We start from the raw sequence: 50,002 nt of genomic DNA, 5'->3' as shown, positions 1-50,002 counted from the left end.
TCATTGCCTGGTCATGTTGGCGAAGGGCTCATCAGGCCGGGGCCAGGCGGGCTCATCTCACTTCCAAAATGCAACTGTAGTGCTAGGGCCTGTTAACACTACTCCACGCGGCCGCGACGGAGCCTGTTTTTGCGCGGGGTTAGGCGCGAGGAGAGAAGTTTGGTCATTCCAAACGAACGACGAGTAACGACACACCGCGCAAAAACAGGCCCGTCCCTGCGGGTTGCGCGGCAAATGGCGCCATGCGTCGTTGCGGGACTTGGCAAGGGGATGCCATTCCCTGCGTCCCGCGCCTCGCCTGGCGCCATTTGGCGCGGCAACGCGGCTCGCGGAGAGTAGTGTTAACAGGCCCTAGTGTTCGATCGTCGAACGACACTTCCCGCGGCGCCTTCGCGCCGTTCCGCCCCTCTGCCGGGAAGGCCATGCCCCCGGATCGGCTGCAGTAACCCCTTGCGCCAACCGGGATGGAACCCAGTACCAGCCGGAACGGATCGCTCGCCGGCTGTACCTGCAGGTACGTCGGAACGCTGATCGGCGCCGGATCAACCCCTGAGCAGATCGCGAAAAATCTAGATAGACGACACATAAGTCCAAGAAATATCTTAGCTTTGATTTTTTATACCAAAAAACTAGCCATACACGAATATTACATCTTGGTGGCACCACCCTTGCCTAATCCCCAGTGGCACAAATCAAACGCCCACGAATCAATGGAGGTTCCAAGATGGCATTGCGTCAGTGTGCAATTTACGGCAAGGGTGGCATCGGCAAGTCCACCACCACCCAGAACCTGGTCGCCGCCCTCGCCGAGTCCGGCAAGAAGGTGATGATTGTCGGTTGTGACCCGAAAGCCGACTCGACCCGCCTGATCCTGCACTCCAAGGCTCAGAATACCGTCATGGAGATGGCCGCATCCGCCGGCTCGGTGGAAGACCTTGAGCTGGAAGATGTCATGCAGATCGGCTACGGTGGCGTCAAGTGCGTCGAGTCCGGAGGTCCGGAGCCGGGCGTCGGCTGCGCCGGCCGCGGCGTGATCACTGCGATCAACTTCCTCGAAGAGGAAGGCGCCTATAGCGATGACCTGGACTTCGTGTTCTACGACGTGCTGGGCGACGTGGTGTGCGGCGGCTTCGCCATGCCGATCCGCGAGAACAAGGCCCAGGAAATCTACATCGTCTGCTCCGGCGAGATGATGGCCATGTACGCTGCCAACAATATCGCCAAGGGCATCGTGAAGTACGCCCATTCCGGCAGCGTGCGTCTGGGCGGGCTGATCTGCAACAGCCGCAAGACCGACCGCGAAGATGAGCTGATCATGGCCCTGGCGGCGAAGATCGGTACCCAGATGATCCACTTCGTGCCACGCGACAACGTCGTCCAGCACGCCGAAATCCGCCGCATGACCGTGATCGAATACGATCCGGCCGCCAAGCAGGCCAACGAGTACCGCGCCCTGGCCCAGAAGATCATCGACAACAAGCTGCTGGTCATCCCGAACCCGGCAAGCATGGAAGATCTCGAAGAGTTGCTGATGGAATTCGGCATCATGGAAGCCGAAGACGAGTCCATCGTCGGCAAGGCCGCCGCCGAAGGCTGATCCGCCAAGCGCAGTATTGCGGAGGAACGCGCGGCGCGGGCCGTACGGAATGGCTTCTCGCGGTCGCCGGCGCACGCTTTCCTCCCCTTTGGATCGACCCGAATTCCCCCACCTCAGGAGCTGAAACCATGGCCATGGCCATCGACGGCTACGAATGCACCGTCTGCGGCGACTGCAAGCCGGTCTGCCCGACCGACTCGATCGCCCTCCAGGGCGGCATCTACATGATCGACGCCGACAGCTGCAACGAGTGCACCGACGTGAGCGACACGCCGCGCTGCCTCGGCGTCTGCCCCGTCGACTTCTGCATCCAGCCGCTCGATGACTGAAGACTGAACGAGTCTGCACCCACTTGCCGGCGGCCGGACATCCCGCGCCGTCCTGCCGCTGGATCTCGAACGGCGATCGCTTTCCTCAGGGGCGATCGCCGTCTCCATTTCCGGCCTGGCGACCGCCAGGCGCCCTCAAATCACCCCACCGTCATCCCGGGTGACGAGCACGGTGGAGGAGCGCGGCCGGGTCTTGCCGTCGCTGGCCGGGAAGCTGAGGGCGGGGTGTTGGATGTTGACCCACAGCGCCCGGCTGTCCGGGCTCCAGGCCAGGCCGGTGATCTCGCAGCCGCGCGGGCCGACCAGGAAGCGGCGCACCTCGCGGGTCCTGGGGTCGGCGCAGAGCAGCTGGTTGCAGCCCATGGCCTGCATGGCCGGCTCGCCGTCATCGTAGTCGGTCTGGATCCACAGCCGGCCGCGGGCGTCGAAGGCCAGGCCGTCCGGCGAGGAGAAGAGGTCGCCGTCGATGGTGCCGACCAGGTTGGCCGGCACCGGCTGGCCCGCCTGGTCCTTGGCGCCCTTGCGCTCGCCGGCGAGGAGGAAGACTTCCCAGGTGAAGGCGCTGGCGGTCGGGTCGGCGTCCTGCTCGTTGAAGCGCAGGATCTGTCCGTGCAGGTTGTGCGGGCGCGGGTTGGCCTTGTCCAGCGGCTGCTTGTCGCCGCGCCCGTCGTTGTTGGTCAGGGTGACGTAGACCTCGCGGCTTTGCGGATGCACGGCGGTCCACTCCGGGCGGTCCATGGGTGTGGCGCCGACCCGGTCGGCGGCGGCGCGGGCGTTGAGCAGCACCTCGGCCTGGCTGGCGAAGCCGTTTTCCGCGCTCAGGCCGTTCTGGCCGTGGACCAGGGCCAGCCACTGGCCGGAGCCGTCGGCATCAAGGCGCGCGACATAGAGGGTGCCGGCGTCCAGCAGGTCGCGATTGGCCGCGGGGTTGGAGGCATCGAAGCGGCCCTTCGGAACGAACTTGTAGAGGTATTCGCCCTTGGCGTCGTCGCCCGAGTAGAAGGCCATGCGTCCGTCGTCGCCCAGGGAGAGCGCCGCGCATTCGCGGCTGAAGCGGCCGAAGGCGGTGCGCTTGACCGGCTGGCTCTTGGGGTCGAAGGGGTCGATTTCCACCACCCAGCCGAAACGGTGCGGCTCATTGGCGAAGCCGGCGTGGGGCTGGTCGGGATAGGGGGTGGCGTCGAAGCGCGGGTCGGCGGTTTCCCAGGCGAAGTTCTTGCTGGTGCCTTCCTTGGCCAGGCCATAGCGCTTGTGCGACACGCGCTGCTCGAAGTCGGCCCGGTCGCGGTTGATGAAGTAGTTGTGCCAGTTCTCCTCGCAGGTGAGGAAGGTGCCCCAGGGAGTGACGCCGGTGGCGCAGTTGTTGAGGGTGCCGAGCACCTCCAGGCCCTGCGGATCGGCGGCGGTCTTCATCTGCTCGTGGCCGGCCAGCGGGCCGGCGATGCGCATGGGGGTGAACATGCTGATGCGCCGGTTGTAGGGCGAGTCCATCACCCGCTGCCAGCGCCCGTCCGCGTCCTTCTTCACCTCGATGACCGACACGCCGTGGGCGGCCTGCTCCTTGCGCACCTCGTCCAGCGGACGCGGCCTGCTCTGATCGATAACCCCGCTCGGGTGCAGCGGCGGATTGACATATTCGTGGTTCATCACCAGCAGGCCTCGGTCGGTCTCGCTGGCGAAGGGGAAGAAGTTCATGCCGTCGTGGTTGTCGCCAGCCTGTTTGAGCTGGGCCTGCCAGTCGTCGCTGGCGTCGGGCTTCCAGGCCGGCGCGCCGGGCTCCACCGGGTCGCCCCAGGAGAAGAACGGCGTGGCCGTATAGCCTTCGGCGACCAGCACGCGGTCGAACTGCGGGTCGACCTGTACCGGCACGCTCTTGAAGTCGAGCAGCGCGCTGCCGGAGGAGTCGCCTCTGGCACTCAGGCTGCCGCCGAGAAAGCCCAGCGCGGCCAGGGTCAGGCCGCCCTTGAGCAGGTTGCGCCGGGTCGGGTCGACCAGTTCGGCGAGCGGGGTGTTGGCACTGGGATTGACGGCGATGTCGTCGTGAGCCTGCAGATCGACGTGGAAGCGGCGGTGATCCTGGTTCATCGGGGCTATTCCTGGATTCGATAGTGGAAGGTGTTCTTCACGCCGTGCACGACCATGGCCTGGCCGTTGACGATGCGCGGCTGGTAACGGAAGGTGCGGGCCGCGGCCAGCGAGGGGCGGACGAACAGCGGGTGGCAGTCGCCGACGATCTGCGGGTCCTCCACCCTGCCCTGGGGGTTGACCCGGTAGCGGACCGTGCAGTCGCCCTCGATGCCCTTGTCCAGGGCGCGTTCGGGGTAGTCCGGGGCCTGCTTGGCGATCGGCAGGTACTGGCGGCTGGCCACGGCGGCGGCTTCGGCGCGGGCGCGTTCGGCGGCTTCGGCCTGGCGTTGCCGTTCCTGGCGCTGCGCCAGCGCCTCGGCCTCGCGGCGCCGGCGTTCCTGCTCGCGCTGCCGTTCGATACGCTGCTGCTCGCGCTTCTGCCCCTCCACCCGCTTGCGGGCCAGGGCGGCCTGTTCCAGCTTCTGCCGCTCCAGGCGCGGGTCGGGCTTGGGCGCCTCCACGGGCTTGGGCGGCGCCACCGGCCGGGATGGCTCCGGCGGCGGCTCGACCGGCGCCGGTTCGGCCTGTACGGGCGCCGGCACGGGCGGGGCCGGCGGCGCCAGCGCGACCAGCCGGGTGGTCAGGGTACGCACCTGCGGCGCGGGCGGCGGCTCGTCCTGCCAGCCGAGCAGCAGCAGGGCCAGCACGGCGGCGTGCACGCCCAGGGCCACGCCGACGGCGGCCGCCTGGCGTGGCCAGGTACCATCGGCGCGGCGCGCTGCGCAGGCTGCCGGACTGTCCAGGATCGCGGCGGCAGTCATCGCGGCGCCTCGGTGATCAGCCCAAGCTGGCTCACCCCGCCCTGCTGCAGCGCGGCGATGCCGGCGACCACGCTGGCGTAGTCGGCGTCCCGGTCGGCGCGGACGTAGACCTGGGTGTCGCCGTGCGCGGCGACGATGGCGCCGACCTTGGCGCTCATCTCCGCCAGGTCCACCGCGCTGTCGGTCTGCCCTTCGGTGTCCAGCTCGGCGCCGAGGTTCCAGTAGTAGCTGCCGTCGGCCTTCACCGAAAGGGTGAGGATCTGCTGGCGACTGTCCGTCGGCAGCGCCTCGGCGGCGACCTTGGGCAGCTCGATCGGCACGCCCTGGGTGAGCATGGGCGCGGTGACCATGAAGATCACCAGCAGCACCAGCAGCACGTCGATGTAGGGCACCACGTTCATCTCGGCCTTGGGACCGTGGAGGTTGTGCGGCTTGCGCATGATGCTGTCCTCAGGCCGCCCGGGCGAGGCCGGAAGCCGCCTGCAGGCGGCGGTGCAGGCGGCCCTGCAGCTCGTTGCCGAAGGCGTAGTAGCGACTGCCGAGGCTGGCGACGCGGGCGCTGAAGCGGTTGTAGGCGACCACCGCGGGAATCGCCGCGAACAGGCCGATGGCGGTGGCGATCAGTGCCTCGGCGATACCCGGCGCGACGGTGGAGAGGGTGGCCTGCTGCACCTGCGACAGACCGATGAAGGAATTCATGATCCCCCACACGGTGCCGAACAGGCCGATGTAGGGGCTCACCGAGCCGATGGTGGCGAGCAGCGCCAGGCCCTTGCCGAGGCGCTCCTCCTCCTCGCTGATGGCCACCAGCAGGCTGCGCTCGACCCCCTCGATCACCGCCTCGGGCGCAACGCCAGGCTCGCGCCCGAGCTGCTGGAACTCGCCGTAGCCGGCGCGGAACAGGCGCTCCAGAGCAGCGTCGGCGGGCAGTTCGTCGCCAGTCTCGCGATATAGCTGGGCGAGATCATTGGTGCCGCGAAAGCGCCGTAGGAAGTCCTTGAGCAGGCGCTCGCTGGCGCCGAGCAGCAGGCTGCGCTGGACGATCAGGTACCAGCTGGCGAGAGAGGCGAGGACCAGGGTCAGCATGACCAACTGAACCAGCAGGCTGGCTTCGCCGATCAGGCCCCAAACGCTCGTCTGTTCGGGGGTGGCGTGCATGGTGTGGCTCCTTTTCTGTACCCACTCCCGGAAGAGCGGGCTGTCGAGTGCTATTCGAGTGCCTGACTGTTACCGGCCGATGACAGCCGGGCTATTCCAGGCCGAGGGCTGCGGCGACTTTGCTCCAGGGCACGAACTTGAAGTTCTGGGTCTGCTCGGGCATGCGCTTGCGGCCGTCCTGCACCACCAGCATTCCCCGGCTCCAGGGACCGCCGAGGTTGGCCGAGACCACCTCCAGGCCGTCGGTCTCGGAGGCACCGTCGATGCCCGGCTCGCCGTTCAGGCCGACCCGGAAGGCGCCCCGCAGGGCGTAGGGCGGCTCGGCGTCGATCACCACATAGCTGTCGTTGCCCTGGCTGGAAATCACCAGATAGTCGCGCGCGGCGGACCGGTAGAGGGCAACCCCCTCGGCGTCGGCGTGCAGCGTCGCGCCGACCCGGATCACGCTCTCCGGCGTGGCAGGCGCGTCCGGGCGGGCATCCACCACCCACACCCCGACTTTCTCCTCGCCGAGGAACAGACGCTGGCGCCGGTCGTCGGCGACGCAGCCCTCGGGCTGGCTGTCCACCTGGAAGCGGCGTACCAGCTCGCCGCCCACCGTGTCGCTGGCGGCGCTCAGGCGGTACTGCAGGAAGCTGCCGTCCTTGCCGTTGGCGAAGGCGTACAGCTCGCCCGGGGCCGGCTGGAACAGGCAGATGCCGTAGATCTCCGCCAGCGGCGTGGGGATTTCGCCGGCCTCGCGCAGCTCGCCGCTGGCGCGGTCGATGGCGAACACGGCGATGCTGTTGCGGTCGCGGTTGCTGGCCACAGCCAGATCGACCCGCGTGTCGCCCAGCAGGAAGTCCGGGCGCACATCGACGTTGTTCAGGCGGCCCACCGGCAGGTCCTGCAGCAGCTTGCCGTCGAGGTCGTAGACCTGCAGACCCGCCTTCTTGTTGGTGCCGAGCACCCGCGACAGCGCCGGCCGCTCGGGATTGACCCAGATCGCCGGGTCGTCGGCGGCATCGCCGTGGCTGCCGACCGGCTCGCTCTGGCGCAGCGCGCCGACAGTCGCCAGCACCGGCGGCAGTTCCGGCGGCCGGGGCTGCCAGTCCAGCCCGCCCCGGTAGACGCGCCCGTCGTCCTGGACCAGCAGCTCCAGGCCCTGGCCGGCCGGCCGCACGGCCAGACGCTCGGGCTTCTCCAGCCCGGCGAGCGACAGGCCGGGCAATGCCTTCCAGCCCTTGCCCTCCTGCTGGTAGAGATGCAGCTCGGCACGCTGCGGGTCCAGCGCCAGCAGGCCGCCGGGCACCGCGGCCATGGCGCCGGCGACGCCCTCGAGCGCGCCGAACGGCTTGAGCATGTCCACCGGACGGCGCACGGCATCGGCCTCGGGATGCGCCGGATAGGCCCACAGGCCGACTTCCTCCTCGTTGACGAACAGCAGGCCCGCCGCATCCTCGACCTGGCAGTATTCGGCCCCGGGCGGCAGCGGCACGGAACGCACCAGCCGCGGTGCGTCGGACAGCCGCTCGCCGCCACCGACCAGCCACTGTTCGCCCCTGCCCTCCTCGCCGACCAGGAACAGGTGGAGATTGGCCGCCTCGTCGCGGTACAGGCACAGCCCGGCGAGGGCGTAGTCGCGTGCAGGCATCACCTGTGGCCGCCCCCACTGGCGGCTGGCCGGGTCGAGGCCGACCAGCATGGCCTGCTGGCCGTTCTCGTCCAGGGCGGCGACGACCAGTTGGCGGCCGGCGGTGCGGCTGTCCAGAGTGGCATAGCTGCCGGGCAGACGCGCCAGCTCGTGGCCCTCGCCATCGAGCAGCAGCAGGCCGCGACGCTTGCTGGCGGCGAGGCGCAGCTCGGCGCCGCCGGCCAGGTCGACCGGAACGAAGCGCAGGTCGTCGACCTCGGCAAGATCCGCCGGCGTGAACGTCAGGTCTGAGGTGGCGGCGAATGCCAGGGGGCCGCACGCGCAATCGGCCAGGGCCAGGCCGGCAAGCAGCAGGGCGGCCAGGGGAGTGCGGGAAAGCGAAGGAATCATGTCGCGGGTAGTCCTTTGTCATGGCGAGACGGTCCCTCTGCGCAAGGGAGAGGGGACAGGCGCCTGTGGCGGATCAGAAGTTGACGAGGGTCAGGCCGAGCTTGTAGGTCGGGCCGTATTCCTCGTACTGGGCGTTGAAGCTGCGGTGGCCGCTGTAGACGTAGTAGTGCTCGTCGGTGAGGTTCTGCGCCTCGAAGGTCAGCTTCAGGTTCTTGGTCAGGGAATAGCGCGCGCTGAAATCGACGAAGGTCTGGTCGTCCACGTACAGGTCGTGGTCCTCGTCGTCGATGCCGGCCACCTCCTGGAGGTAATCGGACTTGTAGTTGAGCGACAGGCGCAGGCTCAGCCGGTCGTCCTCCCAGCCGAGCATCAGGTTGCCGACCCGCTTGGACTGGTTGGGCAGGTCGATGTCGCGGCGGAGCGTGCGCCCGGTCTCCGGATCGCGGCCGCTGATGCTGGCGTCGGAATGGGTGAAGGTGAGGTTGCTGCCGATCAGCAGACCGTTCCAGGGCGCCGGCAGCCAGTCGAATTTCTGCGACCAGGCCAGCTCCAGCCCCCAGAGGTCGGCGCGGTCGCCGTTGTCGAAGGTGTTCGCCTCGGAGAAGTCGACCCAGTCGCCGCGGCCGGCCAGGTCGGTGTTGTAGGCGAAGTTGTCGATGTCCTTGTAGAAGAGGAAGGCCGAGACCACGCCGGCGCGGCCCAGGTAGTGCTCGATGCCCAGGTCGAAGTTGCGCGACTCCAGGGGATCGAGGTTCGGGTTGCCGAAGCTGGCCTCGTCGCCGTCGATGACGAAGCCGGGGGCCAGTTGGCCGAAGGTCGGGCGCACCACCGAATGGGTGAGGGCGGCGCGCACCTGGGTGTCCTTGCCCAGTTGATAGCGCAGGTGCAGCCCCGGCAGCCAGTGGTCGTAGGTGTTGCGCTCGTCGATCCCCTCGAAGCGGCTGTCGCGGATGCCGGTGCCGCGGGCCTCGAAGCGGGTTCGTTCGTAGCGCATGCCGGCGATGACGCGCAGGTCGCCGACGTCCAGGGTGTGCATCAGGTAGGCGGCGTCGATGTCCTCGCGCATGTCGTAGTCGTTCACCCGCGACTCCTCCGCGTCGTAGAAGGCGTTGCGGTCGAGCCCGCCGAGCAGGCTCTTGATCCTGCCGGCGGACAGGCCCGGGCCGAAGCGGCCGAGGCCGTAGTCCACCGAACCCTTGGTGAAGTTGCCCATGGCCAATTGCGCATCGCTCAGGCCGTGCTCGTCGAAGTCCTCGTAGGTCCAGACGTCGGTGTCGCTGTCCTTGTCGCGGCGGCTCAGCTTGCCGCCGAACTTGACCTGGGCGGCATGGCCGGACAGCTCGTAGTCGCGGGCCAGGTCGAGCTTGAGGTTGTGCTCGGTGTCGGTGGTGCGGTTCTTGGACCGCTCCACCTCGTCGAGGCTGAAGCTGTCGGCCTCGAAGAACGCGTCGCCGATGTTCAGGTGCGGCTTCGAGCGGCTGGTGAAACCGACGTTGGCGAAGTCGTCGTTGCTCTCGAAGGTAGCGTTCAGCCCATTGGGGGTGTTCTCGCTGGAACGGCTGTAGCCGACCTGCCCCGTCAGGGTCCAGGGGCCGAGCAGGCGCTCGCCGCCGAGCACGTAGGAGCGGATCGTCTGGATTTCCTTGCGGTCCTTCAGCTCGCGCCAGCCCTCGGCCTCGCCGGTTTCGCCCGGCGCCAGGGGATCGGCGAACTCGACGCCGGCGGCATTGCGCGTCTCGCTGTCCTGGTAGCGGCTGTAGAGGGTACGCAGGTAGTAGCTGGAGTAGTCGTCCGGGCGGTAGTCGAAGTTGAGGCCGAAGCCGGTGCGCTCGCGGCTGATCTCATAGTCGCGCAGCTCCGCCTCCTCCAGCCGCGGACCGTCCGCGAAGTCCCAGCCGCCGCCGGTTTCCACGTTGTCCGAGCCGAAGTCACGGTCCGACCAACTGTACGCCGCGGCCACGCCGAAGTTGTCGACGCCGTCGCCGAGGCTGAAGCGCTGGCTGATCGCGCCGGAGAACTTCGGGCTGTTCTCGCTGACGTTCTCGTCGTGGCTGCCCTCGCCGCTCAGGGTGTAGAACAGCCCGTCGTGGTCGAAGGCGGACAGGCTTTCCACCTCGATGGTGCCGCCCAGGGAGTTGGCGTCCATGTCCGGGGTCAGGGTCTTGACCACCGAGAGCGACTGCACCAGCTCGGCCGGCAGCGCGTCGAGGGCCACCGCGCGGCGGCCGCTTTCCGGTGCCGGCACCAGGGTGCCGTTGATGGTCACGCTGTTCAGGTCAGGCCCCAGGCCGCGCACGCTGACGAAGCGGCCCTCGTTCTGGTCGCGCTCGATGGACACGCCGGGCAGGCGCTGCGCCGCCTCGGCGACGTTCTGGTCGGGCAACTGGGCGACGCCGTCGGCGTGCACGGTGCTTTGCACGCGCTCGGAGCGGCGCTGCTCCTTCAGCGCCTTGTCCATGCTGGCGGCCTGGCCGACCACCTCGACATGCTCGGTGGCGCCGGCGCTCTCCTGCGCGGCCCCGACCGGCGCGGCGGCGATGGCCAGCGCCAGGGCGCTGAGGCCGAAGCCTCCCTGGCGAGTGGTGAGTCGGCGTTGCTGCATCTCGGTTTCCCCCCTTCTCGATGCCGACGGGCAAAGGACCCGACGAAGTGGGAGGGCAAGCTAGGAGCGCGGCATGGCAGTTCCATGACAGGCAGCGCCGGAAGCCGCCTAAAACGGGGCTTTCGGGGCGTTTTCCGGCGCCGAATGGCCCGAAATGCCCCCTCCGCGCAGCCGCCGGGACGGGGCAAAGGCGCGCACCGCCCCATCCGCGGTGGCGCCAGGCGGCTCGGCACCGGAAAAAAGCCCGAACCGGGCTGGCCCGATTTGCCCCCTCCGCCGTAACCAATCGGTCATGTGCCTCTGCTCTGCTAGCGGCCTCTCCAGCCACGCCAGGGAGCCGATCCGATGCCAAGCCTGCTGCGCCACCATCGCCTCAAGCTGTTCGCCGTGCTGCTGGCGGCCAACCTCGCCCTGTTGCTGCACCTGGCGGCCGGCGACCTCATCCCGCCGCACGACTGGGTCCTGCTGGACATCTTCGGCGAAGGCGGCGCGGCGCTGCTGGCGCTGGCCTGGCTGGGCCTGGTGCTCAAGAGCCGTCCGGCCGGGCGGGTGACCAACCTGCTGACCCTGGGGCTGGGCTGCGTGTTCTTCTCCTGGTGGGTGGACTGCCTCGACGAGTTCATCCGCCTGCCCGAGCAGGTGCACTGGGATCACTGGCTGGAATCGGCGCCCATGCCGTTCGGCCTGCTGCTGCTGACCTACGGCCTGTATCACTGGCACCACGAGCAGTTGGCGATCAGCGCCCAGATGGAAAAGCGCGAGCGGCTGTTCCGCGAGCACCTGCTGTTCGACAAGCTGACCCCCCTGGCCGGCGCCGACTACCTACGCCGCCAGCTGCAACTGAGCCTGGAGGAGAGCGCCCGGGAGGGTCAGCCGCTGTCGCTGGTGGCGGTGGACCTGGACCACTTCGACGCCATCAACCAGCGCTTCGGCCACGCCGAGGGCGACGCGGTGCTGCAGGCAGTGACCCAGCTGCTGCTGCTCAACCTGCGCCGCCAGGATCTGCTCTGCCGGCTGGCCGGCGACCGCTTCGTGATCCTGCTGCCCAATACCGGCGAGGCCCAGGCCCGCCAACTGGCCGGGGAAATGGCCCTGGCCATCGAGCATCTGGCACACAAGACCCGCCAGCATGGCGAGCGCCTGCATCTTAAGGCCGGCGTGGCCAGCGTGATGGCCCTTGACGAGGATGCCGAACAGCTGCTGCGCCGCCTCAACCTGGCCCTGGCCCGCGCCAAGCAGAGCCTGGCGCTGAGTGCCTGAGGACAGCCCCATGCGCGAGCCGTGGTACGAGCGCGACAGCCGCTTCATCGCCGCCCATCAACAACCCGCCAGCCTGATCGACCTGTGCCTGGGCCGCGGCATCGACAGCCACCGCCTGCTGCGTGGCACCGGGCTGTTCCACGAGGACATCCTGGGCGGCGCGACGCTGATCAGCCCCGAGCAGTACCTGCAGCTGATCGACAACGCCCAGCGCCTGCTGGCGGCGGACGACTCCAGCTTTCTCTTCGGCCAACGGCTGCTGCCCGGCCATCACGGCGCGGCCAGCCAGGCCCTGGCGCTGGCCGGCAACCTGCAGGAGGCGCTGCAACTGCTCGACGACCTGCGCGCCCTGCTCTGCCCCCTGCTGAGCCCGCGGCTGGTCTGCGACGGGCAGCACGCCTACCTGTACTGGCTCGACAGCTGCGGCGCCGGGCCGTTGCAGCGCTTTCTGGTGGAGGCGCACATGGCGGCGCTGACGGCGCTGGGCCGGCGCCTCGGCGGGGAGCGCCTGCCCTGGCGCTACCATTTCCGCCATGCCGAGCCCCGCTATGTCGAGCAGTACTGGGTGCACCTGGGCGAGGACCTGCACTTCGCCAGCCCCTGCGACCTGATGCGCCTGCCGCTGGCCTGCCTGACCCGCCCGCTGCCCCAGGCCACCCCGACCGCCGCCGCGGTGAGCCGCCGCCAGGCCCGCGCGCAACTGGAGGCCACAGGGCCGGCGGCCAGCCTGCTCGACTGCCTGTACCGCTGGCTGCTCGACCACGTGCGCGAGGCCCCCGGCCTGGAGCGGGCCGCCGAGGCCTTCGCCATGAGCCCGAGCACCCTCAAGCGCAAACTGCGCAAGCACACCACCTGCTACCAGGAACAGCACGACCGGGTCCGCCTGCACGTGGCGCTCTATCTCCAGCAGGTGAAGGGATACAGCAACGAGGCGATCGCCAGCTACCTGCACTTCCACGACGCCAACAACTTCCGTCGCTCGTTCAAGCGCTGGACCGGCATGCCGCCTAGCGCCCTGCGCCTGCTGTCGGGCAGTTGAATCCCACCGGGAAATACCGGCGACGGACACTGCACGGCCGAGTCCCACCCCGTCCCGGACACCACGCACCGCCACGTACAGACCCCGAACGCTCCGTACCCCACCGAACGAAAAAACCCTTTGCGTCTTCCGCCGCCCGTCCGCACGGCGGCCTTGTGCCGGGAAAAAACGCCCGAAAAGGGTCGGCACGGCGCCTCCGAAAGACTCCGAAATAATGCCATAACCTATTGATAAACAAGGACTACACAAGGGATGTGCAGCCCGGGCGGGGAATTCCCGCAGACGCTGCATGGGCATGTGGCACGCATCCTGCCATCTCCTCTTCGCCAACCGGTTTTTCCGGTCCCCGATCGAGTGCCGGGCACGGGGTTCGATCAACGCATAGAGCCGAGGAGACTTCAACCATGCCAATGGTATTGCTGGAATGTGACAAGGACATACCCGAGCGCCAGAAACACATCTATCTGAAGGCGCCCAACGAGGACACCCGCGAGTTCCTGCCGATCGCCAACGCGGCGACCATCCCGGGCACCCTGTCCGAACGCGGCTGCGCCTTCTGCGGCGCCAAGCTGGTGATCGGCGGCGTGCTGAAAGACACCATCCAGATGATTCACGGCCCGCTCGGCTGTGCCTACGACACCTGGCACACCAAGCGCTACCCGACCGACAACGGCCACTTCAACATGAAGTACGTCTGGTCGACCGACATGAAGGAAAGCCATGTGGTGTTCGGCGGCGAGAAGCGCCTCGAGCAGAGCATGCACGAGGCCTTCGACGAGATGCCGGACATCAAGCGGATGATCGTCTACACGACCTGCCCGACCGCGCTGATCGGCGACGACATCAAGGCCGTGGCCAAGAAGGTGATGAAGGAGCGTCCCGACGTGGACGTCTTCACCGTCGAGTGCCCCGGCTTCTCCGGCGTGTCCCAGTCCAAGGGCCACCATGTCCTGAACATCGGCTGGATCAACGAGAAAGTCGAGACGATGGAGAAGGAGATCACCAGCGAATACACGATGAACTTCATCGGTGACTTCAACATCCAGGGCGATACCCAGCTGCTGCAGACTTACTGGGACCGCCTGGGCATCCAGGTCGTCGCCCACTTCACCGGCAACGGCACCTACGACGACCTGCGCTGCATGCACCAGGCCCAGCTCAACGTGGTGAACTGCGCGCGTTCCTCCGGCTACATCGCCAACGAACTGAAGAAGCGCTACGGCATCCCGCGTCTGGACATCGACTCCTGGGGCTTCAGCTACATGGCCGAGGGCATCCGCAAGATCTGCGCCTTCTTCGGCATCGAGGAGAAGGGCGAAGCGCTGATCGCCGAGGAATACGCCAAGTGGAAGCCGAAGCTCGACTGGTACAAGGAACGCCTGCAGGGCAAGAAGATGGCGATCTGGACCGGCGGCCCGCGCCTGTGGCACTGGACCAAGTCGGTCGAGGACGACCTCGGCATCCAGGTGGTGGCCATGTCCTCCAAATTCGGCCATGAGGAAGACTTCGAGAAGGTCATCGCCCGCGGCAAGGAAGGCACCTATTACATCGACGACGGCAACGAGCTGGAATTCTTCGAGATCATCGACCTGGTCAAGCCGGACGTGATCTTCACCGGCCCGCGCGTCGGCGAGCTGGTCAAGAAGCTGCACATCCCCTATGTCAACGGCCACGGCTACCACAACGGCCCGTACATGGGCTTCGAGGGCTTCGTCAACCTGGCCCGCGACACCTACAACGCCGTGCACAACCCGCTGCGCCACCTGGCCGGCGTGGACATCCGCGACCGCTCGCAGGAAACGCCGGTCATCGTGCGGGGGGCCGCCTGATGAGCCAGTCCCATCTCGACGATCTGTTCGACTACACCGAGGAGCGCTGCCTGTGGCAGTTCTTCTCGCGCACCTGGGACCGCGAGGAAAACATCGAGGGCGTGCTCGGCCAGGTCGCCCGCCTGCTGACCGGCCAGGAGCCGCTGCGCGGCACCCCGCAGGAGCGCCTGTTCTACGCCGACGCCCTGGCCATGGCCAACGACGTTCGCGAGCGCTTCCCCTGGGCATCGCAGGTCGACAAGGAAGAAATCGCCTTCCTGATCGACGGCCTCAAGTCCCGTCTGGTCGACGTGACCATCACCCGTTCGACCAACCGCGAACTCAACCACCACCTCTACTGAGTCACAGCTGCGGGAGCGGCCCGAAGACCGCTCCCGTCCGCGAAGGAGACATTTCATGAGCAATTGCGAGCTAACCGTACTGAAGCCGGCTGAGGTCAAGCTGGTCAAGCGGGAGCGCGAAGGCATCATCAACCCGATGTACGACTGCCAGCCCGCGGGCGCCCAGTACGCCGGCATCGGCGTCAAGGACTGCATCCCGCTGGTCCACGGCGGCCAGGGCTGCACGATGTTCGTCCGCCTGCTGTTCGCCCAGCACTTCAAGGAAAACTTCGACGTCGCCTCGACCTCGCTGCACGAGGAGTCGGCGGTGTTCGGCGGCGCCAAGCGCGTCGAGGAAGGCGTGCTGGTCCTGGCCCGCCGCTATCCGGAACTGCGGGTGATCCCGATCATCACCACCTGCTCCACCGAGGTCATCGGCGACGACATCGAGGGCACCATCCGGATCTGCAACAAGGCACTTGCCACCGAGTTCCCGGAGCGCAAGATCCATCTGGCTCCCGTCCATACGCCGAGCTTCAAGGGCAGCCACATCACCGGCTACGCCGAATGCGTGAAGTCGATGTTCAAGACCATCACCGACGTGCATGGCAAAGGCCAGCCGACCGGCAAGCTCAACGTCTTCCCGGGCTGGGTCAACCCCGGCGACGTGGTGCTGCTCAAGCGCTACTTCAAGGAAATGGGCATCGACGCCACGGTGTTCATGGACACCGAGGACTTCGACTCGCCGATGCTGCCGAACAAGAGCATCGAAACCCACGGCCGCACCACGGTCGAGGACATCGCCGACAGTGCCAACGCCCTGGCCACCCTGGCCCTGGCCCGCTACGAGGGCGCGACCACCGGCGAGTACCTGCAGAAGTCCTTCGAGGTGCCGAACCATCTGGTCAACACCCCCTACGGCATCAAGAACACCGACGACATGCTGCGCCGGATCGCCGACATCACCGGCAAGGAGATCCCCGAGTCGCTGGTCCGCGAGCGCGGCATCGCGCTGGATGCGCTGGCCGACCTGGCGCACATGTTCTTCGCCAACAAGAAGGTGGCGATCTTCGGTCACCCGGACCTGGTGCTCGGCCTGGCGCAGTTCTGCCTGGAAGTGGAACTGGAACCGGTGCTGCTGCTGATCGGCGACGACCAGGGCAGCAAGTACAAGAAGGACCCGCGCCTCCAGGAGCTCAAGGACGCCGCGCACTTCGACATGGAGATCGTCCACAACGCCGACCTCTGGGAGCTGGAGAAGCGCATCAACGACGGCCTGCAACTCGACCTGATCATGGGTCACTCGAAGGGCCGCTACGTCGCCATCGAGGCCAACATCCCGATGGTCCGCGTCGGCTTCCCGACCTTCGACCGCGCCGGCCTCTACCGCAAGCCGAGCATCGGCTACCAGGGCGCCATGGAGCTCGGCGAGATGATCGCCAACGCCATGTTCGCCCACATGGAATACACCCGTAACAAGGAATGGATCCTCAATACGTGGTGAGTTGCCAGTCCCGCGGCGGTCCCCTGCTCCGGCAGGGGCCTCCGCCCCCTGTGCCAATCCGGCCGCCATGCCGCCTTCGGGAGAGAGCCATGAAACAGCGACAGGAAATGGTCGCCCAATATCGCGCGTGCTTCGGCGAGCTGTGCGCCCGACCGGAACACCGCCCCATCGAACCCTACACCCGCCCACGGCGCCTGAGCTTCGCGGAGCCGGAAACCGACGCCACCCGCCGCGTGCCCGGCCGCCTGGTGCTGGCGCTGACCAGCGCCTACGCCCTGCTGGCCGACTGGCAGGAGTGCCGCGATCCGTCGCTGGCCGAGCTCGGCAGCTGGCAACGCTACCTCGCCCTGCCGCGGCGCACCCCGGCGGAGAAGCTGATGGCCGAAGTCTTCCGCATCCTGCGGGTGTTCCGCGCCGCGGCGATCCAGCACAACGGCGCCATCGAAATCCGCGACGACGGGCTGATCCGCGCCAGCTGCACCTACAACCGCTGCGCGCTGAACCTTCTGATCAGCCAGACCGGCCTCGAACTGCTGGCCGCCTGCGTCGCCGGCCACCTCGAATCCTTCGACCAGCCCTACAGCGACGCCTACCAGGAACTGCTGCTCGGCCAGTACTACGCCGACATCGTCGCCGAGATCCGTGCCTTCGCCGACGACGACCGGGTGCTGTTCCAGTTCCGCCACAAATGCTGGTTCAATCGCCACCTGCGCCTGGACTGCGACAACCCCCGCCTGCACCTCGAAGAGGACGGCCACTACCGCGTCGACCTGGGCAAGTACGGCGAAAACGCCGCCCGCCACCCGATCGACTTCTACATCACCCTCGACAACCGCCTGCACATCGTGCCGGTCGAGGCCCTGAAAGCCGGGCGCATCGCCGCCGCCGAACTGCCCCGCTGGCAGGCCCGCACGGACGCCGAGGCGCGGCTGCCAGACGCCTTTCGCCTGCGTTTCGCCCACGAGAAGAACGTCGTCGGCCTGCCGATGACCTGAACGCCGCGCGCCGGGCCGCGCCCGGCGCCAGCTGAGCCACCCCGAGGACACGGACATGAACGAGATGGGCCACCTGAAGATCGCCATCACCAGCAACGACCTGCTGCAGGTCGATGCCAACTTCGCCACCGCCAGGCAGATCGTCATCTACGACGTCACCTACGACGAGGCCAGCTTCCTCGACGTCGTGCAGTTCAAGGGCGGCGGCAAGGGCGGCGACGGCAAGCGCGGCCCCGGCGGCGGCGCCGGTTGCTCCATGGGCGACCCGACCGGCGGCGCCTCGGTCGACCAGATCCAGCTGCGCGTCGATGCCTTGGAAGGCTGCGCCGTGCTCTTCACCCTCGCCCTCAGCGACTTCGCCGCGGTCAAGGTGAAGAGCGCCGGGGTGTTCCCGGTGAAGATGCAGCACCCCCGCGAGATCGACGAGGTGGTCGAGCACCTGCAGCGGATGATGCAGAACAACCCGCCGCTGTGGCTGCGCAAGGCGCTGGGCTACGGCGTGCGCAACCCCGACTACCTGATCGAGCGCGAGGCATGAACGGCGTCTGCCCGCTGCCCCTCGAGCGCGCCTTGGCCCCGGCCTCCGACGCCGGGCGCAGCACGCCGACGGCGGCCGCTGGCGGCTCGCCGGTGCTGCTGCGGCTCGACCGGGTGTCGATCGAGCGCAGCGGCAAGCGGATCCTCGAAGGCCTTGACCTCGACATCCGCCGCGGCAGCATCACCGCCATCGTCGGCCCCTCGGGGATCGGCAAGAGCACCCTGCTGGCTACCCTCAACGGCCTGCTGCCACCCGCTTCCGGCACCCTCAGCGTGGACGGCATCGGCCGCCTGCAGACCCCGGCCAGCCTGCTCGCCCACCGCCGCAGCAGCGCCACGGTGTTCCAGGAACATGCGCTGATCGCCCGCCTGTCGGCGCTCGACAACGTGCTGCTCGGCCTCGCCGACCGCCGCCACCCGCTGTCGCCGCTGCCCTGGCCGCGGGCGATGCGCGAGCAGGCCCTCGCCGCCCTCGCCGAGGTCGGCCTACTCGGCAAGGCCCTGGACCCGGTCGCCCGGCTCAGCGGCGGCGAGCGCCAGCGCGTCGGCATCGCCCGCGCCCTGGTGCGCGAGCCGCGCCTGCTGCTGGCCGACGAGCCCTTCGCCTCGGTCGACCCGGCCCTCGCCGAGCGCCTGGCCGGCGAATTCCGCCGGCTGGTGCGCGACCACGCGCTGACCCTGGTGATCGTCCTGCACCAGCTCGACCTGGCCCGCCGGCTGGCCGAGCGCATCGTCGGCCTGGCCGACGGGCGGATCGCCTTCGACGGCCCGCCGTCGCGCTTCGACGCCGCCGCCCAGGCGCGCCTGTTCCCCCTGCATCCCGCCCCGGAACCCACCTGCCACCCGTGAAAGGAAACGCCTCCATGACCCGACTGCTCAAGCGCCTGCGCCCGCTGTTCGCCGCGCTGCTCCTGCCGGCCGCCCTCGCCGCCCACGCCGACGAGGCGGCCCTGCCGAAGAAGCTGACCATCGGCCTGCTGCCCGGCGAGTCCGCGCCCACCGTGATGCGCCTCAACGAACCGCTGCGCACTCACCTAGAAAAGACCCTCGGCATGCCCGTCGAACTGACCGTCGGCGCCAACTACGCGGCGACCGGCGAGGCGCTGCGCTTCGGCCGCATCGACATCGCCTACCTGGGTCCGGTGACCTACATCCTGCAGAGCAAGCGCGCGCACCTCGAACCCTTCGCCCGCCCGACCCACGCCCAGGTCGGCCCGACCTTCCAGGCGGTGCTGATCGTCCCGGCCGACAGCCCGGCGCGCAGCTTCCAGGACCTGCGCGGCCAGGACGTCGCCTTCGGCGATCCGGCCTCCACCTCGGGCACCTGGGTGCCGCGCTGGATGCTGGCCGACGCCGGGCTGGTCTCCGGGCGCGACTACCGCCTGCGCGTGCTCGGCGCCCACGATGCGGTGGCGCTGGCCGTCGCCGGCAAGAAGGTCGCCGCCGGCGGCCTGTCCAAACCGATCTACGAACGCCTGATCAGGGAAGGCAAGCTCGATGCCGCCAAGGTGCGCGTGCTGGCCGACTCGCCGCCGATCCCCGAATACCTGTGGACCTTCCGCGAGGGCCTGGCGCCGGAGCTGAAGGAGAAGATCCGCCGCGCCTTCTTCAGCCTCGACGATCCGGCCGCGCTGGCAGTGTTCCGCGCCGAAGCCTTCATTCCGGCTGCCGACGCCGACGTCGACCGGGTGCGCCAGTGGATCTCGGTGGTCGAGCGCGAGCATCCCGAAGCCGTGACGGTGAAGCCGTGAGCGCCGCCCTCGCCCAACGTCAGGCGTTGCTGAAGGCGACGGCGCAACGCGCCTGGCTGTCGCGCCTCGCGCTGCTGCTCGGACTCGGCGTGGTGCTGCTGGCCACCGGCCACACCGGCGCACTCGATGCCGAGCGCTACCGCGAGCTGCTGCCGACCCTCTGGACCCTGGCCGGCGACGCCTGGCCGCCGGCGTTCGAGCGCTGGGAGCACTGGAGCAAGCCGCTGCTCGACACCCTGACCATGAGCGTCGCCGGCACCGTCGGCGGCATCCTCGTCGCCCTGCCGCTCGGCGCCCTGGCGGCCGGCGGCCAGGCCCCCGCGCCGCTGCGCCAGCTGGTCCTGCTGCTGCTCAACAGCATCCGTTCGATCCCCAGCCTGCTGTGGGGCATCCTGTTCGTCGCCGCGGTGGGCTTCGGCCCGCTGCCCGGGGTGCTTGCGCTGGCCACCCACTCCACCGGCATGCTCGGCAAGTTCTTCGCCGAGATCTTCGAGCACGTCGACCGCGCCCCGGTGGACGCGCTGCGCAGCCAGGGCGTCCCGGTGCTCGGCGTGCTGCGCTTCGGCGTGCTGCCGCAGGTGCTGCCGCGGCTGGTCGACGTCGCCCTCTACCGCTGGGAACACAACATCCGCGCCGCCACCACCCTGGGCGCGATCGGCGCCGGCGGCCTGGGGCTGGAGATCGTCACCGCCTTCCACCTCTTCGAATACCGCGAGGCCCTGGCCCTGATCGCCGTCCTGCTGGCGCTGGTCAGCCTCGTCAACCTGCTCGGCGCGCAGATCCGCCGCCGTTTCCTCGACCACACCACCGCTTAAGGAGGCATTTCCGATGAGTGTCGAATCCGCCAAGGCCTACATCAACCGCATGCGCAGCGACGAAGCGTTCAAGAACCTGGTCAACGAAGGCGCGGAAGACGAACAGGCGAGCTGGGCGCTGCTCAAGGAGCACGGCTTCGAGTTCACCATGAACGAATTCCGCCAGGCCCAGGACGAGATCTACGCCGAGCACGGCATCACCCCCCTCTGAGCAACACCCTCCCCTGCGACTGCAGCTTTGCTGCCGACCGGACTCCCTGCCGGTCGGCGTTTTTTTCGTGCCCCGTATGCGCCTCCAGGTTCTTGATGCGCGGGCCCGGCTCGTCGTGTTCGTGGAACAGGCGACCGCCGGCCCCCCGCTCGCGCCCGACCGCTTATGCTGATGAGAGAAGGAACCACCGACAGGAATCCCCATGGCCCGGTTCATCGTCATCGAATCCTTGGACGGCGTCGGCAAGACGACCCTGGTCCGCAACCTGGCCGCCGCGCTCGGCGGGATCGCCATGAGCATGCCCGGCCCGGCGATAAAGCCGCTGCGCGAGCAGATCCACACCGTGCTGGGCGACGCCAGGATCGCCCATGCCCTGTTCTACCTCGCCATCGCCGCCGCCGAGGGCGCCAAGGCGCGGGCCGCGGCGGACGCCGGCCAGAGCGTGGTAATGGACCGCTTCCTGGCCTCCACCATCGCCTATGCGCGGGCGCGTGGCGTCGCGGCCGACTTCGACGCCCTGCTCCCGGCCCTGCCGCGCCCGGACGTCTCGGTACTGCTCACCCTGGACGAGGACGAACGCGTCCGCCGCCTGGGCGCCCGCGGGGAAATGAGCCTCGCCGACATCCAGAGCCTGGACCCCGCGTTCCGCGGCGTGGTCATGGCCGAACTCAGAGCACGATGCGATCTGGAAGTGGATGTGACCGGGGCGGATGAGGAAGAAGCGGTGCGGCGGGTGATCGAGGTGGTTGGGACGTACCGGTCTAGCTAAACCGCGGATCGCGCAGCCTTGCCGTGCTGCCGTAGCCTGCATACAGTCCATGAGGGGAATTGTCGGTTCGCGCGACACCATCTGCGAGGCTTTCTTCTGCATTGCCGACTGGGGAGAGTGGAAAACAGCGAAGCCTTTTCCGCACCCGATAGGCGGACCACCTCGCTGCAAAGAGATGAAATGTCACTAGACCACTTGCCCTATAGGGCACGGGCTCGCGCTACCGTAGCATTGAACGGGCCGCCGATGTAAACGCGACCTCTTCGGATCAAAAAGGACTCGTCATGAAAGACTTCAGAAAAGCCCTGTTCTTCAGCCTCTCTCTGACCGCCCTCAGCGTGGCCGCCATCCCGGCCCAGGCCAACAGCGACCGTTCGCTTGTCCCGACGGAGCCGCGCAGCGAAACCTCTTCGGCCCTCGCTACACAAGTTCAGCAACCGCAAGTTTCAAACGTGTTCGCCTCGGCGAACAACCCATCCGAAGGCCTTCAACGAAACATGACGGTCGCCTCCTTGGCTACTAGCTGTGCCGATCCCCAGCCTTGGTACATGTTCAGCGGTATAGAGGCGCTTACTTGCCTATTTTCCGGACAGTGGTCTTACCAACAGCGGTAGTGGTTGTAATGACCCGCCGAAACCTGCACAGGTTAAACGGCTAAAGCATAAGCTTGAGCCGATGTTTTCATGCCCAGGGCCTGATGCGGCCTCCAGTGGTCGCTATGCAGGAAAAAGGGGGGCAGGCACCCGGCCCCCATCGGCGACGGTGTTCCAGGCTCTGGAGATCGTCACCGCCCTCCTCGTGCCGGCGCCGGTCAGGCTGCTCGGCGCGCAGATCCGCCACCGTTTCCTCGAGCACACCACCACCGCTTAAAGCGATGGGATTTCGAATCCGCCAAGACCCGCATTAACCGCATACACACCGACGACGACTTCCGCCATCTGGCCGGCGAAGGCCCGGAAGGTGAACAGGCGAGCTGGGCAAGGAGAGGCTGGCCGTCCCCCCACGATCGCGTAATACCGTGCGGCAGGTCTGCCGCCACCGGGGCTGAAGTGAACACGTCACGCCAGCTGGGGTCAATTCAGCTGCTTGGAGCCACGAGCGGACTCCTCGGGATCGCGTGACTTACGACGCCACATGCCATCCAGCCCGCTCGTCCCCTTGGTTCGCCTGGCGCTCAAGCTGAGTGCTGCTCTGCGGCAAATGCTCGAGTACCGGGCAAAATCAATGCTTATTGGCTGGTAAACATTCGGTCGGCTGCGACAAGCGGAATCGATCGACAGATGGACAGGGAGTTCCATGAGTCCAAAGTTGGCCTTGTACATCCTTTTGTGGGCGGCGTTTGCGCCCACGACCTTCGCAGCGGATTGGCGCGACTATTCCTTGGGAAGGATCAGCACGCTGCAATACGACGCCCAGTCATATCGCAGGGAGCCAGGGAGCCCGTATGCAACCATCGAGGCGCGCGACCTTCTGGCCCGGCCTGGTCGTCTGGATGACGGGCGGGAGTATGCCAGCACCGAGGTGCTGACAACGATCGACTGTGACCGCCGCGAATTCAAGGCACTCGAGACGCGGCACGTGGCTGCCGATCGACAGGTGCTCCGACGAGAGGTTGCCGCCGCCGATCTTCGGCTCCGTGGCTTCGTCAAACCGTCGGCCGGCAACCTCGAGCGCTTCGTGATCTCCGTGTGTCAACTCGAACTGCGGGGCTTGGGCGACGCCTCGACCCCGCGGCGCTGGATTCACTATCTCGAGAACGAACGCTACGCCCTTTACTTCGACTCTGCCGGCATCGAAGTGCTCGGACCATACGAGAAGGTCCATGTACGCCTGTACTACCTGGGCGGAGCCCAGATGCCCAACGGCGAGAAGATCGATCTCTCGGAAGCCGACTGGCTCATCGACTGCCGGAACAAACGAGGCGCGGTTGCCACCGAAAGGAAGATTCGCGTCGAGGATGGCCAAGGCAAGGTTGTTGCGTCGATGTCGGTGAAAGCGGACGCACAAAACTTGTCGTTCGCCTTGCCAACGCCGGGGGCGCTGCCAGCGCTGTTTACCGAATCGCTTTGCAGCGGTGAGTTGTAGAGAAGCGTTTGGCTTCGTCGAATCCGTAGGCGGATACATTTTCGTCGTTGTCTTCGACCACGAGTTTGCCGCCGAAGAACACCAGCAGCCCTGTAGGGGGGTGCAACCCACGCCATTTCGGAAGAGACTCAGGAACAAACCATCATTTTCGCCTGTACCCGGCAGATGCTGCCCACAAGCTCCCCCTATCCTGGCTCCCCTCTATGCCTCCGCGCCACACTCCTCGGCCTCCGTGCCGCCGCATAGAACCGCCGCTTCACCGCCTCCGAAGCCGCCGCATAAAGCAGGGTGATCAGCCCGATGGTTGCCAGCAGGCCGGGCGGCAGGGGGACGAGGTCGAACCAGGTGCCGGCCGGGGTGTAGGGCAAAAGCACGGTGAGCAGCATCACCGCCAGGGTGCTCAAGAGCAGCAGGCGGCCGGGGCGGCTGCGGTAGAAGGGTTTGTAGGTGCGCACCACGAAGATGATCGCCAGTTCGGTGAGCAGCGATTCGACGAACCAGCCGCTGCGGAACAGTTCGGGCCGTTCGCCGACGAAGTAGAACAGCACGCCGAAGGTCAGCAGGTCGAAGGCCGAGCTGACCAGGCCGAACACCACCATGAAGTTGCGCACTTCGCGGAAGTTCCAGTGGTGCGGGGTGCGTTCCCATTCGCGGTCGACGTTGTCGCCGGCGATGCCCATCGCCGGGATGTCGGAGAGGAAGTTGTTGAGCAGGATCTGCTTGGCGAGCAGCGGCAGGAAGGGCAGGAACAGCGAGGCCAGGGCCATGCTGATCATGTTGCCGAAGTTGGCGCTGGTGGTGATGAAGATGTACTTGAGGGTGTTGGCGAAGGTGTGGCGGCCCTCGTCGATGCCCTGGCGCAGCAGGTCCAGATCGTGGCGCAGCAGGACGAAGTCGGCGGCCTCCCTGGCCACGTCCACCGCCTGGTCCACCGAGACGCCGACGTCGGCCGCGTGCAGCGCCGGGGCGTCGTTGATGCCGTCGCCGAGAAAGCCGACCACGTGGCCGGTCTTCTGCAGGGCGAGGATGATCCGCTCCTTCTGGTTGGGGTCGACCTCGGCGAACAGCGCGACCTGCGGCGCCAGGTTGAGCAGCGCCTCCTCCTTCATCTGCAGCAGCTCGCCGCCGGTGATCACCCGCTCGGCCGGGATGCCGACCGCCTCGGCGACATGGCGGGTCACCAGGCGGTTGTCGCCGCTGATGATCTTCACCGCCACGCCGAGCCGGCCGAGGGCCTGCAGGGTGTCGCGCACACCGGGCTCGGGCGGGTCGAAGAACAGCAGGAAGCCGGCGAAGGCCAGTTCGCGCTCGTCCGCCTCGGCGTAGCGCGCCTGGCGCGGCACCCGCCGGCTGGCGAGGCCGAGCACCCGGTAGCCCCGGGCGCTCCACTGCGCGTAGCGCTCGCGGATGTCGGCCAGCGCCGCCTCGTCCAGCGGCGTCGCCGCGTCGGCCTCGCCGATCCGCGTGCAGCGCTTGAGCACCTTGTCCAGCGCGCCCTTGACGATCATCAGCGGTTCCCCGCCCTCGCCTTCGACGACCACAGCGAGGCGCTTGCGCACGAAGTCGTAGGGGATCTCGTCGAGCTTGCGAAAGGCGCCGAGGTCAAGGCCCTGCTCCTGCGCCTTGGCGACCAGCGCGGCATCCAGGGCATTGGCCAGCCCGGTCTGCAGGCTGGCGTTGAGGCAGGCGAGCAGCAGGCAGTGTGCCGAGGGCTCGCCCCGGGCATCCAGCGCGCCGTCCAGTTGCACTACGCCGCGGGTCAGGGTGCCGGTCTTGTCGGTGCACAGCACGTCCATGGCGCCGAGGTTCTCGATGGCGTTCAGGTGACGCACGATCAGCCCGCGCTGGGCCATGCGCTGCGCACCCCGGGCCAGGGTAACGCCGAGGATCGCCGGCAGCAGTTCGGGGGACAGGCCGACCGCCAGGGCGATGGCGAACAGCAGGGTGTCCACCGTGGGCCGCCCGAGCAGGATGTTGGCCGCCAGCACGCCGACCACCATCAGCAGCAGCAACTTGAGCAGCAGCGCGCCGAAGTGGCGCAGGCCGCGCTCGAACTCGGTCTCCGGCGGGCGCAGGCTCAGGCTGCGGGCGATCTGGCCGTACTCGCTGGCGCTGCCGGTGCGCACCGCCAGCAGGGTCGCCGTGCCGCTGCGCAGCGAGCTGCCCATGAACAGGCAGTTGCCGCGCTCGGCGAGGCTTGCCTGGGAATCGGCCAGCCCCGGGCGCTTCTCCACCGGGAAGGTCTCGCCGGTCAGCAGTCCCTGGCTGACGAAGCAGTCGCGGGCCGCCAGCAGCAGTCCGTCGGCGGGGATCAGGCTGCCGGCGGAAAGCTCGATCACGTCGCCCGGCACCACCTCGCCGGCCGGGATCTCGACCGGCACGCCGTCGCGGCGCACCCGGGCGGTGATCGCCACGCGCCGGCGCAACTGCTCCAGGGCACTGGAGGCGCGGTATTCCTGCCCCGCGCCGAGCAGCGCGCTGCCCAGCACTATCGCCAGCACAATGGCCGCGTCCAGCCAGTCATGGACCACCAGCGAGACGACGCTGGCGAAGATCAGGATCAGCACCAGCGGGCTGCGCAACTGCTCGAGGAGCATCCGCGGAAATCCACGCGGATGCGTCAGCGGCGCCTCGCCGGCGCCTTGGCGGGCCGCCGCGGCGGCGCCGGAGAGGCCTTCGGGAGCGCTGTCCAGGGTGGTGAAAGCCTGTACCGGCGTCCAGCTCCACCAGGCTTCGCCGGGTGCCGCCTGGCGCTGTGCGGGCATGGGGCGCAGCGCACTGCGGGTGACCAGCAGGCCGGGCAGCATCGGCAACCAGAAGCTCAGCCCACGAAACAGCAGGGTGGCCGACAGCGCCACCGGCAGCGATACGCCGGCCCAATGCAGGGTGGTCACCGCTGCCGCCTCGAAGATGCCGAGGCCGCCCGGGGTGACGCCGAGGCTGCGCAGCACGCTGGCCAGCATGAAGCCGGCGAACACCCCGCTCCAGGGCACCGTCGCGCCCAGCGCGCAGACCAGCGCCCACAGGGTGCTGGCGTCCAGCAGGACGATGCCCAGGTCGAGGATCACGGCCAGCGCCAGCAGGCGCGGACTGCGGGTCAGCCGGGGATCGGCCTGTCCGATCAGCGCCAGGCCCCGCTCGACCCAGGCGCCGCCGTCGAGGCGCTGCAGCCACCCTGGCAGGCCGCGCCCGGCCAGCAGCGCCATGCCCAGTCCCACGGCCAGGCTGCCGAGGGCGAACAGCGTGCCGGCCACCAGCAGCAGCGGCGTGGCATGCCCCGCGACGACCACAGTGCCCAATGCCATGGCCAGCGCCAGCGCAAAGGCGAGCAGGCAGGAGGACAGGCTGACCGCCAGGCAGGCCATAGCCACCGGGCGCGGGATGGCGAGGCGCTCGAAGGCCGCGGTGACCGCCAGGGTCCCGCTGGCCCCGTAGGTCGGCAACGCCTGATCGACGAACAGCTTCATCAGCCCCAGCCGGCAGGCGCCGAGCAGCGGCAGGCGGGCCTGACCGGCCTGCGCCACGCTCCGGTAGAGCTGGCCCTGGGCCAGATGGATCAGTGCCTGCAGCGCCAGGGCCAGGACTAACCAGCCGGGCTCGACCTGTTCGAACAGGCCGGCGAACGTCTCGGCCTCCGAGCGACGCAGCACCACCGCCACCACCGCCGCCAGGGTGGCCGCCCCGAACAGCCAGGAACTCCACAGCCGCCGCAGCGGCTGCAGCGAGCGCCGGGAGCCGCTACCAAGGACGCCGGCAGACGAATCCATGTCGTTAGGGCTGGTCATGTCTCCCCCATGCCGGCGGCGCAGGCCTTCATTTATAGCCTAGACGCCGCCGTGGCTGCTGGTGAGCGAGGAGGCCGACCAGCGCCTGGCACGGCGCCCCAAGGCCTTTTTCGCGGGCTTCGGCGCCCTTTTCCGCAGGCGACGTTCGGGAACCGGCAGCCGGGTTTTGCGCGGCTCCCTCGGCATGCCGGCCCGATCGTGCCGATATCTGCATTTATCTTGATGAATCGTTTTACCTGGAGGCAACTCCAGAGAAAACCAACGAATGAGTGGGTGTCTTGTCAAACGAAATTCCACCCACTAAGGTAGCGGCATCTCGGTAGTACGACACTTGCCTGGGCGCAGGTTTACCCCGCCCATGCCGGGAAAGCCCCAGGCAATCGACAAGAACAACAAGACGGCGGCGACGCACCAACCTTGTGGCGATACAGCCCTCGAAGACAGCGTCGTCTCCGGACCAAGGTGTCCCATGGTTCCAGCTATCAATGCGCTCGCACTCGTGGGCGATGCCCCCACCCCTCCCTCCCTGGATGCCCTTTGCATTCCCCTGACGAGCATTCCGCTTCGGGAAAGCGGCGGAATGCCGATCGGCGCGGTCGCCTGCAACCGCGGGCCTCTCCGCTGCCGATTACCGATTCCGACCCTGGGGCCATTGGCCCTGAGGTCGCACACCTGAAGGAAAAAGCGCGAAACGCAAGGGAACGCGCACATTGCTTACCCATAAGCCCAACAATAGGAAGCCTGTATGTTTCGTCGTAAATTCCTAGGCACCACTCTCGCGACTGCTGTCGCCCTGTCCCTGACCTCCCTCTACGGCAGCGCCTACGCCGCCGGCACCACGGCAGCCCAGGCCGACCCGAACTGGGCGCGCAACTCGGTGATCTACCAGATCTACCCGCGCTCCTTCGCCGACGGCGATGGCAACGGCATCGGCGATCTGTCGGGCGTCGTCTCGCGGCTGCCCTACCTGGACAAGCTGGGCGTCGATGCGCTGTGGCTGTCGCCCTTCTATAAATCGCCCCAGGCCGACGCCGGCTACGACGTGGCCGATTACCGCGTCGTCGATCCGATGTTCGGCAGCAACGAGGACTTCGAGCGCCTGCTGAAGGAGGCCCACGCGCGTGGCATGAAGGTGATCGTCGACCTGGTGCCCAACCACACCTCCGACGAGCATGCCTGGTTCCAGGCCGCGCTGAAGGCCAAGCCCGGCAGCCCCGAGCGGGCCCGCTACATCTTCCGCGACGGCCGCGGCGAGAACGGCGAGCTACCGCCCAACAACTGGCCGAGCGTGTTCGGCAAGGCCGCCTGGGATCGGGTGCCGGGCGAGAAGCAGTGGTACCTGCACCTGTTCGACAGCAAGCAGCCCGACCTGAACTGGGACAACCCGGAAGTGCACGCCGAGTTCGAAAAGGTGCTGCGCTTCTGGCTGGACCGCGGCGTGGATGGTTTCCGGATCGACGTGGCGCATGGCCTGATCAAGGTGAAGGGGCTGCCCGATCTGGAAATCGAGGAAGGCCGGGAGAACGCCGGTGCGCTGGTCGGCCCCATGTGGGACCAGGACGGCGTGCACGAGATCTACCGCGCCTGGCACAAGGTTCTCGAGGAATACCCGGGCAAGCGCATCCTGGTGGCCGAGGCCTGGGTCAGCCCGCGCGAGCGACTGGCCAACTACGTCCGCTCCGACGAGATGCAGCAGGCGTTCAATTTCGACTACCTGATGACCACATGGGATGCCGGCGCCTTCAAGGACGTCATCGACAGCTCGATGGCCCTGATGGACACGGTGGACGCGCCGACCACCTGGGTGACCTCCAACCACGACACCGTGCGTGCGCCCTCGCGCTACGGCCTGAAGGAGCTCGGCGCCCATGCCCTGCCCGGCAACGGCATCGGCCCCAACACCACGCAGCCGGACGAGGCGCTGGGCCTGCACCGGGCCCGCGCCCTGGCCATGCTGACCCTGGGCCTGCCCGGTTCGACCTACATCTATCAGGGCGAGGAGCTGGGCCTGCCCGAACACACCACCATGGAAGGCAAGTACCGTCAGGACCCGATGTTCCTGCGCACCAAGGGCGAGGAAGTCGGCCGCGACGGCTGCCGCGTGCCGCTGCCCTGGAAGGCGGACGCCCCGTCCTTCGGTTTCGGCCCGAGCGACAAGACCTGGCTGCCGCAGCCGGCGTCGTACGCGCGCTACGCCGTGGACCGCCAGGAGGGCAAGGATGGCTCCACCCTGGAGCTGTACCGGAAGATTCTGGAGTTGCGCCAGGAATTCGCGCTGGGTGACGGCAAGCTGCAGTGGGTCGACTCCGCCAAGGATGTGCTGGCCTTCGACAACGGCGACCTGCGCGTCCTGGTCAACTTCGGCACGCAGGCCACGGCGCTACCCGAGGGAGCCGAGGTGCTGCTGTCCAGCGAATCGCTGCAGGAGCCGGGCAAGCTGCCCGCCAATACGGCGGTCTGGCTGAAACGGACGTAATCGCTATTCGGGGCAGTCTCTCGGGACCGCCCTACAACAAGAAAAGAAGGGTAATCATGAAAAAGCTTTCCTGCCTCATCGGCCTGACCGCCATCGTCGGCACGACTCCCGCCCTGGCCTGGGACTATGTCCTGATCGACAGCGACAAGCCGGCGCAGAACTGGAAGATCGACAGCCAGCAACTGGGCATCAAGACCGACAAGCCGTTCTCGGTCAGCCTGCGCACCCTGCACGGTGGACGCCAGGAAGGCGTCAGCCTGATCGACATCGACACCGGCGCAATGAAGATCACCGTGGTGCCGACCCGCGGCATGAACGTGCTGCGCGCGGTCGCCGGCGACGTCCGCATGGGCTGGGATTCCCCGGTCGAGGAAGTGGTCAACCCGGCCTTCATCGAGCAGAACGCCCGCGGCGGCCTCGGCTGGCTGGAGGGCTTCAACGAGCTGGTCACCCGCTGCGGCTACGAATGGGTCGGCCATCCCGGCATGGACAACGGCGAGCTGCTCACCCTGCATGGCCGGGCGGCGAACATCCCGGCCACCAAGGTGGTCCTCAGCATCGACGAGAAGCCGCCGTATGCCATCCGCCTCAAGGGCGAGCTGAAGGAACAGGCGTTCAAGAAGGTCGACTTCAGCATCGCTACCGAGCTGAGCACCGAGCCGGGCGCCAAGCGCTTCGTCCTGAACGATACGCTGACCAACAACGGCGACTATCCGAAGGAATACCAGGTGCTCTACCACAACAACTTCGGCACGCCACTGCTGGGGCAGGGCGCACGCTTCGCCGCCCCGGTCAAGCAGGTTTCGCCGTTCAACGCGAAGGCCCGCGGCGAGCTCACCGACTGGCAGACCTATCGCGGCCCGACCGCGGACTACGACGAGACCGTCTACAACGTGGTTCCTTACGGCGACGACAAGGGCGAGACCCTGGCCGTGCTGCACAACCAGGCCGGCAACCAGGGCGTGCGGGTCGACTACAACGTCCAGCAGCTGCCGGTGTTCTCCCTGTGGAAGAACACCGACACCGCGCAACAGGGCTATGTCACCGGCCTCGAGCCCGGTACCAGCTTCTCCTACAACCGCCGCTTCCAGCGCCCGCTGGGCCTGGTGCCGACCATCGGTCCCAAGGAGCAGCGCCACTTCCAGGTCGGCTTCGCCCTGCTCGCCGACAAGGCGGAGGTGGACCAAGCCCTGCAGCGGGTCACGGAGGTCCAGGCGGGCCGTCCGACCGAGGTGCGCGAAGAACCGCTGGTCGATCTGACCAAGCAGCAATAAAGCCTTCCGGGCGCTTCCGCCACAGAGGGCGTAGGGCGGGTGCAACCCGCCGACGAAGGCAATGGCTCGATCCGCAATGGCGGGTTGCACCCGCCCTACAAGGCTGCCCTCAGGCCGGGGCAGCCCCCTCCAGCAGCACGCGCTCCAGATCCTCGGTCGCCTTGACGATTGTCTGAAAGTTGCGCTGCGCCTCCTCGTCGACAGGATTGGCCCGGCCGATCCAGGCACGCGCCTGGGTCAAGGCATGGCGGGCATCCTCCTCGGCCTTGCCCAGCAGGGTGGCGCTGCCCAGCTTGCGCGCACCGATCAGGCGGCGGGTGGCGTTGACGATGCCGCGTGACTTCATGGTCGACTCCTCTGGCGAATGGATGTACCGGGGCGATGCCAGCGCCGTGCCAGAAGCCCGCGGCCACCACCGGCCGGGCCGCAAACGCCGACGGTGCAGCGCCGCGAGTTCGCTCCGGTACGTCTGCTGCAGGGAAATGTTCGGCGGCGAACACTTCCCCCTCTTCGTCTCCTTGTCGGAGTGCCCTCAGCCCCGGCGCGGCGCAGCCTTGGGCATTTGTCGGGCCGGCTGGCCCGAATCTCGCTAAAGCCCTCCCGCAGGGTGGAAAACCCGCAAAGCGATTTTTTCACCGACCGGGGCACCCACGGTGGGAAAGGCCTGCGGCCGTTTCCCGCCCTACGGGCCAAACCCTTTCGTAGGGTGGAAAACTCGCAAAGCGATTTTCCACCGACCGGAACACCGCGGTGGGAAAGGCCTGCGGCCGTTTCCCACCCTACGGACCAGACAACCCGACCGGCCAAGGAGGTCAGCGTGAAGACACCTCAGCACATCCCCGCCGACGCCGACCACCACGCGCTGCCGGCGCCCGATGCCCTCGGCGGGCTGGACCTGCTCGGGCGCATGCCGATCCCGCTGCGTCGGGCGTTCAAGGCCGGCATCGACAGAACCCTGGCGGCACAGCGCGCGGCCCGCGGCGAGGCCTTGAACTGCTGCTGCCTGGGCGGCGCCGAGTGGTACAGCCCGTTCGACACCCTGGCGACCGAGCGCGATCCGGCCCGCCTGCCGGGCATGCTGGTGTCGACCATCTACCAGGACATCCTGGCGCCGAGCCTGCTCGCCCACTGCACGCCGCCCCCCGGCGCGCGGCCCCTGCCCGAGCTGCACCCGGCCTGCGCGGCCGCCGGTCTTGCCGATCCGCTGGACGCCTTCCGGGTGTTCGCGGTGATCCCCTTCGTCTGGCTGATCGACCAGCGCCGGCTCAAGGGCCGCCGGCCGCCGCGGGTCTGGAGCGACCTGCTGGAGCCCTGCTGGGCCGGGGAGATCGTTTTCGGCGGCTGGCGGCCGAATCCGCAGGTGCCCTACCAGGACTACAACGCCTACCTGCTGCTGGCGCTGTATCTGGAGTTCGGCCAGGCCGGGCTCGCCGCCTTCGCCGGCAACGTGCGCCACCTGCAGCACAACGTGCGCACCGCCACCCAGGCCGGCTCGAACAGTCCGGACGTCGGCGCCATTGCCGTGCTGCCCTGGCTGCAGGCCGAGCTCTGTCCGCGTCGCGAGCGCACCGCCGTGGCCTGGCCGGAAGACGGCGCACTGGCCATGCCGATCGGCTACCTGCTCAAACCCGGCCAGGAGGCGCGCCTCGCTCCGCTGGTCGACTACCTGCACGGCGAGGAACTCAGCGCCGTGCTCGCCCGCAACTGCTATCCGCCGACCGGCACCGCGCGCACCCAAGCCTTTCCACCAGGGGCGCGGCTGAAGTGGCCGGGCTGGGAGTTCTTCCGCGGCCATGATTTCGCCGCCGAACAGCGCCGCGCCGCCGAGCTGTTCTTCGCCGCCGGCCGCACCCAGGGAGGACTGCACTTATGCAACTGATCACCGTGGCCGGCTCGCCGTCGGTCGGCAAGACCTCGGTCATCCTGCAGGTCGCCAGACTGCTCAGGCAGGAGAATCTTGCCGTCGGCGTGGCCAAGTTCGACGCGCTGTCCAGCGACGACGGACGCCTCTATGCCCGGCACGGCATCCCGGTAGCGGTCGGCCTGGCCGGCGCCCTATGCCCGGACCACTACTTCGTCTCCAACATCGAGGACTGCCTGGCCTGGAGCCGGCGCCAGGGGCTCGACGTGCTGATCAGCGAGAGCGCCGGGCTGTGCAACCGCTGCTCGCCGCACATCGACGGCGTCCTGGCGATCTGCGTGGTCGACGCCCTGGCCGGCGTGCACACGCCGAAGAAGATCGGCCCGATGCTGCGCCTGGCCGACCTGGTGGCGATCACCAAGGGCGACATCGTGTCCCAGGTCGAGCGCGAAGTGTTCGCCTTCCATGTGCGCCTGGCCAATCCCGGCGCGCCGGCGCTGTTCTGCAACGGCCTCACCGGCCAGGGCGCCGCCGACCTGGTTCGCCACATCCGCGCCGCCGCGCCGACGCCAAGCCTGGAAGGCAGCCGCCTGCGCTTCTCGATGCCGGCAGCGGTCTGCCCCTACTGCGTCGGCGAGACAGCCATCGGCGAGACACATCAGCGCGGCAACGTGAAGAAGATGCGCTTCGCCGACCTGGAGAAGTCCCGATGAGCCTCGCCGGGCAGCCCTTCGCCCTGCTGTTGGAGCGCCATCCGGCGGTGGCCGAATTCGTCGCCGCCCTCGCCCTGCCCCCCGCCATGCCCGACGCCAGCCTCGGCCAGTGGCTGGCCGGGCTGCCCGACGAGGCGCTGTTCGACGCCGGGATGGAGCGCGGGCAACTGCTCGACCACCTGGAACGGCTGGTCGCCGAGGTGCGCGCCCTGGCCGATGCCACTGAAGAGCGGGTCGACAGCCTCACCCTGATCGGCGGGCGCGACAAGGACGGCCGCGCGGAAGGACTCGAACTGACCTTCCGCGCCGGGGAAATCGTCTGCATCGTCGGACCGACCGGCTCGGGCAAGAGCCGCCTGCTCGCCGACATCGAATGCCTGGCCCAAGGCGACACGCCGACCGGCCGGCGGGTGCTGGTCAACGGCGCCCTACCGCCTGCGGAGCGGCGCTACGCGCCGGACCGCAAGCTGGTCGCGCAGCTCTCGCAGAACATGAATTTCGTCGTCGACCTGAGCGTGCAGGCGCTGATCGAGATGCACGCCCGCTGCCGGATGGCCACCGACCCGGAGGGCATGGCGCGCACGGTGATCGCCTGCGCCAACGCCCTGACCGGCGAGAAGTTCGCCGCCGAAACCGCCGTCACCCAGCTCTCCGGCGGCCAGACGCGGGCGCTGATGATCGCCGACGCGGCGCTGCTGTCGGCCTCGCCCGTGGTGCTGATCGACGAGATCGAGAACGCCGGGGTCGACCGCAAGCGCGCGCTGGACCTTCTGGTCGGCGGCGCCAAGATCGTCCTGGTCTCCACCCACGACCCGCTGCTGGCCCTGCGTGGCGCGCGGCGGCTGGTCATCCGCAACGGCGGCATCGCCGAGGTGCTCGACACCAGCGCGGCCGAGCGACGCAACCTGCAGCGCATCGAGCGGCTCGACGCCACCCTGATGGAAATCCGCGAGCGGCTGCGCGCCGGCCTGCGCATCGAGGAGGAGCTGACATGGACGCCATGACCGCGCTGCGCGCGGAGAATCCCGCCCTGGCGCTGCTGCTGGAGCGCCGCTCCTGCGCCAGCGTGCGGGAGCCCGGGCCGAACGACGCGGAACTGCAACTGATCCTGCGCGCCGCGCTACGCGTGCCAGACTTTCAGCACCTGCGCCCATACCGCTTCCTCGCCGCTCGCGGTGCGGGCCTGGACCGCCTGGGCCAGACCATGCAGCGCGCCGCCGTGGCCACAGGCCAGAGCGCGGTGGTGATCGCCCGCACCCGGCGCATGCCGCACCGTGCCCCGCTGGTGATCACTGTGGTGGCCAGCCCGCGCCCCAGCAAGGTGGTGCCGCGGTTCGACCAGCAACTGTGTGCCGCCTGCACCGTGCTGACCCTGCAGCTGGCTGCCCGCGCCCTCGGCTACGGCGGCCTGTGGCGCTCGGGCTGGCTGATGTACGACCGCGGCTTCCACCGCGAGCTGGGGTTGGGTGAAGACGAACAGATCGTCGGCTTTCTGTATCTGGGAACGCCGCAACACGCCGAGGAGACAACCAATGAGGCTGTGCCAGACCCCCACGAGGTCCTCCGCTGGATCTAGGCCGATGCCGGCCGTGGACTACGGCATCGAATTCGAATACCTGCTGGTCGTTACCCGCGGCCCGCAGGCCGGACGCCTGCGCGACATCCACAGCCTGGACGTCGCCCGGCTCGGCGACCTGCTCGCCGACAAGCCCGGCCTTGGCGACCCGGCGCTGGCCGAGGGCGACCAGGGCATCCGCAGCGGCTACTGGTATCTGGAAGGCGACGAGCGTTTCGACCCCGACGGGCGCTTCGCCGGCTTCGTGGCCAAAGGCGTGGAGATCCGCACCCCGCCGCTGCCCGGCGTCGAGGCCAGCATCGCCTGCCTGCTCGACATCGAACGACAGCTGGCCACGCGCCTCGACCGCGACGGCCTGGGCCTGGCCATCGCCGGCTTCGACCCGCTGCGCACCCAGTACGGCTACAGCCCGCCGCTCAACGCCTTCGAGCGGCAGCTGCGCGCCGGGGACCGCGAATACCAGGGCATGGAGCTGTCGATGCTGACCTACGGCCCGGACCTCAACTTCTCTCTGCCCGCGTGGAGCAGCCGGCGCAACCTCGACGCCGCGCGCAAGCTCAACTACTACGCGCCCTACATCGTGCCCTTCAGCTTCAGCTCGCCGTACTGCGCCGGCCGGCCCTGGCACGGCTGGTCGCGGCGCACCTGGCTGCGCTGCGACCAGCGCCCGGCGGTCAAGCTGTTCCTCGGCCTGGAGGAGTACGCCGAGCAGGCCGGGCGCTCTTCCCTGCTGCGCCCGGCGCGCCTGGCGCGGGAGGTCGGGCGCATCGAGTTCAAGGCCTTCGATGCCATGCCCTCGGTGGAGCTGCTCGCCGCCTGCTGCCACCTGCTGACCGGCATCTGCCTGGCGACCAACTTGCGTGGTCGCAGCGAAACCCCGGACGTGGCGTTGTACCGCCGCGCCGCGCTGCACGCCTTCGACGACGCCGAGATCCGCAACGGTGCCCGCGCCGTCCTGTACGCCGCCGCCGAAGCCCTCGACCACGCCGGCAACGGTGCCGCCGTCGCGGGCCTGGCGCCCCTGGCCCGGCTGCTCTCGACCCGCAGCACCCCCGCCCATGCCCTGCGCGCCAGCGGCCGCCTGTTCCACCCCGGCGGCCTGGGCGACACCCTGCCGCGGGCGGCGGCCTGCTGAACCTTTTCAGGAAGTATCCGGTCACCACTGAGGGGGGGCTTCAGCTCCCTCTCCCCACCGGGGAGAGGGTTGGGGAGAGGGGCAACCTGCCGCTCGCAGACGGCCGTCACTCCGCCTGGCTGGTCTTGATCTGCTCCAGCATGGGGCCGCACTGACTCGCCTGCTCGCTGCTCGGCGCGATCAGAGCGAGCAGGCCGGCCACCGGAGCGACAGCGGCGCCGAGCGCCACCATGCCCGCGCCGCGCGCGATCAGCCCCTCGGCATGCACCCCCGGATCGGGATCCTTGAAGGTACCGCGCACATACAGCGGCGAGCGCAGCGAGATGACCCGCACGCCCTTGGATTTGGGCACGATGTCGAGGTCCAGCGCCTCGCTCTTGAAGTTGATCGTGCCGTCGACGTTGATCAGTGCATTTTCCGTATCGAAGACGAACAGCCGCGGGGTCGCCACACCGTTCTTGATATCGATGCCGGCCGCAGCGCAGTTGATCCTGGCCTCCTCGTCGCCGAACAGGCGTTCGACGATGTAGTTGCCGACATTCAGCCCGGCGATCTCCATCAGCGCCCGGCTGATGGTGCCGTCGTTGACCAGTAGTTTCATTTCGCCATCAGCCGAGCCGAGCAGGGCAGCCACCGAATTGCCGGAACCGCTGAGGGTGGCATCGCCGTTCAATTCGCCGAGGCTGTCGCGCATGGTCTCGACGGTGGGGAACAGTCGCTTGAGCTTGAGGCCGCGGATGTTCAGCCGGAGGCGGCCGTCCAGCGGCGACTGTCGGCCATCGAGGGAAACCGTGGCGTCCAGGCGTCCGGCGGCGACCCCCAGACGCAGCGGGTCGAGGCGCAGCAGGCTGTCCTCGAGCCGCACCTGGGTGGACAGATCGTTGATCGGCAGCTCCTTGCCCCAGACGATGCGCTCGCCGGTGAAACGCACATCGGCGTCCATGTCGCGCCAGCGCTCAGTGTGGAATTCCTCCACCGGCAGGGCCTTGTCGGCCGGCTGCCTGGCCTCCGAGCCGCGCTCGGCCTTCTCGGCATTGGAGTCGGCGCCGATCAGCGGGGCGAGGTCGGCGAACAGCAGTTGACTGGAGGTCAACGCGCCTGACAGCTTGGGGCGCGGCTGGCTCGCCACGTAGGTCAGGTCGCCGTGGATATCGCTGTCGCCGATCCTTCCGCTGAAGTTTTCGTAGCGATACTGCGCTCCCGCCGGGTCCTGCAGGTCGGCCGTCAGCCGTCCCCGAGTGGCATAGGAGGCGGTGTCCGGCAGGGTCACGCCGATCAGCGGATGGAGGTTGCCCAGGCTGTCGCCGGAGAGGCGCAGGCGCAGGTCCAGCGCGTTGAGCCTGCGCAGCGCGACCAGCGTGCCTTCGGCCCTGAAGCGGGTGGCCCCGGCGCGCAGATCGACCTGCACGGGAAAGGGCAGCCTGGTGTCCTGCAGGGCCAGGAGCCCGCCGACCTTGCCCTCGCCGCTGAGCGGCTGGTCATGGTAGCGTCCTTGCGTCTTCCAGGCGAAGGCATAGTCCTGGGGCCGGGCGCCCTCCTGCATGGCCCGCTCCGCCTGCGCCTTGCCGACGATCTGCTCGAAGGGAATCGGCGCGCCGAGGGGCACGACGTCCACTTCCAGCCGGGCCTTGAGGACCTGGTCGTCCACCCGCACCTGGGCCCGGTCGAACTGCAGCGTGCCGATGTCAAGGGTCCAGGGCGAAGGCTCCTTCTCTTCGGAGTCGTCGTCCAGGGCGAAGGTCCAGTTGGCCCGGCCGTCGGCCAGGCGCTCGAGGCTGGCATCCGGCCCGCTCAGCAGGATGCGCGGGATACGCACGGTCTTGGTCAGCAGGGCCAGCGGCGCCAGGTTGAGTTCGACCCGCTCGAGGGTGACGAACTGCTCGCCCTTGGCCCAGTCCGGGTTACCGAGGCGCAGCGCTTCGGCGCTGATGTGCGGCCAGGGAATCCAGGCGCGCCAACCGGGCTCGTCCGCCGGGCGCCGCCAGCTCACCGCCAGGTCGCCCTCGATGGCGAAGGGGCGGTTCAAGGCCTCCGAGACCTGCTCGTTGATCCTCGGCTTGAGCCGATTCCAGTCGAAGGTCGTGACAAAAATAACCAGGGCGACGATCAGCACCGCCAGAGCGCCCAGCACCCAGACGAGAATCTCTTTGCTACGTGTCATGCCTTTCTCCAACTGTCCTGACCCGCTCCGAGGGCAGCGCCATTCTTATGCTATCGACTGATGAAACGTCGCAATGACTCTTCAGCATTGTTGAGCCGGACTCGGCCGGCAAGCGGCTTGGCCCGTGCCGCAGACAGGAGGACCACTCCGCAATGGGCAGAGTGCGCAGACGTGGTCGAGGCGGCGCAAGCCGCTGGCCGCCCGGCGCATCACCGCCAGGCGCCCAGCACTATCGTTCATGGGGAGAGTCGTAATCTGGAGCCGCCCGGGCCGATTCGCCGCCCCGGGGCAATCGCATGAAGGGGCAGGTACAGCCGTTCACTCCCTCTCCCGCGTGCGGGAGAGGGCTGGGGAGAGGGAAGAAAGTCGCTCATGCGATTGTCCTGTTCGCCGCTCCTCCCGGCGCCACGCCTTCACACGCCACATCCCAAAAAGAGGAAAACTGCGCATGTCCACCTTGACGCTCAAAGACGGCACCACCCTCTTCTACAAGGACTGGGGATCGGGTCATCCCATCGTCTTCTCCCATGGCTGGCCGCTCTGCGCGGATGCCTGGGACGCCCAGATGCTGTTTCTCGGCCAGCGCGGCTACCGGGTGATCGCCCATGACCGCCGCGGCCATGGCCGCTCGGAGCAGACCTGGGACGGCAACACCATGGACCAGTATGCCGACGATCTGGCGCAGTTGTTGGAAGCGCTCGGCGTGAAGAGAGCCATTCTGGTCGGCCACTCCACCGGCGGCGGCGAGGTGGCCCGCTACATAGGCCGGCATGGCACGGAGCGGGTGGCCAAGGTGGTGCTGGTGGGCGCGGTGCCGCCGCTCATGCTGAAAACCGCCGACAATCCCGACGGAGTGCCGAAAGAGGTGTTCGACGGCATTCGCCAGGGCGTCCTGGAAAACCGCACGCAGTTCTTCAAGGACCTGCCGACCACCTTCTACGGCTTCAATCGCGATGGGGTGAAAGTCTCCGAGGGCCTGCGCGATGCATTCTGGCTGCAAGGCATGAACGCCGGGATCAAGCCCGTCTACGACTGTATCGAGCAGTTCTCCGAAACGGACTTCACCGAGGACTTGAAGAAGATCGACGTGCCGACCCTGATCGTGCATGGCGACGACGATCAGATCGTACCGCTCGAGGCCTCGGCCAAACGCTCCGCGCAACTCGTGCCGAACGCCACCCTGAAGGTTTACCCAGGCGGCGCGCACGGCCTGGCGCAGTTGGAGGTGGAGCGCTTCAACAGCGATCTGCTGCATTTCATCGAGGAGTGAGGGCAGATTGCCTGGCAATTCCCCCGGTGAAGGAATTGCACTGCCCCTGACAAAGCAATGCCCGCGAAGGCGGGCATTGGTATTGTGGGCTGCGAGCGGCTTTATCGATGGATCGGGTTGCAGGGATGATTCCAGCCCGTATCGCCGCCCGGAAGATCAGGTCCGATCGATACCGCGCTTGAGCGAGTCCTTCACCTCGCCTTTTACTTGCTGGGCCTTGCCCCGGGACTCCTGCGCCCGGCCTTCACCCTTCAGGTTCGGGTTGTCGGTCGCCTTGCCGACGCCCTTCTTGATCTTGCCGGCTGCTTCGTTTGCATTGCCTTTGAACTTGTCTGAAGTGCTGCCCATTTGTCGTCTCCTTATTTCAGTAAGTGACACCTGAATTGACCGGCAAGGCGCAGCGATAGTTTGGTGTGATTGGACGGGCGGTATAGGAGCGGCGGCGGGCGCGGGAGGTGGACACATCGAGCGCCGCCGGCAACGTGCCCACGCGGGAGCGTGGGCACGATCAAAAGCGGAACCGAGAGCAGGATCACCGCACTGCGCGTGGCAATGGCTGATGGCCTGGCATCCCAGACGCGCTGGTTCATCGGAGCCGCAATGGTTCTACGGCATAGCCCTCACTGCCGCCTGCTTCATTATTATTCCCGGCGGCTAAATCTGGCTGCGCCTAAAAGTCCCGCGCGGTGTGGGGCTGTGCGTTTCTATCTTTCGTGCACTCTCTCAGCCGTGCCTGCAGCCAGGCCCTCTCCTGCTCGGCGCTTCGAGCCAGCACCCGCCGCTGATACAGCCCCAGGCGCTTCTTCCGCTCCACGGGGGTAAGTCCGTCCCAGCCATAGAACAGACTAACGTCGTCCGTCACGTTTTCTATATTCGTCTTCGAGCCAGAGGATGGGCGCATCCAGCGTCCCACGCATAAGCCGGCCACGAACAGGCCATAGCATGCAAGCAAAATAAAAAGAAACAGAGTGATTATCATCGGCTGCCCTCCTTGGCATGGCGATTCGTAACAGGGTATTACGGTGCTCCTGCTGTGACAGCTCGGCCCACTAAAAGTGCTACCCAGCCCACAACCTGCTTCAGGTTGCGTAACCGCTGTTCGCGAACTGAAAGAAACAATGATGATCAGCGGAAGCAGCGGCTTTTTCCGATGGCCAGCACGCCGCCGAATGCCGTCCCTCTTCCTGCCTCCTACCCTTCCTGCACGGGTCCGCAACGGGCTCGTCATAGCGTGCGAAAGGTAGCGGTATGCCGACCATAAGCGCTGTTATATTTGATCTTATCCAGAATAAGAGAATATGTAGATTATCTTATGGAAGACTTTTTCCCCCTTGAATGCCGCAAGATCCTGGAGAACATCGGGACTCGCATCCGTCGCAAGCGCCTCGAATCCAGGATGCGCCAGGCCGACCTCGCCCGGAACATCGGCGTATCGGCCCCGACCATCGGCCGAATCGAGGCCGGCGACCGCAAGGTGGAGACAGGAACCTTGCTGCTGGTGCTGTGGCAGCTCGGCCTGCTCGACGAACTGATCGGCAAGGTTCCGCCGCCCCCTGCGGAAACCACCCAGCGGCGCGTCCGCCTGGGCAAGCCGAAGCAGGATGAGTTCTGATGGGACGCGCCTATATCTACATGCAGCGACTCGATTCGGATGAAGTAGTCGCCTTGGGTCGCCTGGACATTGCCGGCGGTGTAGGCCGCTTCGTGTACAGCCCGCATGTACATGGAGGAGCGCGGCTGTGTGCCCGATTAACCACCCGAAGAGCCACGCCGTCAGTTGGACCGGCAGCCGCTGGCGCCTGTCGCCGCTGTACGGCGTGGTGCCCTGCCTCCATGGCGAGCCGTCGGTCGCGCTGGCAATGGCCCTTTATTGACCGACTGGTGGAACCGCATTGATGAGCAACCCGGCTGCAAAAAAGAAGATAGTGTCGCTGCTTTCCGGCATCGTATTGATCGTTGCCGGCGCGTTTTTTACTGATATCCAGCCGCCCGGAAGCTTCAGCGAAGCGAAGAAGGTTGCCTGGGAGATCCATGCCGATGATCCAGTCACTTTCTACTGCGGATGCCGTTACCAGGGCAATCGCGTCGACCTCTCCAGTTGCGGCTACAAGCCGCGCAAAAACCCGCAGCGCGCCAGCCGGGTGGAGTGGGAACACGTCGTTCCCGCCTGGGTCATCGGCCATCAGCGCCGGTGCTGGAAAACCGGCGGACGCGACCACTGCACGGCCAACGATCAGGTCTTCGCTCAGGCCGAGGCCGATCTGCACAACCTGGTGCCGGCGATCGGCGAGGTCAACGGCGACCGCAGCAACTTCGCGTTCGGCATGCTGGGCAAGACCCCCGACCAGTACGGCCAGTGCCGGATGGTCGTCGACTTCCAGGCCCGCAAGGCCATGCCGCGCGAAGCCGTGCGCGGCGCCGTGGCGCGCACCTATCTCTACATGCACGACCGCTACAACCTGCGCATGGCCAGGCAGGACCGGCAACAGTACGAGGCCTGGAACCGCCTGTACCCGGTCACCGAGCAGGAACGCCAGCGCAACCAGGAAGTCGCCTGCCGGATGGGCTGGGGCAATCCCTACGTCGGCGAGGTCAAGCTGTGGCGGTGCGGATTCGGCGGAGTCATGACCAGCCTCCTCGACACCGCCAGGGGCCTGGCGCGAGAAGGGCTGGGCGATGCCGTGGGCGCCCTGCTGAAGCGCTGAACGGGAGGAAACTCGTGGCTCCCAGGCTCCCGCGTGGGAGCCTGGGCACGATCCAGCTGAAATCAACGGGGGCTGGGCTGATCGTCCATCTCCGCATTGCCCGGTTCCATGTCCACCATCTCCCGATCCACCACCGTCTCGTCGTTTGGCTCCAGCGGGATCGCGCCTTCGTTGTCAGGCAGCTCATCGACACCCGGCTCATCATCCGGGTTCAGGTTGGTGCGCCCCGGGTTCAGCGGGTCAGGCGACCCCGGATACGGCATTTCCTTGTCTCGAACGCTGTTCATAAACACCTCCCGGAGAACAACAAGCAGAGCCTCGATGGGTTAGAGAGGCTGCGGGATTCAAGCGTTCGAGCGGCTTCATGACCGTCCGTCAAAACGAAAAAGCCCGGCACATGCCCAGGGCTCTCAAAACTGAAAAACGGCAAAAGAATCAAAAGGATCCGCCAAGCGCATCGCGAAATATGCAAATACCAGCCCGAATCGTCCTGCCCCTTGGGTGACGGTCAAACCAGTCAGTTGCGACATAGCCATCAGCAGACATTGGAAGACCTGATATCAAGCAGCTATTCTGCGAGAGTAACGAGGTCATTTTTCACCGCTTCGCAATCAACCGTTTCGTTAGATTATTACCAGCGGAAGAGTCATCTAGCACAATGCGAATTAACCCAGAAAAGATGGTGAAGCGACATCTGCAAGCCACGACAGAGAGTTCTATCAGGAGACCGGCAGCAAAGGCGGCCAGAATAGCGGAGGCAACTTCAAGAATGATCCGGAGCGCGCTTCCGAAGCTGGCAGAAAAGTGGGCCAGAACAGCGGTAGAAACTTTGCAAATGACCGCGAGAAGGCCTCCGAGGCAGGCCGAAAAGGCGGAAGAAACAGCCACGGCGGTGGCCGCAACGGCTGATTCAAGCAGAGCGGAAGCCCCGGCTTCCAGTCACTGCCCTTGGCCTTTGCAAGGCTGCGCCTGGCGATTGGAGGCTCTCATGACCAGAGGTGTCGCGGGGCAGCCCCCTGCCAACGTCATGACCTATTTGAAAGGTAGCGGTTATCCGGCGAAGAAAAACCGCAAGCATGCAAGACAGAATGATGCCGGCAGCGAGGTATTGCAGGTGCCGCAAAACATGCCGGAGCAGGAATATGGGAACATGGCGGATGTCATGAAAAGCCATGGTGACGCCAAACATTACAAGAGTAGTAATTCATGACGAATCATATTATCCACTTCACGGGTCCAATCAACTCTTCAACTTGCGGACAGCTTATCAATAAATGCTCGCAAGCCATAAAACAGGATGCATCCGAACTCACTATAAAGATCGCCACCATGGGTGGAGAATGCAGCTATGGTTTTTCCCTTTATAATTTTCTGATATCGCTTCCCATCCCGGTCAATACCCATAACCTCGGCACTATCGAGTCCATGGGCAATATCATCTTTCTAGCGGGGCAGAGACGTACCGCCTGCCACCACAGCAAGTTTCTTTTTCATGCTTTCCATTGGACTATCCACGGTTCGATCGATCACGCCAGGATGTCCGAATACGCCATGAGCCTGGATTTCGACCGAGTCCTTTATGAGCGTATCGTTCAAGAACGTACCCAAGGGGCAAGTGATCCTCTGGATATCTCCAAATATCTGACAGCCGATTCGAGAATATTGACCCCCGACGAGGCCATCGCTGCCGGGCTTATCCATGCCGTGGACGATCTCAGCATGCCCGCAAATACGACCAGTTGGTGCATACACTCCTGACGCGGCGACGCGAAGAAGTTCGCGGCGCCGTGGCGTACACCTACCTCTGCATGCACGACCACGACCGAATACCGCCAGCTGAAATCAACATGGGGTGCGCTGGTCATCCTCCGTATGATCCGGCTCTACGTCCTCCCTATCCTCCTCTATCACCGCTTCGTCGTGGGAATCCCGCGGGATCTCGCCTTCGCTGACAGGCATCTCCCACTCATCGACCGGGTGCAGGTTGGTGCACTCAGGGCTCCGCGAGTCAGACCATCCGTGATACGACTCCCTCTTCTCTAGACCATGGCTCATAAGTACCTCCGGAGACCCACCACAAGCAGGGCCTTGATGATTAGAGAAGCTGCAGGACTAAAGCGTTCGAGCGGCTTCATGACCGTCCGTCAAAACGAAAAAGCTCGGCAAGCCCGATCGAACGCCCTATGCAAGAATCACCACCAGACTCGGCAAGTACCCTCCAACACGAAACGTCCCACATGCATACCCGCCCCACCCGCTATCTCCCGCTCTGCGTTGCCTCCCTGCTGCTTTCGGCCTGCAGCAACGCACCCGTACAACAACCGCCGCAAGCCGTGGTGCCTGCCCCCGCTGCGACCGGGTCGCGCCTCGGCACCGCCGAGATGGAAACCCTTCTACGCGAACACAACCGGGCACGAGCGGATGTCGGAGTCGCGCCCCTGCAATGGTCGGCGCAGGTAGCCGAAACCGCCCAACGCTGGGCCGACCACCTTGCGACCAGCAGCTGCCGCATGCAACACAGCCGAGGCTCGGGCTACGGTGAAAACCTGTTCATCGGCACCACCGGCTACTACGGGGTGAAGGATGCCGCCCTTGCCTGGGAGAAGGAGAAAAGGCTCTACAAGGGTGGCGTGCTGAAGCTGGGCAACTGGAAAGGCAGCGGCCACTACACCCAGATGGTCTGGCGCGACACCCGCCGGCTCGGCTGCGCCCGCAGCCAGTGCAGCGGCTGGATGATCGTGGTGTGCAACTACGATCCGGCAGGCAATTATCTGGGGAAGGCGCCGTACTGAAGGACTCGCGTTCGCTGGAGCGGCACCCGCTCACCTTCCCGAAGCCTGCGGGACGCCCACTTGAACAGCAGGGTGCGCGCCTGCCCACCTCCTGCTGTCTGCTCGGATACCAAACACGTAACCGACTGTTCCGAGACTCCCGCGCCCCCGCATCGGAGCCCGACTGATGGGCGCTCTGCGCCCGGGTGACACAGGAGCATCCCCGTTGGCGGGGCGGCGCTATGCCGTGTGGCTTGCGGAGGCGGCACAGGCCTGGCTGAACACCAAGGCTTTCAACCCGCTGTCGGAATGGATATCGGCAAACTCCGGCGGATTTTCCAGCCGCTGCTCGAAGCGCAAACCAGGCGCCTCGCGGGCTGCATTCTCAATCAGGAAATCCGGGCCGATGCCCGGGTCGTTGATGCAGGCCAGGACGCTGCCTTGCCCGCTGAGCAACTCGGGCAGGCGGCGCAGGATCTTCTGATAGTCCGTGGCGAGGGCGAAGCTGCCCTTCTGGAAAGAAGGCGGGTCGATGATGACCAGATCGTAAGGGCCGCATTTTTTCACCTTGCCCCACGACTTGAATAACTCATGGCCCAGAAAGGTCACCCGCGCCAGGTCATGGCCGTTCAAGCGGTGATTATCCCGGCCACGGCTCAGGGCCGCCCTGGCCATGTCCAGGTTCACCACATGCTCGGCGCCACCGGCAATCCCGGCAACGGAAAATCCGCAGGTGTAGGCGAACAGATTCAGTACGCGCTTGCCGCGGGCCTGGGCCTGGACCCAGCGGCGCCCATAGCGCATGTCCAGGAACAGGCCACTGTTCTGTTTCCGGCCCAGCTCCAGCCGGTAGCGCAGGCCATTCTCGGTGATCGGCCATTCCTCCACGGCCTCGCCCAGCAGCACCTCCGTTGCGCTGTCCGGCCGGTAACGATGGTGCAGCAGCAGCGAATGCGCGTCGCTGTGCCGCCAGGCGGGTGACTCGGCAAGCGCCACGAGCATCCGCCGCAACGCCTCCCCCTCGGCATCCGCCGGCTCCCGGAACAGCGACACCAGCAGCACCCCCTGCAGCCAGTCGACGGTGACATGCTCGAGCCCCACCCAGCGGCGCCCCCGCCCGTGGAACAGACGACGGGCCTCCTCGGGGGCGGGGTTCAAGGCGGCGAGCAGATGCTGGTGCAGGGTATCGAGGGCTTCTGAGTTCATGGGACATCGTCGATTGTGCGTTGCCCGCATTTTAAACGCAGACGAGGTTTTCCCTACGGCAAAAGGCCAGGAGCCGGGATGCCATGAGTGCGCTGTTGAAGCGCCGAGCGGGAGGGCGTTCGGGTTGGGAGCCCTTGGCTTTCGGGATGTTCGGGAGGCGACTGGCTCGAAAGAAAATCGAACGTTTCATACGACATGGCGAAGAACGACAATCGCCATGGACTGGCATTCAAGGCCGCTGGTGGACAAGCAGGGCGTTGTCCACCCTACCCAGGCCGACTGCCCGCGCAGGGTGGAAAATCCGAAGTGTTTTCCACCGGGGAGTGTCCAGGCTACCTTGCTGAGGTTTGCGAGCGACTCTGCCTGGTCTGCAGATCAAGCGCTAGTGCTCCATGAACCTTAGCAAGCGCCGTTTCAGGCTCTCGTTCTCGGCCCTCAGGCGCCCCACTTCGTCGAGCAGGTCCAGCGCCACGGCCACGGCCTGCCAGTCGAGTTCCAGCTCCCGCTGCAGGCGCAGTGCCTGGCGCAGCCGGCCCAGGGCGGCGGGATCGAAGCGCCAGTCCTGGGGGCTGCCATCGCCCGCTTCGATGATGCCGTATTCGACGATCTCGATCAGGCTGGCGGCGGGCACGTCGACCAGTTGGCAGCATTCTTCCAGGGTCAGTTGCACGGTCAGAGTCGTAGTCATGCTTGCTTGCTCCATTGACTGCGCGGATCGAAGCCCGCCGCATCGCGCAGCTGGGTCCAGAGCTTGTGGGCGTGTTCGTCGCTGCGCGGCGGCATCACCACCTTCAGTACGGCATAGAGATCGCCGACGCCGTGCTTGTCCTTCAGTCCCTTGCCCTTGATCCGCAGGCGCTGCCCGCTCTGGCTGTCCGGCGGGATGCTCAGGTGGATGCGGCCGGACAGCGTCGGCACCTCGATCCGCGCGCCCAGCGCCGCCTCCCAGGGCGCCAGGGGGACGGTGAGGATGAGGTCGTGGCCATCGACATCGAAGAGCGGGTGGGGAACCAAGCGGATGAACAGATACAGGTCGCCGCTCGGTCCGCCATTGACGCCCGGCGCGCCCTGGCCCTTGAGGCGGATGCGCTCGCCATGGGCGACCCCGGCGGGAATCTTGACGTTGAGGCTCTTGTGCCGGTCGGTTCGCTGGCCGTGTTCGTCGAAGCTGGGCAGCACGTAGTCGATCGGCTTGCTGTGCTCGCCAAGGGTTTCCTCGAGGAAGACCGGCAGTTCCAGCTCGATGTCCCGCCCCCGCCGGGGCGCCTGGGCGTGCGGATGGCTACCCGGCCGGCCGCCGAAGATCGACTCGAAGAAGTCGGAAAAATCGCCGCCGAAATGCTCGTGCGCCCCGCCGAAGCCCCCCGCCCGTTGCCAGCCGGGCGGCACCTCGAACTGCTCGCCGGCGCGGCCGTACTGGCGAAGCTGGTCGTACTCGGCACGCTTCTCCGCGCTGCCCAGCACCTCGTAGGCCTCGGCCACCTCCTTGAACTTGTTCTCCGCGCCGGCCTCCTTGTTCATGTCCGGATGGTACTTGCGCGCCAGCCGGCGGTAGGCCGTCTTGATGGTTTTCTCGTCGGCCGTGGGCTCGACGCCGAGCATCGCGTAATAGTCCTTGAACTCCATGGAGGCTCCCCTGGTTCTGGGCTGCTTTCAGTCTAGGTGCGCCAGGCGGGGGCGGATCGACGCAGAGGGCGGTTGCAGGCGGATGCAGCGGCCCGCCATATCCCTACCAGACGTAAGTCGATTGCCTGCAACGCCCTTGCTGCGTCATAGTGACGCAAGCTCATATGTAGGAACCTATTGAAAAGCCCATGCCTCCCGGAGGTATCGATGATCGCCGATCCAATTGTTTCCAGCGCCCTGGTCGTGGTTCTTCTCGTCTTTTCCATATACCTGACCACCTGGCCACGCCGCCCCGCATCCGGCCCGGATGTCCCCGAAAACGATATACCGCTCGCCGAAACGAACCCGTCCGACCGGGACGAGCGCGAGAGGCTGCCGGCCCTGTACCGGGGCAAGCGGAGCCTGTGCGTCTGAGGCCAGCCCGCTCCGGGCAGCGGGCCTGAAGGTGAACGGTGGACAAGCAAGGCGTTGTCCACCCTACCCGGCCTGTCCCCCTGCGTAGGGTGGAAAACCGCGAAGCGTTTTCCACCGAAGAGTGTCCAACCTACCTTGCTGACGGTGGTGATGACCGATATCTCTTGCAAGTTATACAATGCCGTTCTATTATAAAAAACTCTTTACGCGTTTATGGTGCTAATTGCATTAATTAATAGCAATTGTACTGGTCAGGCGTTTCGCTAGACCCTAACTTATTGAGGATATTTAGGGTTGCGCTAGAGCTTTCTCTGGCGCTCCTTCGTTCCTTGCTAGTCACTCAGGAGCGCCAGAGAAAGCTCTAGCGCACCCTCTTGGTAAAGAGTTTTTGTTTTAAACGGCCTCTACAGTTGAGGCCGTTTTTTTGTGTGGAATTTGTGAATGGACATGGATTTTGAGAATAGGCTAATCGAGGAGTTTGGCTCTTTTGATACGTCTAGATTCACTGTTTCGTTCATGCCTCCAAAGATTTTCGTCTGCGGAGGGAAAACAGGTGGAAACCTTCTGATTCCAGAAGGTCTCCGCGACAGAATAATAAACCATTTCGATGACAATGATAACGAAGCCTATAAGGCTTGCGTAAAAGCAGAAGACTTCAAAGATTACTTTAAGGAGGGAGCTTACTCAGATCTGCTTGAATTTGAAGTAGACATAGCAAACATAGCCACCCTAATCATAATCTGCCTAGAAAGCGCTGGCTCTTTGGTTGAGCTCGGCATGTTCTGCAATAATGCTCCTTTAGTGCATCGCCTTCTAGTGATAGCCCCTCAGGAAGAAGTGGAGGCGAAAGACTCCTTTATTTATCTTGGCCCACTGGAAAGCCTGAAAAAGAAAGACGCTAGCTCTGTACTAGTTTACCCATGGCCATCATCTCAAATAAAAAACTATGATCACATCGGGCTTATTGCAACCGACATAAAAGCAAAACTAGATAAAACATTAAAAAGCGAGTCATTCAAATCCGAAAACACAGCACATCTAGCCTTTTTAATTTATGACATAATAGTTCTGGCCCACCCAATCAAGCTGTCCGAGATAGAATTGGCTCTTGCTGCTATGAACCTTGACATAAAGGAGAAGCTACTGATTAGACTGCTATATCTTCTAGAAAAAATCGGGCTTATCAAGCATACAGTTTATAGTAATGTTTCTTATTATTATTAACGCGGCAATCAAATTCACGATATAAAGGGACATGAAAAAGATCGATGCCCGAAAGCTCTCTCGAGAAACTCAGGACCAGATGCGACGCCTGGC

The 50,002-nt window shown here is 66.3% G+C and carries 47 protein-coding genes and 1 pseudogene; 33 read left to right on the top strand and 15 right to left on the bottom strand.

What is annotated here, in order from left to right:
- The first annotated feature begins 724 nt into the window (after positions 1–724).
- Both nifH and ACYVD0_RS01950 read left to right on the top strand, forming a co-directional pair.
- Positions 725–1,597 carry a nitrogenase iron protein gene (nifH, locus tag ACYVD0_RS01955; RefSeq protein WP_460425228.1) on the top strand — a complete coding sequence of 291 codons (873 nt, stop codon included), beginning with the start codon at positions 725–727 and terminating at the stop codon, positions 1,595–1,597.
- 128 nt (positions 1,598–1,725) lie between these two features.
- Entirely contained in the window at positions 1,726–1,926 is a 201-nt protein-coding gene (locus tag ACYVD0_RS01950) for a ferredoxin (protein WP_460425227.1), read from the top strand.
- 135 nt (positions 1,927–2,061) lie between these two features.
- On the opposite strand, the gene ACYVD0_RS01945 is transcribed toward ACYVD0_RS01950, so the two are convergent.
- The 6 genes from ACYVD0_RS01945 to ACYVD0_RS01920 all read right to left on the bottom strand — a co-directional run bounded on the left by ACYVD0_RS01945 (position 2,062) and on the right by ACYVD0_RS01920 (position 10,597).
- The gene (locus tag ACYVD0_RS01945; RefSeq protein WP_460425226.1) at positions 2,062–4,011 is read right to left on the bottom strand and encodes a PhoX family protein; all 1,950 of its coding nucleotides are present in this window, start codon (positions 4,009–4,011) and stop codon (positions 2,062–2,064) included.
- 5 nt (positions 4,012–4,016) lie between these two features.
- Positions 4,017–4,814, bottom strand: coding sequence for an energy transducer TonB (locus ACYVD0_RS01940; protein ID WP_460425225.1), 798 nt, complete (start codon positions 4,812–4,814; stop codon positions 4,017–4,019).
- Positions 4,811–5,254: an ExbD/TolR family protein gene (tolR, locus tag ACYVD0_RS01935; RefSeq protein WP_460425224.1), complete on the bottom strand. Its 444-nt coding sequence runs from the start codon at positions 5,252–5,254 to the stop codon at positions 4,811–4,813. The genes ACYVD0_RS01940 and tolR overlap by 4 nt, the downstream gene beginning before the upstream one ends.
- 10 nt (positions 5,255–5,264) lie before the next feature.
- The gene (gene tolQ, locus ACYVD0_RS01930) at positions 5,265–5,972 is read right to left on the bottom strand and encodes a protein TolQ (RefSeq protein ID WP_460425223.1); all 708 of its coding nucleotides are present in this window, start codon (positions 5,970–5,972) and stop codon (positions 5,265–5,267) included.
- Positions 5,973–6,063: 91 nt separating this feature from the next.
- Positions 6,064–7,995, bottom strand: coding sequence for a phytase (locus ACYVD0_RS01925; protein ID WP_460425222.1), 1,932 nt, complete (start codon positions 7,993–7,995; stop codon positions 6,064–6,066).
- Between the two features lie 73 nt (positions 7,996–8,068).
- Positions 8,069–10,597 carry a TonB-dependent receptor gene (locus ACYVD0_RS01920; protein WP_460425221.1) on the bottom strand — a complete coding sequence of 843 codons (2,529 nt, stop codon included), beginning with the start codon at positions 10,595–10,597 and terminating at the stop codon, positions 8,069–8,071.
- A gap of 345 nt (positions 10,598–10,942) precedes the next feature.
- Between ACYVD0_RS01920 and ACYVD0_RS01915 the strand changes: the two genes are divergently transcribed.
- The 14 genes from ACYVD0_RS01915 to ACYVD0_RS01850 all read left to right on the top strand — a co-directional run bounded on the left by ACYVD0_RS01915 (position 10,943) and on the right by ACYVD0_RS01850 (position 23,712).
- Positions 10,943–11,857, top strand: coding sequence for a GGDEF domain-containing protein (locus tag ACYVD0_RS01915; protein WP_460425220.1), 915 nt, complete (start codon positions 10,943–10,945; stop codon positions 11,855–11,857).
- Positions 11,858–11,867: 10 nt separating this feature from the next.
- A complete protein-coding gene (locus tag ACYVD0_RS01910) occupies positions 11,868–12,896 on the top strand; it encodes an AraC family transcriptional regulator (RefSeq protein ID WP_460425219.1) in 1,029 nt (342 codons plus the stop codon).
- A 404-nt stretch (positions 12,897–13,300) separates the two neighbouring features.
- The gene (gene vnfD / locus ACYVD0_RS01905) at positions 13,301–14,725 is read left to right on the top strand and encodes a nitrogenase vanadium-iron protein, alpha chain (RefSeq protein ID WP_460425218.1); all 1,425 of its coding nucleotides are present in this window, start codon (positions 13,301–13,303) and stop codon (positions 14,723–14,725) included.
- Positions 14,725–15,066: a V-containing nitrogenase subunit delta gene (gene vnfG / locus ACYVD0_RS01900; RefSeq protein ID WP_460425217.1), complete on the top strand. Its 342-nt coding sequence runs from the start codon at positions 14,725–14,727 to the stop codon at positions 15,064–15,066. Before vnfD ends, vnfG begins: the two co-directional genes overlap by 1 nt.
- A gap of 55 nt (positions 15,067–15,121) precedes the next feature.
- Positions 15,122–16,549, top strand: coding sequence for a nitrogenase component 1 family protein (gene vnfK / locus ACYVD0_RS01895; RefSeq protein ID WP_460425216.1), 1,428 nt, complete (start codon positions 15,122–15,124; stop codon positions 16,547–16,549).
- Positions 16,550–16,638: 89 nt separating this feature from the next.
- Positions 16,639–17,544 carry a hypothetical protein gene (locus ACYVD0_RS01890; RefSeq protein WP_460425215.1) on the top strand — a complete coding sequence of 302 codons (906 nt, stop codon included), beginning with the start codon at positions 16,639–16,641 and terminating at the stop codon, positions 17,542–17,544.
- Positions 17,545–17,599: 55 nt separating this feature from the next.
- Entirely contained in the window at positions 17,600–18,082 is a 483-nt protein-coding gene (locus ACYVD0_RS01885) for a NifB/NifX family molybdenum-iron cluster-binding protein (RefSeq protein ID WP_460425214.1), read from the top strand.
- Positions 18,079–18,930 (top strand): phosphonate ABC transporter ATP-binding protein, encoded by an 852-nt coding sequence (locus ACYVD0_RS01880; protein ID WP_460425213.1) that lies wholly within the window; start codon positions 18,079–18,081, stop codon positions 18,928–18,930. Before ACYVD0_RS01885 ends, ACYVD0_RS01880 begins: the two co-directional genes overlap by 4 nt.
- A 14-nt stretch (positions 18,931–18,944) precedes the next feature.
- A complete protein-coding gene (phnD, locus tag ACYVD0_RS01875; protein ID WP_460425212.1) occupies positions 18,945–19,832 on the top strand; it encodes a type 2 periplasmic-binding domain-containing protein in 888 nt (295 codons plus the stop codon).
- Positions 19,829–20,647, top strand: coding sequence for a PhnE/PtxC family ABC transporter permease (gene phnE / locus ACYVD0_RS01870; protein ID WP_460425211.1), 819 nt, complete (start codon positions 19,829–19,831; stop codon positions 20,645–20,647). The genes phnD and phnE overlap by 4 nt, the downstream gene beginning before the upstream one ends.
- 13 nt (positions 20,648–20,660) lie before the next feature.
- The gene (locus tag ACYVD0_RS01865) at positions 20,661–20,858 is read left to right on the top strand and encodes a Nif11-like leader peptide family natural product precursor (protein WP_039801057.1); all 198 of its coding nucleotides are present in this window, start codon (positions 20,661–20,663) and stop codon (positions 20,856–20,858) included.
- Positions 20,859–21,060: 202 nt separating this feature from the next.
- Entirely contained in the window at positions 21,061–21,627 is a 567-nt protein-coding gene (locus tag ACYVD0_RS01860) for a nucleoside/nucleotide kinase family protein (protein ID WP_460425210.1), read from the top strand.
- Positions 21,628–21,911: 284 nt separating this feature from the next.
- A complete protein-coding gene (locus tag ACYVD0_RS01855) occupies positions 21,912–22,241 on the top strand; it encodes a hypothetical protein (RefSeq protein ID WP_460425209.1) in 330 nt (109 codons plus the stop codon).
- Positions 22,242–22,935: 694 nt separating this feature from the next.
- Positions 22,936–23,712, top strand: a complete 777-nt coding sequence (locus ACYVD0_RS01850) for a hypothetical protein (protein WP_460425208.1) — start codon at positions 22,936–22,938, stop codon at positions 23,710–23,712.
- Positions 23,713–23,897: 185 nt separating this feature from the next.
- Here the strand turns inward: ACYVD0_RS01850 and mgtA are convergent, their stop codons facing one another.
- Positions 23,898–27,497: a magnesium-translocating P-type ATPase gene (gene mgtA / locus ACYVD0_RS01845; protein WP_460425207.1), complete on the bottom strand. Its 3,600-nt coding sequence runs from the start codon at positions 27,495–27,497 to the stop codon at positions 23,898–23,900.
- Positions 27,498–28,242: 745 nt separating this feature from the next.
- On the opposite strand from mgtA, the gene ACYVD0_RS01840 reads away from it, so the two are divergent.
- Together ACYVD0_RS01840 and ACYVD0_RS01835 are read left to right on the top strand one after the other, a co-directional pair.
- Positions 28,243–29,973, top strand: a complete 1,731-nt coding sequence (locus tag ACYVD0_RS01840; protein WP_460425206.1) for a glycoside hydrolase family 13 protein — start codon at positions 28,243–28,245, stop codon at positions 29,971–29,973.
- 56 nt (positions 29,974–30,029) lie between these two features.
- Complete coding sequence (locus tag ACYVD0_RS01835; RefSeq protein ID WP_460425205.1) at positions 30,030–31,247, top strand: aldose 1-epimerase family protein; 1,218 nt, start codon at positions 30,030–30,032, stop codon at positions 31,245–31,247.
- Between the two features lie 109 nt (positions 31,248–31,356).
- Here ACYVD0_RS01835 and ACYVD0_RS01830 read toward each other — a convergent pair whose 3' ends face one another.
- Complete coding sequence (locus ACYVD0_RS01830; RefSeq protein WP_460425204.1) at positions 31,357–31,593, bottom strand: hypothetical protein; 237 nt, start codon at positions 31,591–31,593, stop codon at positions 31,357–31,359.
- A gap of 471 nt (positions 31,594–32,064) precedes the next feature.
- On the opposite strand from ACYVD0_RS01830, the gene ACYVD0_RS01825 reads away from it, so the two are divergent.
- From ACYVD0_RS01825 to ACYVD0_RS01805, 5 genes are read left to right on the top strand one after another with little or no spacing between them, the layout of a single operon-like run.
- Positions 32,065–33,126, top strand: a complete 1,062-nt coding sequence (locus ACYVD0_RS01825; RefSeq protein WP_460425203.1) for an ABC transporter substrate-binding protein — start codon at positions 32,065–32,067, stop codon at positions 33,124–33,126.
- The gene (locus ACYVD0_RS01820; protein ID WP_460425202.1) at positions 33,117–33,821 is read left to right on the top strand and encodes a GTP-binding protein; all 705 of its coding nucleotides are present in this window, start codon (positions 33,117–33,119) and stop codon (positions 33,819–33,821) included. The genes ACYVD0_RS01825 and ACYVD0_RS01820 overlap by 10 nt, the downstream gene beginning before the upstream one ends.
- Entirely contained in the window at positions 33,818–34,825 is a 1,008-nt protein-coding gene (locus tag ACYVD0_RS01815) for a P-loop NTPase family protein (protein ID WP_460425201.1), read from the top strand. Before ACYVD0_RS01820 ends, ACYVD0_RS01815 begins: the two co-directional genes overlap by 4 nt.
- Positions 34,813–35,397, top strand: a complete 585-nt coding sequence (locus ACYVD0_RS01810) for a nitroreductase family protein (protein WP_460425200.1) — start codon at positions 34,813–34,815, stop codon at positions 35,395–35,397. Before ACYVD0_RS01815 ends, ACYVD0_RS01810 begins: the two co-directional genes overlap by 13 nt.
- Positions 35,398–35,401: 4 nt before the next feature.
- Positions 35,402–36,532, top strand: coding sequence for a glutamate-cysteine ligase family protein (locus tag ACYVD0_RS01805; protein WP_460425199.1), 1,131 nt, complete (start codon positions 35,402–35,404; stop codon positions 36,530–36,532).
- Positions 36,533–36,638: 106 nt separating this feature from the next.
- Here the strand turns inward: ACYVD0_RS01805 and ACYVD0_RS01800 are convergent, their stop codons facing one another.
- The gene (locus ACYVD0_RS01800) at positions 36,639–38,693 is read right to left on the bottom strand and encodes an AsmA family protein (RefSeq protein ID WP_460425198.1); all 2,055 of its coding nucleotides are present in this window, start codon (positions 38,691–38,693) and stop codon (positions 36,639–36,641) included.
- A gap of 448 nt (positions 38,694–39,141) precedes the next feature.
- Here ACYVD0_RS01800 and ACYVD0_RS01795 point away from each other — a divergent pair, with 448 nt between their 5' ends.
- Positions 39,142–39,963, top strand: coding sequence for an alpha/beta fold hydrolase (locus ACYVD0_RS01795; protein WP_460425197.1), 822 nt, complete (start codon positions 39,142–39,144; stop codon positions 39,961–39,963).
- A 156-nt stretch (positions 39,964–40,119) separates the two neighbouring features.
- Here the strand turns inward: ACYVD0_RS01795 and ACYVD0_RS01790 are convergent, their stop codons facing one another.
- On the bottom strand, positions 40,120–40,311 hold the full coding sequence (locus tag ACYVD0_RS01790) for a CsbD family protein (RefSeq protein WP_460425196.1): 192 nt from the start codon (positions 40,309–40,311) through the stop codon (positions 40,120–40,122).
- Positions 40,312–40,633: 322 nt separating this feature from the next.
- Entirely contained in the window at positions 40,634–40,942 is a 309-nt protein-coding gene (locus ACYVD0_RS01785) for a hypothetical protein (protein WP_460425195.1), read from the bottom strand.
- Between the two features lie 333 nt (positions 40,943–41,275).
- Here ACYVD0_RS01785 and ACYVD0_RS01780 point away from each other — a divergent pair, with 333 nt between their 5' ends.
- From ACYVD0_RS01780 to ACYVD0_RS01770, 3 genes are all read left to right on the top strand, one after another.
- Positions 41,276–41,575 (top strand): helix-turn-helix domain-containing protein, encoded by a 300-nt coding sequence (locus tag ACYVD0_RS01780; protein WP_460425194.1) that lies wholly within the window; start codon positions 41,276–41,278, stop codon positions 41,573–41,575.
- Positions 41,576–41,702: 127 nt separating this feature from the next.
- Positions 41,703–41,837: a hypothetical protein gene (locus ACYVD0_RS01775; RefSeq protein ID WP_460425193.1), complete on the top strand. Its 135-nt coding sequence runs from the start codon at positions 41,703–41,705 to the stop codon at positions 41,835–41,837.
- A 21-nt stretch (positions 41,838–41,858) separates the two neighbouring features.
- Entirely contained in the window at positions 41,859–42,668 is an 810-nt protein-coding gene (locus ACYVD0_RS01770; RefSeq protein ID WP_460425192.1) for an HNH endonuclease family protein, read from the top strand.
- 62 nt (positions 42,669–42,730) lie between these two features.
- Here ACYVD0_RS01770 and ACYVD0_RS01765 read toward each other — a convergent pair whose 3' ends face one another.
- Positions 42,731–42,955 (bottom strand): hypothetical protein, encoded by a 225-nt coding sequence (locus ACYVD0_RS01765; RefSeq protein WP_460425191.1) that lies wholly within the window; start codon positions 42,953–42,955, stop codon positions 42,731–42,733.
- Positions 42,956–43,340: 385 nt separating this feature from the next.
- Here ACYVD0_RS01765 and ACYVD0_RS01760 point away from each other — a divergent pair.
- The 4 genes and pseudogenes from ACYVD0_RS01760 to ACYVD0_RS01745 all read left to right on the top strand — a co-directional run.
- Positions 43,341–43,577: pseudogene (locus ACYVD0_RS01760) on the top strand (con-10 family general stress protein); the annotation flags it as partial.
- Positions 43,578–43,656: 79 nt separating this feature from the next.
- Complete coding sequence (locus tag ACYVD0_RS01755) at positions 43,657–43,878, top strand: DUF2795 domain-containing protein (RefSeq protein ID WP_460425190.1); 222 nt, start codon at positions 43,657–43,659, stop codon at positions 43,876–43,878.
- On the top strand, positions 43,875–44,426 hold the full coding sequence (locus ACYVD0_RS01750; protein ID WP_460425189.1) for an ATP-dependent Clp protease proteolytic subunit: 552 nt from the start codon (positions 43,875–43,877) through the stop codon (positions 44,424–44,426). Before ACYVD0_RS01755 ends, ACYVD0_RS01750 begins: the two co-directional genes overlap by 4 nt.
- Before the next feature lie 479 nt (positions 44,427–44,905).
- Positions 44,906–45,460: a CAP domain-containing protein gene (locus tag ACYVD0_RS01745; protein ID WP_460425188.1), complete on the top strand. Its 555-nt coding sequence runs from the start codon at positions 44,906–44,908 to the stop codon at positions 45,458–45,460.
- 219 nt (positions 45,461–45,679) lie between these two features.
- Here the strand turns inward: ACYVD0_RS01745 and ACYVD0_RS01740 are convergent, their stop codons facing one another.
- The 3 genes from ACYVD0_RS01740 to cbpA form a co-directional block, all read right to left on the bottom strand.
- Positions 45,680–46,645, bottom strand: coding sequence for a class I SAM-dependent methyltransferase (locus ACYVD0_RS01740; protein WP_460425187.1), 966 nt, complete (start codon positions 46,643–46,645; stop codon positions 45,680–45,682).
- A gap of 382 nt (positions 46,646–47,027) precedes the next feature.
- Entirely contained in the window at positions 47,028–47,333 is a 306-nt protein-coding gene (locus ACYVD0_RS01735) for a chaperone modulator CbpM (protein WP_460425186.1), read from the bottom strand.
- A complete protein-coding gene (gene cbpA, locus ACYVD0_RS01730; RefSeq protein ID WP_460425185.1) occupies positions 47,330–48,271 on the bottom strand; it encodes a curved DNA-binding protein in 942 nt (313 codons plus the stop codon). Before cbpA ends, ACYVD0_RS01735 begins: the two co-directional genes overlap by 4 nt.
- 207 nt (positions 48,272–48,478) lie before the next feature.
- Here cbpA and ACYVD0_RS01725 point away from each other — a divergent pair, with 207 nt between their 5' ends.
- Together ACYVD0_RS01725 and ACYVD0_RS01720 are read left to right on the top strand one after the other, a co-directional pair.
- The gene (locus ACYVD0_RS01725) at positions 48,479–48,685 is read left to right on the top strand and encodes a hypothetical protein (RefSeq protein ID WP_460425184.1); all 207 of its coding nucleotides are present in this window, start codon (positions 48,479–48,481) and stop codon (positions 48,683–48,685) included.
- A gap of 441 nt (positions 48,686–49,126) precedes the next feature.
- Positions 49,127–49,909 (top strand): retron St85 family effector protein, encoded by a 783-nt coding sequence (locus tag ACYVD0_RS01720; protein WP_460425183.1) that lies wholly within the window; start codon positions 49,127–49,129, stop codon positions 49,907–49,909.
- Positions 49,910–50,002: the final 93 nt, after the last annotated feature.

This window comes from Azotobacter armeniacus, from assembly GCF_054779355.1.
This window is presented reverse-complemented; position numbering and strand designations above follow the sequence as displayed.

Coding starts and splice junctions, on each gene's coding strand:
- ACYVD0_RS01810 (WP_460425200.1), top strand. CDS start 34,813: ATGGACGCCATGACCGCGCTGCGCGCGGAGAATCCCGCCCTGGCGCTG.
- tolR (WP_460425224.1), bottom strand. CDS start 5,254: ATGCGCAAGCCGCACAACCTCCACGGTCCCAAGGCCGAGATGAACGTG.
- ACYVD0_RS01865 (WP_039801057.1), top strand. CDS start 20,661: ATGAGTGTCGAATCCGCCAAGGCCTACATCAACCGCATGCGCAGCGAC.
- ACYVD0_RS01795 (WP_460425197.1), top strand. CDS start 39,142: ATGTCCACCTTGACGCTCAAAGACGGCACCACCCTCTTCTACAAGGAC.
- ACYVD0_RS01860 (WP_460425210.1), top strand. CDS start 21,061: ATGGCCCGGTTCATCGTCATCGAATCCTTGGACGGCGTCGGCAAGACG.
- ACYVD0_RS01800 (WP_460425198.1), bottom strand. CDS start 38,693: ATGACACGTAGCAAAGAGATTCTCGTCTGGGTGCTGGGCGCTCTGGCG.
- nifH (WP_460425228.1), top strand. CDS start 725: ATGGCATTGCGTCAGTGTGCAATTTACGGCAAGGGTGGCATCGGCAAG.
- ACYVD0_RS01745 (WP_460425188.1), top strand. CDS start 44,906: ATGCATACCCGCCCCACCCGCTATCTCCCGCTCTGCGTTGCCTCCCTG.
- ACYVD0_RS01725 (WP_460425184.1), top strand. CDS start 48,479: ATGATCGCCGATCCAATTGTTTCCAGCGCCCTGGTCGTGGTTCTTCTC.
- ACYVD0_RS01770 (WP_460425192.1), top strand. CDS start 41,859: ATGAGCAACCCGGCTGCAAAAAAGAAGATAGTGTCGCTGCTTTCCGGC.
- mgtA (WP_460425207.1), bottom strand. CDS start 27,497: ATGACCAGCCCTAACGACATGGATTCGTCTGCCGGCGTCCTTGGTAGC.
- ACYVD0_RS01920 (WP_460425221.1), bottom strand. CDS start 10,597: ATGCAGCAACGCCGACTCACCACTCGCCAGGGAGGCTTCGGCCTCAGC.
- ACYVD0_RS01880 (WP_460425213.1), top strand. CDS start 18,079: ATGAACGGCGTCTGCCCGCTGCCCCTCGAGCGCGCCTTGGCCCCGGCC.
- ACYVD0_RS01840 (WP_460425206.1), top strand. CDS start 28,243: ATGTTTCGTCGTAAATTCCTAGGCACCACTCTCGCGACTGCTGTCGCC.
- ACYVD0_RS01910 (WP_460425219.1), top strand. CDS start 11,868: ATGCGCGAGCCGTGGTACGAGCGCGACAGCCGCTTCATCGCCGCCCAT.
- ACYVD0_RS01945 (WP_460425226.1), bottom strand. CDS start 4,011: ATGAACCAGGATCACCGCCGCTTCCACGTCGATCTGCAGGCTCACGAC.
- ACYVD0_RS01755 (WP_460425190.1), top strand. CDS start 43,657: ATGACCAGAGGTGTCGCGGGGCAGCCCCCTGCCAACGTCATGACCTAT.
- ACYVD0_RS01885 (WP_460425214.1), top strand. CDS start 17,600: ATGAACGAGATGGGCCACCTGAAGATCGCCATCACCAGCAACGACCTG.
- ACYVD0_RS01950 (WP_460425227.1), top strand. CDS start 1,726: ATGGCCATGGCCATCGACGGCTACGAATGCACCGTCTGCGGCGACTGC.
- ACYVD0_RS01940 (WP_460425225.1), bottom strand. CDS start 4,814: ATGACTGCCGCCGCGATCCTGGACAGTCCGGCAGCCTGCGCAGCGCGC.
- ACYVD0_RS01790 (WP_460425196.1), bottom strand. CDS start 40,311: ATGGGCAGCACTTCAGACAAGTTCAAAGGCAATGCAAACGAAGCAGCC.
- ACYVD0_RS01785 (WP_460425195.1), bottom strand. CDS start 40,942: ATGATAATCACTCTGTTTCTTTTTATTTTGCTTGCATGCTATGGCCTG.
- ACYVD0_RS01820 (WP_460425202.1), top strand. CDS start 33,117: ATGCAACTGATCACCGTGGCCGGCTCGCCGTCGGTCGGCAAGACCTCG.
- ACYVD0_RS01925 (WP_460425222.1), bottom strand. CDS start 7,995: ATGATTCCTTCGCTTTCCCGCACTCCCCTGGCCGCCCTGCTGCTTGCC.
- vnfG (WP_460425217.1), top strand. CDS start 14,725: ATGAGCCAGTCCCATCTCGACGATCTGTTCGACTACACCGAGGAGCGC.
- ACYVD0_RS01830 (WP_460425204.1), bottom strand. CDS start 31,593: ATGAAGTCACGCGGCATCGTCAACGCCACCCGCCGCCTGATCGGTGCG.
- ACYVD0_RS01750 (WP_460425189.1), top strand. CDS start 43,875: ATGACGAATCATATTATCCACTTCACGGGTCCAATCAACTCTTCAACT.
- ACYVD0_RS01805 (WP_460425199.1), top strand. CDS start 35,402: ATGCCGGCCGTGGACTACGGCATCGAATTCGAATACCTGCTGGTCGTT.
- ACYVD0_RS01815 (WP_460425201.1), top strand. CDS start 33,818: ATGAGCCTCGCCGGGCAGCCCTTCGCCCTGCTGTTGGAGCGCCATCCG.
- cbpA (WP_460425185.1), bottom strand. CDS start 48,271: ATGGAGTTCAAGGACTATTACGCGATGCTCGGCGTCGAGCCCACGGCC.
- ACYVD0_RS01765 (WP_460425191.1), bottom strand. CDS start 42,955: ATGAACAGCGTTCGAGACAAGGAAATGCCGTATCCGGGGTCGCCTGAC.
- tolQ (WP_460425223.1), bottom strand. CDS start 5,972: ATGCACGCCACCCCCGAACAGACGAGCGTTTGGGGCCTGATCGGCGAA.
- vnfD (WP_460425218.1), top strand. CDS start 13,301: ATGCCAATGGTATTGCTGGAATGTGACAAGGACATACCCGAGCGCCAG.
- ACYVD0_RS01735 (WP_460425186.1), bottom strand. CDS start 47,333: ATGACTACGACTCTGACCGTGCAACTGACCCTGGAAGAATGCTGCCAA.
- ACYVD0_RS01915 (WP_460425220.1), top strand. CDS start 10,943: ATGCCAAGCCTGCTGCGCCACCATCGCCTCAAGCTGTTCGCCGTGCTG.
- vnfK (WP_460425216.1), top strand. CDS start 15,122: ATGAGCAATTGCGAGCTAACCGTACTGAAGCCGGCTGAGGTCAAGCTG.
- ACYVD0_RS01720 (WP_460425183.1), top strand. CDS start 49,127: ATGGACATGGATTTTGAGAATAGGCTAATCGAGGAGTTTGGCTCTTTT.
- ACYVD0_RS01740 (WP_460425187.1), bottom strand. CDS start 46,645: ATGAACTCAGAAGCCCTCGATACCCTGCACCAGCATCTGCTCGCCGCC.
- ACYVD0_RS01855 (WP_460425209.1), top strand. CDS start 21,912: ATGAAAGACTTCAGAAAAGCCCTGTTCTTCAGCCTCTCTCTGACCGCC.
- phnD (WP_460425212.1), top strand. CDS start 18,945: ATGACCCGACTGCTCAAGCGCCTGCGCCCGCTGTTCGCCGCGCTGCTC.
- ACYVD0_RS01835 (WP_460425205.1), top strand. CDS start 30,030: ATGAAAAAGCTTTCCTGCCTCATCGGCCTGACCGCCATCGTCGGCACG.
- ACYVD0_RS01780 (WP_460425194.1), top strand. CDS start 41,276: ATGGAAGACTTTTTCCCCCTTGAATGCCGCAAGATCCTGGAGAACATC.
- ACYVD0_RS01890 (WP_460425215.1), top strand. CDS start 16,639: ATGAAACAGCGACAGGAAATGGTCGCCCAATATCGCGCGTGCTTCGGC.